Source organism: Pigmentiphaga sp. MLSB6-MA01 (assembly GCF_058793475.1).
The window spans coordinates 217,906-275,576 of sequence record NZ_JBXAFV010000008.1 but is presented as its reverse complement, the minus strand read 5'-3'; the positions used below and the strand labels follow the sequence as shown (position 1 = coordinate 275,576).

At 66.4% G+C, this 57,671-nt stretch carries 46 protein-coding genes (2 of these 46 only partly in view); 28 read left to right on the top strand and 18 right to left on the bottom strand.

What is annotated here, in order from left to right:
* The 3 genes in view from AC1Q6E_RS15560 to AC1Q6E_RS15550 are tightly spaced (at most 31 nt apart) and all read left to right on the top strand, a layout consistent with a single transcriptional unit that may run on beyond the window.
* A protein-coding gene (locus tag AC1Q6E_RS15560; RefSeq protein ID WP_152800161.1) for a hypothetical protein crosses the window boundary here: on the top strand, positions 1 to 56 show its 3' portion. 1,411 nt of this gene lie to the left of the window's left edge; 56 of the gene's 1,467 nt are visible here — the last part of the coding sequence; its start codon lies off the left edge, out of view; its stop codon occupies positions 54 to 56.
* Between the two features lie 31 nt (positions 57 to 87).
* Complete coding sequence (locus AC1Q6E_RS15555) at positions 88 to 1,785, top strand: FAD-dependent oxidoreductase (RefSeq protein ID WP_152800160.1); 1,698 nt, start codon at positions 88 to 90, stop codon at positions 1,783 to 1,785.
* Positions 1,786 to 1,787: 2 nt separating this feature from the next.
* Entirely contained in the window at positions 1,788 to 2,732 is a 945-nt protein-coding gene (locus AC1Q6E_RS15550; RefSeq protein ID WP_492573066.1) for an NAD-dependent epimerase/dehydratase family protein, read from the top strand.
* 12 nt (positions 2,733 to 2,744) lie between these two features.
* Here the strand turns inward: AC1Q6E_RS15550 and asnB are convergent, their stop codons facing one another.
* Positions 2,745 to 4,637 carry an asparagine synthase (glutamine-hydrolyzing) gene (gene asnB, locus AC1Q6E_RS15545; RefSeq protein ID WP_296557900.1) on the bottom strand — a complete coding sequence of 631 codons (1,893 nt, stop codon included), beginning with the start codon at positions 4,635 to 4,637 and terminating at the stop codon, positions 2,745 to 2,747.
* Here asnB and AC1Q6E_RS15540 point away from each other — a divergent pair.
* Complete coding sequence (locus tag AC1Q6E_RS15540; protein ID WP_152800158.1) at positions 4,627 to 5,832, top strand: acyltransferase family protein; 1,206 nt, start codon at positions 4,627 to 4,629, stop codon at positions 5,830 to 5,832. The genes asnB and AC1Q6E_RS15540 overlap by 11 nt on opposite strands.
* A 20-nt stretch (positions 5,833 to 5,852) precedes the next feature.
* Here the strand turns inward: AC1Q6E_RS15540 and AC1Q6E_RS15535 are convergent, their stop codons facing one another.
* Genes AC1Q6E_RS15535 through tal form a run of 8 tightly spaced genes read right to left on the bottom strand, consistent with a single transcriptional unit; the run spans position 5,853 to position 16,227 of the window.
* A complete protein-coding gene (locus AC1Q6E_RS15535) occupies positions 5,853 to 7,025 on the bottom strand; it encodes a glycosyltransferase family 2 protein (RefSeq protein WP_152800157.1) in 1,173 nt (390 codons plus the stop codon).
* Positions 7,026 to 7,053: 28 nt separating this feature from the next.
* The gene (locus AC1Q6E_RS15530) at positions 7,054 to 9,390 is read right to left on the bottom strand and encodes a glycoside hydrolase family 5 protein (protein WP_492573065.1); all 2,337 of its coding nucleotides are present in this window, start codon (positions 9,388 to 9,390) and stop codon (positions 7,054 to 7,056) included.
* Positions 9,390 to 10,718: an O-antigen ligase family protein gene (locus AC1Q6E_RS15525; RefSeq protein WP_492573064.1), complete on the bottom strand. Its 1,329-nt coding sequence runs from the start codon at positions 10,716 to 10,718 to the stop codon at positions 9,390 to 9,392. The genes AC1Q6E_RS15530 and AC1Q6E_RS15525 overlap by 1 nt, the downstream gene beginning before the upstream one ends.
* 14 nt (positions 10,719 to 10,732) lie before the next feature.
* Positions 10,733 to 11,647, bottom strand: coding sequence for a glycosyltransferase family 2 protein (locus tag AC1Q6E_RS15520; protein ID WP_492573072.1), 915 nt, complete (start codon positions 11,645 to 11,647; stop codon positions 10,733 to 10,735).
* Positions 11,648 to 11,652: 5 nt separating this feature from the next.
* Positions 11,653 to 12,861 carry a lipopolysaccharide biosynthesis protein gene (locus AC1Q6E_RS15515; RefSeq protein ID WP_492573063.1) on the bottom strand — a complete coding sequence of 403 codons (1,209 nt, stop codon included), beginning with the start codon at positions 12,859 to 12,861 and terminating at the stop codon, positions 11,653 to 11,655.
* Positions 12,862 to 12,911: 50 nt separating this feature from the next.
* A complete protein-coding gene (locus AC1Q6E_RS15510) occupies positions 12,912 to 13,832 on the bottom strand; it encodes a polysaccharide biosynthesis tyrosine autokinase (protein ID WP_152800153.1) in 921 nt (306 codons plus the stop codon).
* On the bottom strand, positions 13,829 to 15,232 hold the full coding sequence (locus tag AC1Q6E_RS15505) for a GumC family protein (protein ID WP_152800152.1): 1,404 nt from the start codon (positions 15,230 to 15,232) through the stop codon (positions 13,829 to 13,831). Before AC1Q6E_RS15505 ends, AC1Q6E_RS15510 begins: the two co-directional genes overlap by 4 nt.
* 41 nt (positions 15,233 to 15,273) lie before the next feature.
* The gene (gene tal, locus AC1Q6E_RS15500) at positions 15,274 to 16,227 is read right to left on the bottom strand and encodes a transaldolase (RefSeq protein WP_492573062.1); all 954 of its coding nucleotides are present in this window, start codon (positions 16,225 to 16,227) and stop codon (positions 15,274 to 15,276) included.
* 348 nt (positions 16,228 to 16,575) lie between these two features.
* On the opposite strand from tal, the gene carA reads away from it, so the two are divergent.
* Complete coding sequence (carA, locus tag AC1Q6E_RS15495) at positions 16,576 to 17,727, top strand: glutamine-hydrolyzing carbamoyl-phosphate synthase small subunit (RefSeq protein ID WP_152800150.1); 1,152 nt, start codon at positions 16,576 to 16,578, stop codon at positions 17,725 to 17,727.
* 8 nt (positions 17,728 to 17,735) lie between these two features.
* Entirely contained in the window at positions 17,736 to 20,972 is a 3,237-nt protein-coding gene (gene carB / locus AC1Q6E_RS15490; RefSeq protein WP_152800149.1) for a carbamoyl-phosphate synthase large subunit, read from the top strand.
* Positions 20,973 to 21,069: 97 nt separating this feature from the next.
* On the opposite strand, the gene AC1Q6E_RS15485 is transcribed toward carB, so the two are convergent.
* The 5 genes from AC1Q6E_RS15485 to AC1Q6E_RS15465 all read right to left on the bottom strand — a co-directional run bounded on the left by AC1Q6E_RS15485 (position 21,070) and on the right by AC1Q6E_RS15465 (position 28,408).
* Positions 21,070 to 21,702 carry a response regulator transcription factor gene (locus tag AC1Q6E_RS15485; RefSeq protein ID WP_492573061.1) on the bottom strand — a complete coding sequence of 211 codons (633 nt, stop codon included), beginning with the start codon at positions 21,700 to 21,702 and terminating at the stop codon, positions 21,070 to 21,072.
* On the bottom strand, positions 21,699 to 22,757 hold the full coding sequence (locus AC1Q6E_RS15480; protein ID WP_152800147.1) for an ATP-binding protein: 1,059 nt from the start codon (positions 22,755 to 22,757) through the stop codon (positions 21,699 to 21,701). The genes AC1Q6E_RS15485 and AC1Q6E_RS15480 overlap by 4 nt, the downstream gene beginning before the upstream one ends.
* A 65-nt stretch (positions 22,758 to 22,822) precedes the next feature.
* A complete protein-coding gene (locus AC1Q6E_RS15475) occupies positions 22,823 to 24,127 on the bottom strand; it encodes a TolC family protein (RefSeq protein ID WP_492573060.1) in 1,305 nt (434 codons plus the stop codon).
* Positions 24,124 to 27,249 carry an efflux RND transporter permease subunit gene (locus AC1Q6E_RS15470; RefSeq protein WP_492573059.1) on the bottom strand — a complete coding sequence of 1,042 codons (3,126 nt, stop codon included), beginning with the start codon at positions 27,247 to 27,249 and terminating at the stop codon, positions 24,124 to 24,126. Before AC1Q6E_RS15470 ends, AC1Q6E_RS15475 begins: the two co-directional genes overlap by 4 nt.
* On the bottom strand, positions 27,242 to 28,408 hold the full coding sequence (locus AC1Q6E_RS15465) for an efflux RND transporter periplasmic adaptor subunit (protein ID WP_152800144.1): 1,167 nt from the start codon (positions 28,406 to 28,408) through the stop codon (positions 27,242 to 27,244). The genes AC1Q6E_RS15470 and AC1Q6E_RS15465 overlap by 8 nt, the downstream gene beginning before the upstream one ends.
* Positions 28,409 to 28,953: 545 nt before the next feature.
* On the opposite strand from AC1Q6E_RS15465, the gene greA reads away from it, so the two are divergent.
* Together greA and AC1Q6E_RS15455 are read left to right on the top strand one after the other, a co-directional pair.
* Positions 28,954 to 29,430 (top strand): transcription elongation factor GreA, encoded by a 477-nt coding sequence (gene greA / locus AC1Q6E_RS15460; RefSeq protein ID WP_152800143.1) that lies wholly within the window; start codon positions 28,954 to 28,956, stop codon positions 29,428 to 29,430.
* Between the two features lie 210 nt (positions 29,431 to 29,640).
* On the top strand, positions 29,641 to 30,066 hold the full coding sequence (locus AC1Q6E_RS15455; protein ID WP_152800142.1) for a DUF4149 domain-containing protein: 426 nt from the start codon (positions 29,641 to 29,643) through the stop codon (positions 30,064 to 30,066).
* Here AC1Q6E_RS15455 and AC1Q6E_RS15450 read toward each other — a convergent pair.
* A complete protein-coding gene (locus AC1Q6E_RS15450) occupies positions 30,015 to 30,764 on the bottom strand; it encodes a YhbY family RNA-binding protein (RefSeq protein ID WP_152800141.1) in 750 nt (249 codons plus the stop codon). The two genes, AC1Q6E_RS15455 and AC1Q6E_RS15450, sit on opposite strands and share 52 nt — an antisense overlap.
* Before the next feature lie 117 nt (positions 30,765 to 30,881).
* Here AC1Q6E_RS15450 and AC1Q6E_RS15445 point away from each other — a divergent pair, with 117 nt between their 5' ends.
* The 6 genes from AC1Q6E_RS15445 (at position 30,882) to AC1Q6E_RS15420 (ending at position 37,479) form a co-directional block, all read left to right on the top strand.
* Positions 30,882 to 31,526: an RlmE family RNA methyltransferase gene (locus tag AC1Q6E_RS15445; RefSeq protein WP_152800140.1), complete on the top strand. Its 645-nt coding sequence runs from the start codon at positions 30,882 to 30,884 to the stop codon at positions 31,524 to 31,526.
* A gap of 87 nt (positions 31,527 to 31,613) precedes the next feature.
* Positions 31,614 to 33,500 (top strand): ATP-dependent zinc metalloprotease FtsH, encoded by a 1,887-nt coding sequence (gene ftsH / locus AC1Q6E_RS15440; RefSeq protein ID WP_152800139.1) that lies wholly within the window; start codon positions 31,614 to 31,616, stop codon positions 33,498 to 33,500.
* A gap of 145 nt (positions 33,501 to 33,645) precedes the next feature.
* Positions 33,646 to 34,512, top strand: coding sequence for a dihydropteroate synthase (gene folP / locus AC1Q6E_RS15435; protein ID WP_152800208.1), 867 nt, complete (start codon positions 33,646 to 33,648; stop codon positions 34,510 to 34,512).
* Positions 34,513 to 34,564: 52 nt separating this feature from the next.
* The gene (glmM, locus tag AC1Q6E_RS15430; RefSeq protein WP_152800138.1) at positions 34,565 to 35,905 is read left to right on the top strand and encodes a phosphoglucosamine mutase; all 1,341 of its coding nucleotides are present in this window, start codon (positions 34,565 to 34,567) and stop codon (positions 35,903 to 35,905) included.
* An 88-nt stretch (positions 35,906 to 35,993) separates the two neighbouring features.
* Positions 35,994 to 36,446 (top strand): histidine phosphatase family protein, encoded by a 453-nt coding sequence (locus AC1Q6E_RS15425; RefSeq protein ID WP_152800207.1) that lies wholly within the window; start codon positions 35,994 to 35,996, stop codon positions 36,444 to 36,446.
* A gap of 229 nt (positions 36,447 to 36,675) precedes the next feature.
* Positions 36,676 to 37,479 (top strand): GNAT family N-acyltransferase, encoded by an 804-nt coding sequence (locus AC1Q6E_RS15420; protein ID WP_152800137.1) that lies wholly within the window; start codon positions 36,676 to 36,678, stop codon positions 37,477 to 37,479.
* A 137-nt stretch (positions 37,480 to 37,616) separates the two neighbouring features.
* Here the strand turns inward: AC1Q6E_RS15420 and ppx are convergent, their stop codons facing one another.
* The gene (gene ppx, locus AC1Q6E_RS15415) at positions 37,617 to 39,107 is read right to left on the bottom strand and encodes an exopolyphosphatase (RefSeq protein ID WP_152800136.1); all 1,491 of its coding nucleotides are present in this window, start codon (positions 39,105 to 39,107) and stop codon (positions 37,617 to 37,619) included.
* Positions 39,108 to 39,245: 138 nt separating this feature from the next.
* On the opposite strand from ppx, the gene ppk1 reads away from it, so the two are divergent.
* The 6 genes from ppk1 (at position 39,246) to pstB (ending at position 45,920) form a co-directional block, all read left to right on the top strand.
* A complete protein-coding gene (gene ppk1, locus AC1Q6E_RS15410; RefSeq protein WP_152800135.1) occupies positions 39,246 to 41,336 on the top strand; it encodes a polyphosphate kinase 1 in 2,091 nt (696 codons plus the stop codon).
* A gap of 14 nt (positions 41,337 to 41,350) precedes the next feature.
* Positions 41,351 to 41,887: a pyridoxal-phosphate dependent enzyme gene (locus AC1Q6E_RS15405; protein ID WP_492573058.1), complete on the top strand. Its 537-nt coding sequence runs from the start codon at positions 41,351 to 41,353 to the stop codon at positions 41,885 to 41,887.
* 191 nt (positions 41,888 to 42,078) lie between these two features.
* Positions 42,079 to 43,119, top strand: a complete 1,041-nt coding sequence (gene pstS / locus AC1Q6E_RS15400; protein ID WP_152800134.1) for a phosphate ABC transporter substrate-binding protein PstS — start codon at positions 42,079 to 42,081, stop codon at positions 43,117 to 43,119.
* A 110-nt stretch (positions 43,120 to 43,229) separates the two neighbouring features.
* Entirely contained in the window at positions 43,230 to 44,255 is a 1,026-nt protein-coding gene (pstC, locus tag AC1Q6E_RS15395; RefSeq protein WP_152800133.1) for a phosphate ABC transporter permease subunit PstC, read from the top strand.
* A 9-nt stretch (positions 44,256 to 44,264) separates the two neighbouring features.
* Positions 44,265 to 45,122 (top strand): phosphate ABC transporter permease PstA, encoded by an 858-nt coding sequence (gene pstA, locus AC1Q6E_RS15390; protein WP_492573057.1) that lies wholly within the window; start codon positions 44,265 to 44,267, stop codon positions 45,120 to 45,122.
* Positions 45,123 to 45,143: 21 nt separating this feature from the next.
* Complete coding sequence (gene pstB, locus AC1Q6E_RS15385; RefSeq protein WP_152800132.1) at positions 45,144 to 45,920, top strand: phosphate ABC transporter ATP-binding protein PstB; 777 nt, start codon at positions 45,144 to 45,146, stop codon at positions 45,918 to 45,920.
* Between the two features lie 89 nt (positions 45,921 to 46,009).
* On the opposite strand, the gene AC1Q6E_RS15380 is transcribed toward pstB, so the two are convergent.
* Both AC1Q6E_RS15380 and AC1Q6E_RS15375 read right to left on the bottom strand, forming a co-directional pair.
* Positions 46,010 to 47,953 carry a clostripain-related cysteine peptidase gene (locus tag AC1Q6E_RS15380; RefSeq protein WP_492573056.1) on the bottom strand — a complete coding sequence of 648 codons (1,944 nt, stop codon included), beginning with the start codon at positions 47,951 to 47,953 and terminating at the stop codon, positions 46,010 to 46,012.
* Between the two features lie 67 nt (positions 47,954 to 48,020).
* Entirely contained in the window at positions 48,021 to 48,929 is a 909-nt protein-coding gene (locus tag AC1Q6E_RS15375; protein ID WP_492573055.1) for a LysR family transcriptional regulator, read from the bottom strand.
* A 136-nt stretch (positions 48,930 to 49,065) separates the two neighbouring features.
* Between AC1Q6E_RS15375 and metE the strand changes: the two genes are divergently transcribed.
* From metE to AC1Q6E_RS15335, 8 genes are all read left to right on the top strand, one after another.
* Entirely contained in the window at positions 49,066 to 51,360 is a 2,295-nt protein-coding gene (gene metE / locus AC1Q6E_RS15370) for a 5-methyltetrahydropteroyltriglutamate--homocysteine S-methyltransferase (RefSeq protein WP_492573054.1), read from the top strand.
* Between the two features lie 4 nt (positions 51,361 to 51,364).
* Positions 51,365 to 52,486 (top strand): 5-methyltetrahydropteroyltriglutamate--homocysteine S-methyltransferase, encoded by a 1,122-nt coding sequence (locus AC1Q6E_RS15365; protein WP_492573053.1) that lies wholly within the window; start codon positions 51,365 to 51,367, stop codon positions 52,484 to 52,486.
* A 115-nt stretch (positions 52,487 to 52,601) separates the two neighbouring features.
* Entirely contained in the window at positions 52,602 to 53,810 is a 1,209-nt protein-coding gene (locus AC1Q6E_RS15360; protein ID WP_152800127.1) for an amino acid ABC transporter substrate-binding protein, read from the top strand.
* Positions 53,811 to 53,839: 29 nt separating this feature from the next.
* Positions 53,840 to 54,703: a branched-chain amino acid ABC transporter permease gene (locus tag AC1Q6E_RS15355; protein ID WP_152800126.1), complete on the top strand. Its 864-nt coding sequence runs from the start codon at positions 53,840 to 53,842 to the stop codon at positions 54,701 to 54,703.
* Entirely contained in the window at positions 54,700 to 55,647 is a 948-nt protein-coding gene (locus AC1Q6E_RS15350; RefSeq protein ID WP_492573052.1) for a branched-chain amino acid ABC transporter permease, read from the top strand. Before AC1Q6E_RS15355 ends, AC1Q6E_RS15350 begins: the two co-directional genes overlap by 4 nt.
* Positions 55,644 to 56,378: an ABC transporter ATP-binding protein gene (locus AC1Q6E_RS15345; protein WP_152800124.1), complete on the top strand. Its 735-nt coding sequence runs from the start codon at positions 55,644 to 55,646 to the stop codon at positions 56,376 to 56,378. Before AC1Q6E_RS15350 ends, AC1Q6E_RS15345 begins: the two co-directional genes overlap by 4 nt.
* Entirely contained in the window at positions 56,375 to 57,097 is a 723-nt protein-coding gene (locus AC1Q6E_RS15340) for an ABC transporter ATP-binding protein (protein WP_152800123.1), read from the top strand. The genes AC1Q6E_RS15345 and AC1Q6E_RS15340 overlap by 4 nt, the downstream gene beginning before the upstream one ends.
* A gap of 461 nt (positions 57,098 to 57,558) precedes the next feature.
* On the top strand, positions 57,559 to 57,671 hold the 5' portion of the coding sequence (locus AC1Q6E_RS15335) for a hypothetical protein (protein WP_492573051.1). Its footprint extends 124 nt past the window's final position; only the first 113 of its 237 coding nucleotides appear in the window; it begins with the start codon at positions 57,559 to 57,561; the stop codon falls past the right edge of the window.

Below are 57,671 nucleotides of genomic sequence, written 5' to 3'. Positions count from 1 at the left end.
ACGTGCGTGAAGAGTGCGATCCTCCCCGTTTCCTGGATACGCTGCTCTGTCGCTAGCCTGCCGATTTCAATCTTACGGACGTCATTCATGATTCTCGACGCCAACGATGTAGAGAATGGCGCATGCGTCACGGCTGATGTATGCGTGGTCGGAGCCGGCGCGGCCGGGATCGCGATTGCGTTGTCCTTGCTGGATAGCGGGGTGGACGTACTGGTGCTCGAGTCCGGGGGGCTGGAGGATAGCCGGGAAACTCAGTCGCTGTACGCGGGCACGGTCGAAGACCCGGCGATGCACAGCCCGCCAGACCGGTATCGCCAGCGGAGGCTGGGGGGCTCGACCACTATCTGGGGGGGACGCTGCATGCCGTTCGATCCCATCGATTTCGAGGCCCGGGACTATGAGGCCTTCAGCGGCTGGCCCATCGGGCTTGCCGAGCTGGCTCCGTTCTATCCGCAGGCGAACGTGTTGTGCGAAGCGGGCCGGTTCGCCTATACCGCCAGGGAGGCGTTCCCGGACGGCGGACGCCCGATGATCGCCGGCTTCGAGGGACAGGCGTTCTCCACGGATACGCTGGAACGTTTCAGTTGTCCGACGGACTTCGGCAGCCGCTATCGAGCGCGGCTGTCGTCTTCCCGGACCGTGCGCGTGATGTGCCATGCGAATGTCACCGCCATGAAGCTGGACGCGGCTGGCCGGCGTATCGAGGAACTGGAGGTCAAGACGCTGCCTGGCAAGTGCTTTCGTGTGCACGCCCGGCGCATTGTCCTGGCGGTGGGAGGGCTGGAGTCGGTGCGGCTGCTGCTGAACAGCCCCGGAGCCAGTGGCCGGGGGCTCGGCAACGGGCATGACGTGGTCGGGCGCTACTACATGTGCCACCTGGCCGGCACGATCGGCACCCTGGTTTTTCGGGACGGCGTGGCCGTCAATCATGGCTACGAGCTGTCGCCTGACGGAGTCTATTGCCGGCGTCGGTTCGCCTTGCGCGAGCCGGCACAGCAGGCCCTGCGGGCTGGCAATTTCGTGGCGCGGCTGCACCACCCCCGGATGACGGACCCCGCGCACCGCACGGGTATTCTGTCGTTGCTGTACCTGGCGCGTTTCATGATTCCCTACGAGTACGGCAAGCGCCTGCATGGAGGCGAACCGATCCGGCTACGAAGTGCGGTCGCCCATCTGCGCAATGTGCTCGCCGACGCCGGGGGCATCGTGGCCTTTCTTTGGCATTGGTTCAGGGATCGCACGCTGGCTGCACGGAAATTTCCCTCTGTCATCATCCACCCTCGGCGGCCGCGCTATAGCCTGGATTTTCACGCGGAGCAGGAGCCCAACCCGCAAAGCCGCGTGACGCTGGGAGCGGAGCGGGATCCCTTGGGGCTGCGGCGCCTGCACGTGGATTGGCGATATTCATCGCAGGATGTCCATACGGTGCAAGCGTCCCTGGCTGCCCTGGCCGATGATATCCGCGCGTCGGGGGCCGGCTCTTTCCAGTTCGAGCAGGATGAGGTCGAACGGGAAATGTTGCGCTACGGCGCCTATGGCGGCCACCATATAGGAACTGTCCGGATGGGAACGGATCCGCGTACCAGCGTGGTCGATACCGATTGCCGCGTGCACGAGGTGGACAATCTCTACGTGGCCGGCTCAGCGGTCTTTCCTACATCCAGCCAGGCCAATCCAACGCTGACGATCGTCGCCCTGGCCCTGCGCCTTGCCAGTCACTTGCGGGCCGTCACGGTCGATCGCGCCGGAAACACCGCGGAAAGTCCGGTACAGAAGGGGGCATGAAGATGAAGTCTCGCATTTTGATTCTTGGCGCGACGGGCTATGTAGGCCGGTCGTTGGTGGCGAGGCTGGCGCGTTCCGATTGGGCGCAGCCGGTGGCGGGCGTGCGCCGGGCGGCCGACTTCGGCGATGTTCCGACCGTCCTGTGCGAGGCGACTGACGCGACGGCGCTCGGGGCTGCGCTGCGCGATGTCGACGGCGTGGTGAGCTGCGTGGCGGGCCCGGCGAGCGTGATGGTGGCGCATGCCGAGGCGCTGGCCCGCGCGCTGGCGGCGACTCAGGCGCCTCCCCGGCTGGTATTCCTCAGTTCCATGGCCGTATACGGCGACGCGGTCGGCCTGGTCGACGAGGCCTGGCCGTTGTCCGGTGAGGGAGATTATGGGCAGGCGAAGGTCGCCGCCGAGAACACGCTGGCTGGCGTGGAGGATGCCGTTGTGCTGCGTCCCGGCTGCATCTTCGGACCGAAGAGTCCACAATGGACGGAGCGGATTGCCCGCCTTCTCGTGGCACGCCGCCTGGGGGACCTGGGGGCGATGGGGGACGGTTGCAGCAATCTGGTCTTCGTCGACGATGTGACCGCCGCCATCGAGGCCGCGCTGCGGAGGCCGCGGGATGCGGCTTCGCGGGCCTTCAACCTGGCGATGCCGGATGCGCCGAGATGGAATGACTACTTCATGGCATTCGGCGAGCGGCTCGGAGCGGTACCGGTGCCCCGCATCCCGGGTTGGCGCATGCGCATGGAGACCCGCCTGCTGGCGCCGCCGCTGAAGGTGCTGGAGATCGTGGCGGCCCGCCTGGGGAGGCGAGGGGGCGTGCCGCCGCCGATCCCGCCCTCGCTGCTGCGCCTGTGGGGCCAGGACATCAGGCTCGACGTCTCGAAGGCCACGCATGGGCTGGGCGTCCGCTGGACGCCGCTGGACGAGGGGTTGAGGCGGGCCGCGGCGGCTTGATGCCGTGGCGGCCTAGGCGCGTATGTCTTCGATCAGGAACCAGCGGATGAAGTTGATCCAGCGCCACACCTGCCAACTGAAGGGGGTCTTGCCGCTCATGATCCGTTCGAGATCGGCCTGCAGGGCTGGCGTATTGAAGAATGGAATCCTGTCCGCCTCGCCTATCCACGTCCTGACCTGGGGCAGGATGTCGCGCAGCCAGTTCTGCTCGGGGGTTTCGAAGCCGATCTTGTCCCGTCGGGTCAGGATGGCTTCGGGCACGATTCCACGCAACGCGACCCGCAGGACGTGTTTGGTCTCGCCCTGGGGCGAAACGAGGTAGTCCTCGGGCAAGGACAGCAGCAGTTCCGCGAAGCCGCCCGTCAGGAAGGGAACGCGGTTCTCGATGGAGAACCGCATGGCGTTGCGGTCCCCCTGCCGCAGCAGCGCGGGCAGGCCGCGACGGGAGATTTCCGTGCCCAATTGCTGGATCACCCTGCGGCCGGGGGGAGCGGAGCCGGGGACGATGCGGGGGTAGTCGGATCGAATGCCCGCCTCGTCGAGCAGGGCGTTGCGCAGCCAGGGGGGGGCAACGGTCTTGCCGATGCGGGCACGGAGCGCATGATAGGTGCGGTCGCCCATCCAAAGCGAAGCGGTATGCCGGAGCAGGTGCATGCCATCGCGGCCCGGCCAGGTTTTCCAGCGTCGGAAGAAGCTCAGCGCATCTCCGAACCTGCCCGTTTCCAGCAGGCTCATCAGCCGATAGGCGGGATACCCCTGGTATCCGGCCAGGAGTTCGTCGGCTCCCTGTCCTTCGAGCATGACGGTCAAGCCGTGTTCCCGGGCCGCGCGAAAGACGCGGTACTGGGCATAGATGCTGGTGCTGCCGAAGGGTTCGCCCTGGGCTCGGATCAGATCATCGAGATCCCTTGACAGATCCTGGGGGTGAGGGGTAACCGTGTGCACGTTGGCACCAACGTGCGTATTGACGAGCTCCATCCAGCGGGCTTCGGATTTTGGCGAATCGCCGGCGATGAAGCCCACGGTATGTATGGGCAGGTCGGGCTCGATGAAACGCATCCCGCACACGATCGCCGACGAATCGATCCCGCCGGACAGCGCCGCGCCGACCGGGACGTCGCTGCGGAGGTGCAGGCGGATATTGTCGAGGAATGCCTCCCGGACTCGGTCGACCGCATCGTCGAAGGACAGCGCGGCGGCGGGCGCAACCGGGGGGGACCACCAGGTGGAGACGGAGGGGGCGTGGCCGGAGCCGGGCCGCCATTGCAACAGATGTCCCGCGGGCAGACGGTTGACGCCTGCGACGAAGGTCGTGTCGGCGTTGTCGTACACGCCGTGGACCAGATAGTCGCTGGCGCTTTGCCAGTCGAGGCGTGCGGGTTCGTCGGCCAGCACGCGCAGGGCGCGTTGTTCCGAGGCGAAGAGCAGGCGTTCGGGATCATGGCGCCAGAAAAGCGGCTTGATGGCGAACGGGTCGACGGCCAGGGTCAGCAGGGCGGCCTGGCGATCGAACACCGCGAAGGCGAACATGCCGGTGAGCCGCGGCAGCGCCGCCGTCCCCCAGGCTTCCCAGGCCGTCAGCAGCACCTCGGTGTCGGTGTCGGTGGAGAAGGCGTGGCCCTGCTGAGCCAACTCCTGGCGCAACTCTCGGTAGTTGTAGATTTCGCCATTGAAAGACAGGACGTACCGGCCATTGCCGGAGATGCGCGGCTGATGGCCCGCCGGCGACAGGTCCAGGATGGACAGCCGGGTATGGCCCAGCGCCAGGCTGCCACCCGCGACGGCATCCAGATTCAGGCCGCAGTCGTCGGGGCCCCGATGGTGCAGGGAGCGGACCGCTTGCCCCAGGATATCGTCCAGCCTCGAGGGCGAACGTTGCCACCAACCTCCCAATATGCCGCACATAGTTATTTTTCCGGTCTATATCGACTTGCCGGATGGTACGCGATTTTCGTCGATCTCCGGCGTCCGGCCTGCCCGGCATCCCGGGGCGGTAAACTTGCTCCGGCATTGCTGGACGCCTTTTCCCGTCGGTGTTTCTTACCAGGATCCCATGTCCCCTTCGTCGCACTACATTCCCGCCCTGGATGGCTTGAGGGCAGGCTCGATTTTGTTGGTCTGGCTGTCCCATGCCTGGTTGGGGCATTTGGTTCCGGGTGGGCTGGGCGTGACGGTCTTTTTTTTCATCAGCGGCTACATCATTACCCGCCTCATGCTGCGCGAGTACGGCGCAACGGGAACGCTCGACATTCGCGCGTTCTACGTGCGTCGCTTCCTGAGGCTGATGCCGGCGTTGTGCGTCTTCGTGCTGATCGGCAGCATCGTCCTGGCGTGCGTCGAAGGCCGTGTCCCGCTGCTCGATCTTGCCGCCGCCCTGTTCTATTTCAGCAACTACTGGACCATCGGCGGCCATTTCATGGACGGGACCCTCATCTCGCCATTCTCGATCACGTGGTCGTTGGCGGTGGAGGAGCACTACTATCTTGTCTTTCCCTGGTTGTTCGTGATGCTGGCCCCCCGCGGGGCATGGCTGGCGCGCACCGTCCTCGCGCTGATCGGCGCGGTGCTGCTGTGGCGCTTCGCGCTTGTCGCCCTCAACGGACCCGACATCCTGGTATCGCGGCGCCTGTACATGGGAACCGACACCCGGGTGGACTCCATTCTCTATGGCGCCATCTTTGCCTTGCTGGCCCACGCCCGTCCCGGGTTGATCGGCCGGCTGGCTGGTCCCGTGCCTTTCTTCGTGGGCTTCAGCCTGCTGCTGTTCACCCTGATCTATCGGGATGCCTTCTTTCGCGAGGTCATTCGATATTCGGTCCAGGGGGTGGCGCTGGCCTGTATGTTCGCCTACCTGGTGTTCGGCCGTGGAGTATTAACCCGGTTTCTGTCGTCCGCGCCGATGACGTACATCGGCCGTATCAGCTATTCGCTGTATCTGTATCACTGGCTGGTTTTTGTGATGGTCGATGCCTGGATGGGCGGCAGTCCGCTGTGGGCAAGGATGGCCGTCATGGCCGCGGGATCCTGGACCGCCGCACATCTGTCATGGCGCTACGTAGAAAGCGCCGGAACCCGTTTGCGTGGCATGCTCCTCGGTTGAGACTCGGCGGCGGGCGGGCGTCATGGCTTGTCTCGATCGGTCCGGATCCAGTCGCGGTTGCCGCGCTGCCGGATCAGGGTGATGATTTTCCAGATGACGAAAAGAGGGGCATAGGCCAGGGACAGGAGCGCGCGCCCACCCAACGGACACAGTTGCCACCCGCGCAGGACATGCGCGGCGAGGATGGCGACAAACAGGATGGCCACGAGCAGCCAATTCGCGGACAGGCCCAGGGCGATACCCGCGCCGGCCAGCGCGGCCAGGATCACTGCTCCCGCGCCGAGGTAGCCGATGGGTGGCGTGAGGAGATCCAGCGCCAGTTCGAGCGCGCAGGGATCCCGGCGCGCGATGGCGCGCCGCAATAGCGGGCCGGCGTACCGTTTTGCCACTGCGTAGCGTCCACTTTCCCAGCGCTGGCGCTGCGAGCGGGCACTGCGCTCGGCACTGACCAGTTCCGCATCGGCGCTGGCTTCGTCCACATAGTGCACACGGATGCCGGCCAGCCCCAGCCTGACCCCGTATTCCAGGTCTTCCGCCATTGAGTACACGTTGAACGGGTGCTCGTCCAGCAATGCGCGTGTCAGGCAGATGCCGTTTCCGCGCAGCCCGCACGACAGTCCCAGCCGTTCCCGGCTGCGGGAACGCACGGCGTGGAATGCGCCATAGGCAATGGTCACGATACGGGTACGCCATGAGTCGTCAGGGTTCAGCACGCCATAGTTGGCTTGCAAGGCCTGGGCGCCGGTTTCGATGCGGGCCGCAAAGGCCGCGAGCAGATTGGGGGAGACGACGGTGTCGGCGTCGACGACGACCGCGGCGTCCGCCCCGCTGAGCGACATCTGGGAGAAACCGAAGGCAAGGGCGTAGCCCTTCCCACGCCGCGTGGCGTCCTGGCGTTCGATGACGTCCGCGCCGGCCTGGCGCGCGACCGCGGCGGTATCGTCGCTGCAATTGTCGGCAATCACGACGATGCGGTAGCCGGGCCAGTCGAGCTGGCGCAGGCTGGCGACGGTGCGCGCGATGACCTGGGCCTCGTTGTGTGCGGGAACGAATACGTCGAAGCGCAGATTCCTGTTCGTGGGCCGGGGTATCCGCAGCCGCGCCGAGCAGAGCGTGAGCAGCGCCAGATAGGCGCAGGGTAGGGCGAGCAGGATCGCCAGCGAGAACAGCGAGAGGGAAAGGAGAGCGGTCATGGAAGCACTACCGGAAAAATTGGCGCGGCTATGGGGTGGCGACGACTTCGTACCAGGGCGCCGTTTCAGCGGCTGTGTATTGCAGGTCGACGATCGCCCGTCCGCCTTCGACGCGGACACGCGCGGGTGGCAGTGCAGGGGTGCGCCGGCCTTCGCCGTCCAGCGGGAATATCTCGATCCGGCTGGCCTTCGACGGCCAACTGACCTGCATACGATGGGCGGCAAGCCACGCAGGCGGCTGGGCGTTGCGTGATCCCGACACGGAGCCGGGGGACTGCGGGTCGGGTTCCAGCGTCCATGAGTCCGAGCCGCTGGGGTGGCGAACCTGCGCCTTGGGGCGAGCCGGTATGGAGCCCGGCTGGGTTCCGACCGTGGCGGTGCCCAAGGTCAGCAACAACCCGCGTGCGGAGGCGACCGCCTCGTTGTCCAGGGTGCTGAGCGTGACGGCAGCGGCAAAGGCGGATGCCGGTGGCGCGTGGGCGACCCGCAGGCCGCCCGCTTCGGCGCTTCGTTCGTCCGTCGGGCCGTAGTAGCCCAGCAGGCGGGGGGCGCGGAGCGTGAGCACCTTGCGTTTGGGATCGTAGTCCGCGGCAGCGGGGGCGGCGTTGTCCGGCGCTGTCGCCAGGAGAGACGTGAGACCCGGCGACACCGCGATCCGGCGCTGCCAGATGTCCGCGGTGGATAGCCCGTACAAGCCGGCCAGGTAGCCATCGGTGCGGTCGGTGCCATCCGGCGCCAGGCCACGCGCGGTAAGGAGGGCCTGCAGCGCCACGGGCATGGGCAGCGTCAAGGATGCGGCGGGCGACGGGAGCCAGTTCTCCCGGAACAGTCGCGCGCTTTGACCGACATTGACGAATTTGCCCCAATCGCCGCTCAGCCCGAAATTGGAGGGGGCCTGGCTGCCGCTGGGGTTTTCCCCATAATCGAAGAAAAACAGCCCATCCCAATCCTGAAGCGAGGCGTAGGCGGCAACCAGGGGGACGATTTCTCCCGCCGGTCCGCTGGGAAAGGGATGATTGAACTCGCTGACGACGAAGGGTTTGCCTGCCTGCCGCCTGAATGACGACAGACGCAGCATGTCCATGTGCTTGCCGGTCAGCGATACGTTCCAGATGCGCCAGTTGCGGATGTTGCCGCTGCCCTGGACGAAGTCTGGATGGTCTACGTAGAAATGATCGTCCAGATAGTCCATGCCTTCATGCGACGTCAGGTTCAACAGCCCGCCATAGCCGACCTGGGTGCCTGTCACGGGCACGTCGAAGCCGGCGCTGCGGCGTACCGCCTGGCGCATCCGGTCCAGATACCGGCGGTCCTGGTCTGCGAGGAACTGGACGAAATCAAGTATGCGCCGGGCGGGAGGCTTGACGGCCGGCGCCGGCGCCGGATCGCTGATCAGCGCACGAGCGCGGCGCTCGACCTTCTGGAACAAGGCATCGAAGGCGGTGGAGGTTCGCTGTGCGTCGGCGGGTGAAGGCAGCTCGAGCGGGCCGGCGCGGTTGGTGCAGTCCTGCCACGCCGCGCACGCGGCCTGGGCCGAGCCGTACTGCCGGGAGACCCAGTCGCGCCAGGCCTCCAGCAGGATATCGCGGTACGCCGCGGGTACTGCGTCCCGCCATTCGTTGCGTTGCCAGGCCGCCAGCAGCGAGGATTCATTGTTGATCTCGACCATTCCCAGCGCGGGATTGTCGCGCAGGCCCAGCCGGTCGATGGCCTCTTCGGCGAATTTCTCTTGCAGCGCGACCATGCGGGGATGGTAGACCACGATGGGACTGGCGATGGGCCGTTTCATCCGATCCGCTTCGTAGGCCGGCACGGCATCCGCGTCGGGGCGGAAGCGATACCCTACGTGCAGGTTCAGGTTCACGTAGATGCCTTCCCGGGAGAAGGCTCGAATGAGGTTGCGCAAGCGCTCGACCGCTGCTTCGTTGAACGTGGGGTAGGGGCCGGGCGTCAGCAGGCTCGCCGGTGCATCGGTCGACGTGCCGGGCGATGTATCCAGGTGGTGGAGCCGCACGGCATTGAAACCCAGTTTTCGAAGCCTCCGCGCCAGTCTCGGCGCTTCTTCCGCTCTCGGGAAATTGGCGCCGAAACTCAGATTGATGCCGAACAGGCGGACGCGTTCGTCATCGTCCGTGTTCCAGCGTCCGTCCGGGCCGGCGCGATAGAAGTGGCCGTTGCGTGCGGACAGGCGGGCTTGCGCATCCAACGGCGCATTGAGCGCGGATTGGTCGGGAGCGCCGCCCAGCGCGTTCTCGTCGATGGCAAAGGGGTAGAGCGCCGGTGGGGGCGCATCGGTGCCGTGCGTCGCTCCCGCCAGCAGCAACCCCAGGGAAAGCAGCGAGCGAGCGAAGAAGAGGCGGGGCATCAGCCTGCTCCCCGCGGCGCGCCCGGCATCGCGTCCCGCACCCGATTGTGCGCGGACAGCAAGAGCGACGAATAGATGAGGAGACAGTTCTGGAACAGTACGCCGCTGAAGAACTGCGACTCGGACAGGTTCGAGACCAGGATCAGCAGGAAAAAGGCTCCGTGCAAGGCGGCGAGGTCGCGGTCGTGGCGCCCCAGCTGGATCAGGCTCGCAAGATGCCAGAGCAGCATCGCCGCGAACAGGCATACGCCGATCCACCCCAGTTCGTTGAGCAGATCGATATAGCCGTTGTGGGCCTGCAGGGGAATCCAGTTCAGAGCATCGATCACGTACTGCGAGGGACTGCCGATGTTCAGCCAGAAGGCACCGTACCCAATGCCTTGGATGGGGTGGCGCGCGATTTCCTGCTGTACGAGCACCCAGAGCTCGGTCCGGCCGGTCAGGTCCGGGCTTTTGTTGAGGAGGGAAAGCAGGGGGGCGGCCAGGTCGTCCCAGCCGGGCAGGCGGCCCAGCGCCAGGAACGCGAGCAGCAGGACCAACGCAACTGCGATGCCCAAAACCAGCCCGATCTGGGGCAAGGCATACCGCCCGCCGAGATAGGGCTTGCGCAGGAACAGGAAAAAGCCGCTGCCAAGCAGGCCGGACAGCAATGCCGTCGAACTGCGCGACATGACGAGCATGAACAGCGCGAATACCAGAAGGGCAAGCTGGCCTCGCCGGTCTCCGTCGTTCCGCGCGATGCGATAGACGCCGAGCACGGTGGCAAAGCAGGCGACGACGCCCAGCGTATTCTTGTGCCAGAGGATGCCGTGCCAGCCGCCTTCGCGCAGCCGGTCGATTCCAACCGACGGAAACAGCAGGACGACAATGAACGAGACGATCAAGAGGGCGATGAGCGCCCGGTGGAGAACGCGCGCAAAAAAATCGTGGGACACGAACGGCAGTGTCAGCGAGAGGCCGATCAGCACCAAGCCCATTTGCTGGATCGAGCGCTTGACGGTGACTTCCGGATAGGGAGACCACAAGACCGTCAGCGCCGCCCAGGCGATCACGGCCAGCAGGAAAGGATTGGCCGTTCGCAGCACACGGAAGGTCCAGCGGCCATGATGCCAGGCCTGTATGGCCGCCAGAAGGAACAGCGGGCCGAACACGGCCTGCAGCCAGATCGAGCCCTCGGAGAAGCTGGCATCGGCCAGCGTGTTGTTCGCTAGGAAGTCGATGGTCCGTATGAATGGAAAGGCCAGGCTGACGACGATGAAGGCCGCGAGCAGCCCCTTTTCCCAGGGGGGAACGATGGCGGTGGCGTAGGGGCGGGGCGAGGCATGCATCGGGGGCGGATTCCTCACACCGCGTATTCGAGATACCTGTGGCCCGCCAGCGCTCCCAGCTTGCCCAGTTGCGCGCATGCCGTGCGCAGCCAGCGGATGCCGCGCGCCTTGGAGAAGGGCAGGCAGGCCAAGGCGAGCGCGCCCGCGATGAGCAGTTGCGCCGTGGCGCGCAGGCCGAGCCAGAGGGTTCGGCCTGCGCGGTCCCATCCCCGGCGCCGCGCGAGGTCGGAGCGGATGAAGCTTTGTCCGCCACGATAGCCCCGGCGCAGGATCCATCGCAGGTTGGCGCGGCTGGGGGGGACTTCCTCGCTGACGCGGGCTTCTTCGCTCCAGATGATCGTCGCGCCCGCAAGCTCCGCGTCCCGGAACAGCATGGTGTCCGAGCCGCCGGTGACGCCAAAGGCAGGATCGAACGGCCCCTTGAGCCGCGCCAGCATCGCCGCGCGCAGCAGGCAATTGCCGGAATAGGCCTGCGTATATCGCAGGCGGGTACCGGTGGGCATCGAGGGCGCGGCGAAGAATCCTCCCCGGGCCATCCAGTCGGGCGCGTCCGGCGGGAGCCGGCCCTCGACCGGGCCGATCACGACATCGGCCTGGGAGCTGCGTTGAGTCTGGATCAACTGCGCCAGCCAGGCATCCGACGGCTGTTCGTCATCATCGATGAAAACGATGAATTCCCCTCGCGCTGCCTGCACGGCCGCATTGCGGGCCAGCGCGATATTGGGTTCAGGAACATGCAGGGGGCGCAGTTCGAACGGAAACGTCGCGCGCCAGGTATCCAGGACCGAGGCGGCCGATTGTTGGGGGTCGTTGTCGACGACGATGAGTTCGCAGGTCAGTCCAAGGCGGTCCTGTCTCGCCAGGTCGGCGAGAAGGGTGTCGAGCAAGGCGGGGCGCCTGAATGTGCAAAGGCAGAGGCTGATGTCCATGGATGTCATGTTCCGGTGTGCTGCCGATGGCGTCCGAGATAAACGGCTCCGAGATAGGCGGCGCCAAGTATTTCCACCAAGGTTACCGAGAAAATCGCGCCCGCCATGCCCAGGCTGGGCAGGCTCACGGAAAGCGTGACCAGCATGATGGCCAGGCCCGCCAGCGAAGTGTGCAGCAACGGCAGATAGTTGTCTGTACTGATCAGCAGCGTCGTGCAGATCGAGCGGAGCGTGAATGACGCGAAATAACACGCCCATCCCAGCACGAGATGTTCGAGGCCCGCGTAGTGGGGGCCGAGCACATGGGCGGTCAGCCAGGGCAGCCCCAGCGACAGGAGGCTGACATAGCAGCCGATGCCGACCAGCATGGACAACATCGATCCCAGTGCCAGCTTGCGCGTGGCCGAGTGGTCGTGGTTGGCGTGTTGCCGGCTGAACAAGGGCAAGGCAATGCGTTGCCAGGCGACGACCCCCAGCATGATGGGCATCAGCAGGAGGCGCGATGCGTTCAACTCGGCCGTGGCGGCGACGCCGAGCCATAGGGCGGCCGCGTAGAGGTAGCTGTAGTTGACCACCCAGGAGGCGAGGGCGCCAGCCAGTCCCAGGCGGCCGCGCTTCCAGATGTCCAGGAAAAGGGTGCGGCGTGCATCGCCCAGGGGGGGGGCGGGAAGGCGGCGTTGCCCCACCTGGGCCGCGATGCACGCCAGCGTGAGCGCGGTCATGACGACGGGCAGGGTGAGGTGGCCGGTCAGGACGGTGGCCGTGATCAGGATGATCAGGGCGAGGCCATAGCGCAGATCCGCTTTCAGCACCAGGTCCGGCCGATGGTCCAGGAATAGCAGTCCTCGCCGGAATTCCCGCAAGGCGTTGGCATAGACATACGCGCCGAATGCCAGGCCGGTCGCCAGTGCATCGGCTTGCTGGTGGGAGATGCCTATCGCCAGGGCGCCCAGCCCGGCCAGTGCCGACAACGCCAGGGCCAGCCGGCCTTGCAGCGAGGACGACGCGCCGATCATGGGGAGGCGGTTGGCGAGGTTCCCGTTATTGAGCCTGGTCGTCAGTGGATTGATGATGAGCGAGTCGCTCACCGACACGACGAACAGCGCACCGACGTAGAGTTGGGCGTAGATGCCATAGGTCTCCTTGGTCGCCAGACGGATCAGGACCAGGCCAAGGGCGAGGTTCAATGCGCTGAGCCAGGCCTGGTCGATCATGGAGGTCGCCAGGCTGAGGAGAAGACGCTTGCGGGGCACTGCGGTCGGCCTCAGGAAACCGTGCGGCGTGAGAACAGGCGCCGGGGCCGGTTGGCCGGGGCATTGGGGGAGGCGTTGTAGATCGAGCCCAGCGCTTGGGCGCCCGTGTGCGCGAGTTCGCCGCGCATGGCCTGCAGGGCGTCGAGCGAGGTCAGGTCGCGCCGGACGACCGATACGTAGCCATCCGTTTGCCGCGCGATGATCTGGGCGTCGGAATACCGGTTGGCGGCCGGCGAGTCGATGACGAACAGTTCGAATCGGTCCGAGAACGCTTTCAGCAGGTGCTTGAGCGCGGGTTCGAGCAAGAGTTCGGTCGGGTTGGGAGGCAGCGGGCCGGCATCGAGCACCGTCAGCGCGGGGAAATCGGGTAGCGGGGCATCCAGGATGGCCGGAGAGCGGCCCGCCAGGATGGTCGACAGGCCTGTCTGGGCCCGTTGCCCGGACGCCAGCAGTCCGGTCTGGCCCGATTCCCGCAGGTTCCCGTTGACCAGCAGGGTCCGCTTGCCGGCTTGGGAAAAGGCGACGGCCAGGCTGGCGGCCAGATAGCTCTTGCCCTCGCCCTGCTCGGGGCTCACGACGGTGAACGCATAGGAGAGCGCGCTGGAGGGAATCTGCGCGGCGATCCCGGCGCGGATCTGCCGGATGGCCTCCGCTTCCTTGCCATACGGCGAGCGGGCGATAGCGAGGTGCGCGAAGAGTGTGGACCCGTCGGCCTGCGATCGGGCGTAGTTGAACTGGTTTGCCAGGATGTCCTGCACTTCGCGTTCGGACAAGAGCCCCAACTGGATGGCGGCTTCGCCGAAGCGGATGTTTGCGGTGGACTGCAGGCCGATGATGCGGCCGACCTGCTCTTCGTTCAGGCGGCCTGTTCGGATCAGGACCTCGCCCATGGTTTCCTGGGAGAGCGGAAGCGTCGAAACGTAGGGGGTCATACGCGTTCCTTGCCCTGATGGGTGCCGATTTGACCCAGAAGCGGATCCGGAATGGAGCGGCGCAGATCGTCCAGGCAGCGAACCTTGCGGTGGCGCAGTTCCTGCAGGAACGCGAAGCTCAAGGCGATAAACAGGCCCGCGAGCAGGCTGGCGACGAGGTTGGAAGCGAGCCGCGGACGCGACGGCGAGGTCGGGAGCGCGGCCTCCCGGAGCACGGCCAGATTGGGCGCGGTGATGTTGCTGGCCATGAGCAGGCCGTCGTACTTTTGCAGCGCCGAGCGGTAGACCTGCTCGACGCTGGCTTGCTGGCGTTGATAGGAGGCAATGCGGTCACGATATTGCAGTTGTTCGAGAACCTTGCTTCGCTGTTGTTCGATCTGGCGTTGCAGGTCGCGCTCCTGTGCCGCAAGCTGGTCCGCCTCCGCGCCTGTGCTCTGGTATGCCAGGCGTGCGGCGGTTTGGATCCGCTGCTGAAGCTCGCGGCGCTCGGCCTCCAGTCCCAGCAGGGTGGGATGCCGGCTTCCGAGCGTCGGCCGGATTTCGTTGAGGCGGCGGTCGATTTCGTTCAGGCGGCTGCGCATGTCGTTGAGCGGGGTGATCTGCGACGTGATCGGAAGCTGCTCGACAGGGGTGCCCGCCCGGACCGAGCCTTGCAAGGAAGCAAACCGGGTCTGGGCTTCGAGGCGGCGGGTCTGGACCACGCTCAGGGCGTTGGTCAACTGATCGAGCAACTGGGCATCGCGGTCAGTGTTCTCGGTGTCGCCGATCAGTCCCGTCTGCTGCCGGTATTGCGTCAGTTTTTCCTGGATCGTATCGGCTTCGGCACGCAGGGTGTCGAGCTGGGCGCTGTATTGCTCGCGCAGCGACCGCGCCGACGATGAGGCGACGCGCAGGGTGACATCGACATAGGCGCGCACGACGGCATTCGTCATCCGTTGTGCCTCGTCGGCGCTCGGGGCGTCGTAGGAAACGGAAAGAACACGGCTGTTCCGGGCTTTTTCGACCTGGGTGTTGCGTACGAGCCGCTCGACGAGCTGGTCCTTGGCGCGGGCCACTCCGTGTTTCTGTGCCTGTTCGCGGTATTGGACCGTTTCGTCCAGGCCCTGGGCGCGGATGACTTCCTCGGCCACGACATGACTGCGAATCATGTCGATCTGCGTTTGCATATAACTGTCGTCGAGCATCGCGGACAGGCCGCGGCCGCTGATCGGGTCATTTTCCTTGTAGTCGATATACAAGTCGGAAGAGGCGGTCCACACCGTTGGCAGCAGCAGGGTGACGCCCATGCCCAGCAGCAGGAAGGCCAGGGTGATGGCGAGGATCTGCCTTTGCCGCGCACGCAGCATGGCGGCGATTTGCTGGAGGGTAAGGAGCGTCGAGGTGTCAGGGGTCGGATTCACGGTGCCTGAGTATTCTTGCCTGGAGATGGAAGGGCGGGATACTAGCGGGTATTTTGCCCGACGATCAATTGATCTAGTTTTCTGGCATCGGCAACGAACACCCGGATTCCTTCGGCCAGTTTCTCGGTCGCCATCGCGTCTTCGTTGAGCTGGAAGCGGAAAGCGGCTTCGCTCGTGTCGATCGGGGCCGGCGGCGTTGCCGCGTCGGGCATGAGCCTGCGCGGGGCATCACCCCCCGTTGACTGCAGGGAGGCAAGTAGTTCCGGACTGATCGTCAGGAGGTCGCAGCCTGCCAGGGCGAGGATTTGGCCGATATTGCGGAAACTGGCGCCCATGATCTCAGTTGAAATGTCCCGGGACTTAAAATAATGGTAAACGCGTGCGACCGACTGCACCCCCGGGTCGGCGCCACCGGCATGGGCCGCTTCGTCCCAGGCCGCGCCCTGGTTTTTCTTGTGCCAGTCGTAGATGCGGCCGACGAAGGGCGAAATCAGTTGTGCCTGCGCCTCGGCGCAGGCGACGGCCTGCTCCAGCGAGAACAGCAGGGTCATGTTGCAGCGCACTCCCTCGCTTTGCAGCACGCGCGCGGCCTGGATGCCTTCCCAGGTCGACGCGATCTTGATCAGCACCCGTTCCCGGGGGATGCCCGCGGCGGCGTACAGCGCCATGATGGCACGGGCGCGCTCGATCGTGGCGCGGGTGTCGAAGGACAGGCGGGCGTCCACCTCGGTGGAGACCCGGCCCGGCACGATGTCCAGGATGGCTTGGCCGAAGGCCACCAGCAGGCGGTCCATCCGTTCGGCCGTGGAGGCGCCCGCATGGTCCCGCGCCACCCGGTCCAGCAGGGGGCGGTATTCGCTTTTCTGCACCGCTTTCAGGATCAGGGACGGGTTGGTCGTGGCGTCGGTGGGACGGAACGTCCGCATGGCCTCGAAGTCGCCCGTGTCGGCGACGACGGCGGAATGCTGGCGCAGGGCTTCGAGCTGGTTGGACACGGTTCCTCCGAATAACAGGTTCTATAAGCTATAATTGTAAGGTTTGACGTTCAAATTTCACGTCCTCCCCTTAGCGCGTACCCCGATCCCCGCTGCTGATTCGTACAACCGCGTGCTGCAAAGTCATCTTTTGCGGCCGTAGCCGTCGAAGGCCTGGTGCCGCCACACGATTCGCCGTCCCGTGCCCGTTTTTCGGTGCCCGCAGGGCGGCGGCGAGTGGTGAGCAGGCACCGCGCCAGGCCCGCGCAGGAAGCTGCGCAAGAATGGCTGACCGGGTTGTGCCGCCCGACACCTTGCGGCGCCTGTTGGCGTACCCTCGGGAGGAGGACTCCATTCGGAGATTCTCTCTTGTTGCCGTCTCTCTTTCCCGAGACTACCCCCGCAATACTGGCGCTTGCCGACGGCACGATCTTTCGTGGCACGTCCATCGGGGCGCCTGGCCATGCAGTGGGCGAGGTCGTGTTCAATACCGCCATCACAGGGTACCAGGAGATCGTTACCGATCCCAGCTACAGCCGCCAGATCGTAACGCTCACCTATCCCCACATCGGCAATACCGGCATCAACGACGAGGACCGCGAGGCCGCCAAGGTCCACGTAGCGGGCCTGGTCGTGCGCGACTACTCGCTGGTCGTGTCGAATTTCCGCTCGCAGCGTTCGCTGTCGGACTACCTCGTCCAGCAGAACGTCGTGGGCATCGCCGGCATCGACACCCGCAAGCTTACCCGGATCCTGCGCGACAAGGGCGCCCAGAACGGCTGCGTGTACGCCGGCAGCGACGAGCAGGAAGCCCTGCGCCTGGCGCGCGAGTTCCCCGGCATGTCGGGCCTGGACCTGGCCAAGGTCGTGTCCGTGGACAAGGCCGGCGAGTGGACCGAAGGCATCTGGCGCCTGGGCGCCGGCCATGCCCCCCAGGGCGATGGCCGCTTCCACGTCGTCGCCTACGATTTCGGCGTGAAGTGGAATATCCTGCGCCTGCTGGTGGACCGCGGCTGCCGCGTCACCCTGGTGCCGGCGCAGACGCCGGCGGCCGAGGTGCTGGCCCTGAATCCCGACGGCGTGTTCCTGTCCAACGGCCCTGGCGACCCCGAGCCCTGCGACTACGCCATCGAGGCGACCCGCGCCTTCTTCGAGCGCCGGGTGCCGGTGTTCGGCATCTGCCTGGGCCACCAGATCATGGGCCTGGCGTTGAACGCCAAGACGTTGAAGATGAAGCTGGGCCACCACGGCGCCAATCATCCGGTCAAGGACGTCGCCAGCGGCCGGGTCTTCATCACCAGCCAGAACCACGGTTTCGCCGTCGATCCCGAGACCCTGCCGGCCAATACGCGCGTCACGCACGTGTCGCTGTTCGACGGCTCGCTGCAGGGCTTCGAACTGACCGACCGGCCGGCGTTCTGCTTCCAGGGCCACCCCGAGGCCAGCCCGGGACCCCACGATATCGTTGTGCTGTTCGATCAGTTCGTGCAGCTGATGCAAAACAGCAAGCAACAAGGTTAAGCCGCGTCATGCCCAAGCGTACAGACATTCAAAGCATTCTCATCATCGGCGCCGGCCCGATCGTCATCGGCCAGGCGTGCGAATTCGACTACTCCGGCGCGCAGGCCTGCAAGGCGCTGAAGGCCGAGGGCTACAAGGTGATCCTGGTCAACAGCAATCCGGCCACGATCATGACGGACCCGGAAACGGCCGATGTCACGTACATCGAGCCCATCACCTGGCAGGTCGTCGAGAAAATCATCGAAAAAGAGCGCCCTGACGCGCTGTTGCCCACCATGGGCGGGCAGACCGCGCTGAACTGCGCGCTGGACCTCGACAAGCACGGCGTGCTGGCCAAGTACGGCGTGGAGTTGATCGGCGCCAACGCTCACGCGATCGAGAAGGCCGAGGACCGCCAGAAATTCAAGGACGCGATGACGGGCATCGGCCTGGAATCGGCGAAGTCGGGTGTCGCGCACTCGATGGACGAGGCCTGGGAGATGCAGCGCCGCATCGCCGAGCTGACCGGCACCAGCGGTTTCCCGGTCGTGATCCGGCCCAGCTTCACGCTGGGCGGCACGGGTGGCGGCATCGCCTACAACGCCGAGGAGTTCGAGACCATCTGCCGCCGCGGCCTGGAGGCCTCGCCCACCAGCGAGCTGCTGATCGAGGAGTCGTTGGTCGGCTGGAAGGAATTCGAGATGGAGGTCGTGCGCGACAAGGCCGACAACTGCATCATCGTCTGCTCCATCGAAAACCTGGATCCCATGGGTATCCACACCGGCGACTCCATCACGGTCGCGCCGGCGCAGACGCTGACCGACAAGGAATACCAGCTGATGCGCAACGCCTCGATCGCGGTGCTGCGCGAGATCGGCGTGGACACCGGCGGTTCGAACGTGCAGTTCGCGGTCAATCCGGCCAACGGCCGCATGATCGTGATCGAGATGAACCCGCGCGTGTCGCGGTCGTCGGCGCTGGCCTCGAAGGCCACGGGTTTCCCCATCGCCAAGGTGGCGGCCCGGCTGGCGGTCGGCTATACGCTGGACGAGCTGCGCAACGACATCACGGGCGGCGCGACGCCTGCCTCGTTCGAGCCCACCATCGACTACGTGGTCACCAAGGTGCCGCGCTTCGCGTTCGAGAAATTCCCGCAGACCGACGCCCACCTGACCACGCAAATGAAGTCCGTGGGCGAGGTGATGGCCATCGGCCGGACCTTCCAGGAGTCGTTCCAGAAGGCGCTGCGCGGCCTGGAAGTGGGCGTGGACGGCCTGAACCAGAAGACCACCGACCGCGAGCGCATCGAAGTCGAGCTGGGCGAGCCCGGTCCCGAGCGCATCTGGTTCGTGGGCGATGCCTTTGCCCAGGGCTTCTCGCTCGAGGAAGTGCAGCAGCTCACCCACATCGATCCGTGGTTCCTGGCGCAGATCAAGGAAATCGTCGACATCGAGCTGGCGCTCGAGAAGAAGACGCTGGCCGATCTCGACCGCAGCACCTTCTGGAAGTTGAAGCGCAAAGGCTTCTCCGACCGCCGCCTGGCCTATCTGCTGGACACCACCGAGACCGAGGTGCGCAAGCTGCGCCACCAGTACGACGTGCGTCCGGTCTACAAGCGCGTCGATACCTGCGCCGCCGAGTTCGCCACGCATACGGCGTACATGTACTCGACCTACGAGGAAGAGTGCGAGGCCAATCCCACCGACAAGAAGAAGATCATCGTGCTGGGCGGCGGACCGAACCGCATCGGCCAGGGCATCGAGTTCGACTATTGCTGCGTTCACGCCGCCATGGCGCTGCGCGAGGACGGGTTCGAGACCATCATGGTCAATTGCAACCCGGAAACCGTCTCGACCGACTACGACACCTCCGACCGGCTGTACTTCGAGCCGCTCACGCTGGAAGACGTGCTCGAGATCGTCGACAAGGAAAAGCCGGTCGGCATGATCGTCCAGTATGGCGGCCAGACGCCGCTGAAGCTGGCCAAGGCGCTGGAAGCCAACGGCGTGCCCATCATCGGCACCAGCCCGGAATCCATCGACATCGCCGAAGACCGCGAGCGTTTCCAGAAGCTGCTGCACAAGCTCGGCCTGCGCCAGCCGCCCAACCGCACCGCGCGCACGGAGGCCGAAGCCCTGGCGCATGCCCAGGACATCGGCTATCCGCTGGTGGTGCGCCCCAGCTACGTGCTGGGCGGGCGGGCGATGGAAATCGTGCATGAGCAGAAGGACCTCGAGCGCTACATGCGTGAAGCGGTCAAGGTCAGCAATGACTCGCCCGTGCTGCTGGACCGTTTCCTGAACGACGCCATCGAAGTGGACGTGGACTGCCTGTCCGACGGCAAGCGCGTCTTCATCGGCGGCGTGATGGAACATATCGAGCAGGCCGGCGTGCATTCGGGCGACTCGGCTTGCTGCCTGCCGCCGTACTCGTTGTCGGCCGAGCTGATCGAAGAAATCAAGCGCCAGACCGGCCTGATGGCCCGCGCGTTGAACGTGGTCGGCCTGATGAACGTGCAGTTCGCGATCCAGCAAGGCACCGTCTATGTGCTGGAAGTGAATCCCCGCGCCTCGCGGACCGCGCCGTACGTCTCGAAAGCGACCTCGCTGCCGCTGGCCAAGATCGGCGCGCGCGCCATGGCCGGCCGGTCGCTCGACGACCAGGGCCTGGGCGAGGAGGTCGTGCCCAAGTACTTCTCCGTCAAGGAAGCGGTGTTCCCGTTCGTCAAGTTTCCGGGCGTGGACACCATTCTCGGACCCGAGATGAAGTCCACCGGCGAGGTGATGGGCGTGGGCGACAGTTTCGGCGAGGCTTTCGTGAAGTCGCAACTGGCGGCCAGCGTGCGCCTGCCCGAAAGCGGCACCGCCTTCATCAGCGTCAAGAACGAAGACAAGGGCAAGGTCATCGCGGTCGCGCGCGGGCTGCACAGCCTGGGCTTCTCGCTGGTCGCCACGCGCGGCACCGCGGCCGCCATCGAGGCCGCGGGCGTCCCGGTGAAGATCGTCAACAAGGTCACCGAAGGCCGGCCCAACATCGTCGACATGGTCAAGAACGGCGAGATCGCGCTGGTGATCAACACCGTGGAAGAGCGTCGCAACGCGATCGCCGATTCGCGGGCCATCCGGACCTCGGCGCTGGCTTCGCGCGTCACCTACTACACGACGGTGGCGGGCGCCTGGGCGGCGGTCGAGGGCATGCAGTACATGCGCCAGGGCGCGGGCCTGCAGGTGTACTCGCTGCAGGAATTGCACCGCTCGTTGGCGTAGCGTTCCGGCGCGGCGATCCGCCCCTTCCCATGCCGCCCGCGGTGGCGCCGGAACGGGGCGCCGCCGCGGGGCTGTCCGGACGTGGCGGCGCGCGGGGTTACAGGCCCAGTTTCTGCGCCATCCGCACCAGGTCGGCCAGCGTGCGGGTTTCCATCTTGCGCATGGCCTGGGCCCGCCGGACCTTGACCGTCACTTCGCTGAGGTGCAGCTGCGCGGCGATCTGCTTGTTGAGTAGGCCCCGCACGACCAGCCGGACGACGCCTTGCTCGCCCGGCGTCAGCGACGCCCAGCGGCGTTCGAGCGCGCGCTGCCCGGCATGTTCGTGCCGCCGGGCGCGATCCTTCTCTATTCCGTGGTGGATGGCGTCGAGCAGGTCCTGTTCGCGGAATGGCTTGGTCAGGAATTCGATCGCGCCGTTCTTCATCGCCTGGACGCCCATGGCGATGTCGCCGTGACCGGTAATGAAGATGGTGGGCAGGTCGATGCCCCGTTCCGCCATCTGCCGATGGAAATCCATGCCGCTCTGTCCCGGCATGCGGATGTCCAGGACCAGGCAGCCCGGCGCGTCCTCCAGGCCGTGGCTCAGGAATTCGCCGGTCGAGCCGTAGTCGCGGACGCGCAGCCCGACCGATGCGAGCAGGTCGGCCAGCGCGGCGCGTACCGAATGATCATCGTCGACGACGTAGACCACGGGTTCCTGGGAAGAGGGCGCGGATGCCGCGGTGTTCATCGTGCCTCCTCCTCGGCCACCGGCAGCGTGAACCGGAAGGTGGCGCCGCCGGCCGGGTTCGTCTCGGCCCGGATCCTGCCGCCATTGGCTTCGATGATGGTCTTGCTGATGGCGAGGCCCAGGCCCATGCCGCGTTGTTTGGTGGTGTGGAACGGTTCGAACAGGCGGTCCGGGTCTTCGCCTCCGGGAAAGCCGCCGCCGTTGTCGGCCAGGGCGAAGACGAGCATGCCGCCTTCCAGGCTCGAATCCAGATGCATCTGGCGGTTGGGGAGCGGCTGGCCTTGCAGGGCTTCGATGGCGTTCAGCATGAGGTTCATCAATACCTGCTGGATCTGCACGCGATCGGCCAGCGCGGGCGGCAGTCCATCTCCCAGCCCGAAGAGCGGCGTGATCGCATGGCGCGACAGCTTGTCGCGCGACAGGGCGACGATTTCGAGGATGGCGGCGTTCAGGTCGAAGGCGTGCCGATCGGGCCGCTCGCCGCGGGTCAGGCTGCGGATCCGGTCGACGATGCTGCCGGCCCGCCGGGCGTCGTCCAGGATGCGCTGGGCGGCCTGCCGGGCCTTATCGAGGTTGGGAGGGTCCTGGTCCAGCCAGCGCAGGCAGGCGTGGCCGCTGGTGGCGATGGCCGCCAGCGGTTGGTTGACCTCATGGGCGAGCGAGGCCGACAACTCGCCCAGGCTCGTGACGCGGGAGATCAGGGTCAGGCGCGCCTGGGCCTCCTGAAGCGCGGACCGGGCGCGTTCGGTGCGGGCCACCAGGTAGGCGGTGACGACGAGCATGACGATATTGATGCAGGTATTGATGACTCCTACCCGGTATTCGCCGAAAGGGGTCAGGTGGAAACTGAGCACCGTCAGGGCGATGCAGCCGGCGGTCAGGGGCGCGATGGCGCGGATGTCGAGCAGCCGCGCCGCGGCCAGGATGACGACGAGGTAGAGGGCCGAGGCGGCGACGGCGTAATCCGTCATGGTATCGGCGATGAAAATGGCCGCCATGCTGGCCAGCAGCCCCGTCAGGCAGGCCAGGCGGCGGAAATCGAGCGGAAGACGCATGGGCGGGTTTCCTGGAACAGATGCGCGGCGTTGCCCTGGGGGTGATGATACCGGTTGCGGCGCTGCTACAGGACCGGCCGCAGGCCGGCGCTCAATTGCAGTTCGACCGTCGCGGCGGCCAGGTCGGCCCGGGCCTGGAGATAGTCCAGGTAGGCATCGTCCGCCGATTTCTGCGCGGCCAGCAATTCCAGCAGCGAAGCGGCGCCGTTCCGGTAGGACAGGCGGATGCCTTCGAGCACGCGCTGGGAATCGGCCAGCACGGAGTCGCGGTAGCGCGCCAGGTTATCCCGGGCAGCCATGAACCGCAGGTGGGCGGCCTGGATCTCCGCCGCCGCGCGCAGCCGCGTATCCTGCAGATCGAGCATGGCTTTGGTGACCAACGCTTCGGCCTGGTTCAATTCGCCGCGCTGGAGGCGCGAGAAGGGAAGGGGGATGGAAAGCGACAGCGAGACGGTATTGGAGCGCGGCGAGGCGTCCACGGGCTGGCCGTCGGCACCGAAACCGTCTCGTCCGCGCGGCAGGTAACCGTAGCTCACGCCGACGACCGGATCGACGTAGCGGTTGGCCCGCTGCAATTCCGCCGAGGCCCGGGCCGATTCGAGCGAGGCGAGCGCGATGCGGACATCGTCGCGTTCGAGCATGGCGGTCTCCACGAGCGTGGCCAGGCCGGCGGGTTGATAGGCGGAGAATCCGCATTGCAGGCCCTGGCCCCTGAACTGCGCGTCGAAGGGGCGGCCCAGGGGCAGCGCGAGGTTTATCCGCATGGCATCGGCCTGGGCGCGCGCGCGCACCACGTTGGCTTCGAATTGGTTCCGCTCGGTGCGCGATTGCAGCAGTTCCAGGCCACCCACGTCGCCCGCCCGCAGGCGGGTCTCGTTTGCCTTGACCACGTCCGACAGCGCCTGGAGCGAGGCCTCCTGGCGGACCAGGGCGTCGCGCGCGCGGCATGCTTCGGCAAAGCCGGCAGCCGCGTCGGCATAGGCCTGGTGGCGTACGCCTTCGGCCGAGGCCTCGGCCAGCCGGACGTCGCTTTCCGCCGCCTGGACGCGCTTGCCGCGCTTGCCGGCGGTTTCTATCGTCCACTCCACCCCTATGGTCTTGCCCGGCCTGGGCTTGGGGCGAACCTCGCTGCTGAACTCCTTTGGCCCCATGCCCATCGTCAGGACCGGATCGGGCCGCACGCCGGCGATCGACACGCCCGCCCGGGCGGCGGCGATGGACTCCCGTTGGGCGGCCAGCGCCAGGCTGTATGTTTCGACCGCATCCAGGTATTGGAGGAAGGTCAGCGGCGGGGCGGCGGGGGTGGCCGGCGCCTGGGCCGCCGCCGCGTTCCCCAGCAGCAGGGCCGTGATGGCGAGCGTCTTTTTCATGGTTGGGAGTCCTGCATGGCGGTGGGGGTATCGTGCGTGGCCGAGGTGCGCCGGGCGATGGCCTCGAACCCGCGTTCCGTCAGGTAATAGAGGGCGGGCAGCAGTACCAGCGTCAGCAAGGTGGCGCTTGCCAGGCCGCCCACGACCACGGTCGCCAGCGGCCGTTGCACGTCGCTGCCCAGGCCCGTGGACAGCATGGCGGGCATCAGCCCGAAGGCCGCCACCGTCGCCGTGACCAGGACGGGGCGCATCCTGCTGTGGGCGCCTTCGAGGACGGCTTGCCGCAGCGGCAAGCTTTCTTCGCGGCGCAGGCGGTTGATCTGTGCCAGCATCAGCACGCCGTTGAGCACGGCCACGCCGGACAAGGCGATGAAACCGACCGCGCTGGAAACGTTCAGCGTCATGCCGCGCAGGTGGAGCGCCGCGAGGCCGCCCAGGGCGGCCAGCGGGACGGCCAGAAGTATCAGCGCGGGATGGCGGAAATTGCCGAACTCGGCGAACAGCAGCACCAGCATCAGCGCCAGCGTGGCGGGCAGGATGAGCGCGAGGCGGGCCTGGGCCCGGCTCAGGTTCTCGAACTGGCCGCCCCATTCGATCTGGTAGCGGTGGCGGTCGTACGAGACAGCGTCTTCCACGGCGGGGCGCGCTTCGGCCAGGAAACCGGAAAGATCCCGGCCGCGGGTGTTGAGCTTGACGGTCAGGTGGCGGCGCGAACCCTCCCGCGTGATCGTGCTTTCGCCGGACACGGTGCGGATCGAGGCCAGTTGCGCGAGAGGTATCCTGGCGCCGTTGGCGGCGGTCAGCATGAGCCCGGCGATGGCGCCCTGGTCGTTGCGCACCGCCTCGGGAAAACGCACGGCGATGTCATAGCGTTTTTCGCCGACATACACCTGGCCGATGGGGGCGCCGCCTATGCCGGTGGCCAGCAGGTCGTTCACGTCGGCCACGTTGATGCCATAGCGCGCGGCAGCGGCCCGGTCCACTTCGATCTTCAGGTTGGGAAGCGGGGGTTCCTGGTCGATCGCCACGTCGACGGCCCCGGGGATCTGCTCCAGGACGGCCACGGCCGCGCGCCCGATACGGCGCAGCTCTTCGAGATCGTCGCCGTAGATCTTGACCACCAGGTCGCTGTGGGCGCCGGCCAGCTTGTCCTGCACGCCATCTATCATGGGTTGCATGAAGCCGACCTTGATCCCGGGAATCTGCTTGTAGCGGGCGTCCAGCCTGGCGATGAGCGCCTGCTTGGTCATGCCCGACGTCCAGGCGGAATACGGATGGAGCCCGACGCTGGCCTCGATGTGGGAGAAAGTCCACGGGTCCGTGCCGTCGTCATTGCGGCCGGTCTGGGTCACCACGTGGGAGACCTCGGGGAATTCGAGCGTGGCGCGGCGCAGTTCGGTGGCCATCCGGCCGGCCTTCTCCAGGGTCAGGCCCGGAGGCATCGTGACTTGCAGCCAGATGGAGCCTTCGTCCAGGTAAGGCAGGAAATCCCGGCCTATCGTGGCGCCCAGGGCGACCACGCCCGCCAGGGCGATGCCCGCGACCGCGAGCGGCCAGCGCGGCCCGTCCAGGCGGCGGGACAGGAACGCGCGGTAGCGCCGTGCCAGCCATTCCAGCGGCCGGTTGCGCACCGTGCGGCGTGGTTTGCGCAGGGCGAGAAAGGCAAGTCCGGGGATCAGGGCCATCGCCACGAGCAGCGCGCCGATGAGCGCGGCGCCCACCGCGAGCGCCATCGGCGAGAACAGCTTGTACTCGATGCGTTCCAGCGAGAAGAGCGGCAGATAGGCGACCACCAGGACGGCCATGCCGAAGAAAATGGGGCGCGCCACCTGCAGGGTGGCGGCGATGGCGTCGCCGGCGGTCAGCGGCCGTCCTTCCCGTTCTTCGCGCCGGCGCAAGATGTTCTCGACCAACACCACGGCGCCGTCGACCAGGATGCCGAAATCGATCGCGCCCAGCGACAGCAGGTTGGCCGGAATAGCCAGGTGGTGCATGAAAATGAAGGCGGCGAGCATGGAAAGCGGAATCGTCGCCGCGACGATCAGCGCGGCTCGCAGGCTGCCCAGCGCGAGCATGAGAACCAGGCCGACCAGCACCACGCCTTCGAGCAGGGTCTTGCCCACGGTCCGGGTGGTCGCGTCGATCAGGTTCGATCGGTCGAGGTAGGGAACGACCCTGACGTCGCGCGGCAGCAGGCGTTCGTTGAGTTCGCGCACGGCCGCGTGGACGCCCTGGATGACTTGCGCGGCCTGTTCTCCCTTGAGCAGGAGCGTGATGCCGGAGATGGAGTCGGGGTTGTCGTCCTTGCCCAGCAGTCCGCGGCGCTCGACGTTGCCGTGGCTCAGGCGGCCGAGATCCCTGACCAGCACGGGCGTTCCGTTTTTTTCGGCCACGACGACGCGGCCCATGTCGTCGAGCGATTGGATCTGGCCGACCCCGCGGATGACGTAGGCCTGTTCCCCGCGATTCATCAGGCTGCCGCCGGCGCTGCCGTTGTTGGCCGTGATCGCGTCCTTGACCGCCTGCAGCGTGAGTCCATACTGGACCAGCCGGGCGGGGTCCAGCTCCAGCATGAACTGGGTGGTCAGGCCGCCGAAGTTGGCTACGTCGACGATGCCGGGGACTTGCTTCAGGCGCGGGATGACCGTCCAGAATTGCAGGTCGGAGAGTTCGCGCAAGTCGCGCGTGGGCGATTCCAGGGTATAGCGGTAGATCTCGCCGATGGGGGACGTGTACGGATCCAGTTCGGGGCGCGCGCCGTGGGGCAGGCCTATGCCGTCTATGCGCTCCTGCAGGCGCTGGCGCGACCAGTAGCCTTCCACGCCGTCGCGGAAGACGACGACGATCAGGGACAGGCCGAACGTGCTCTTGGAGCGGAGCACCTGCAGGCCGGGGGTGGACAGAAGCTCGCGCTCCAGCGGAATCGTGATCTGCTGTTCGATTTCCTCCGCGGCCAGTCCGGGTACCTGGGTGACCACCTGCGAGGTGACGTCGGCGATGTCGGGATAGGCCTCGATGGGAAGCTGGCGCCAGCATTGCCAGCCGTACAGCGCCACCAGCGCGAAGATGATCCAGACCACCGCGCGGCGCTGGAAACACAGAGTGATGAATCGTTCAATCATTGAGCACCACCCCGTTTTCGACGACGACGTGTTCACCCGCGTCCAGGCCGGACAGGATTTCCGCGTTCCCCCCTTCCGTCGCTCCCACCGTGACGGTCCGCGGCTCGTATTCGAACGGGGCCCGTTCGACGAAGACCCGCGTGTAGAGTCCGCCTTGCAGCAGGGCGGACGCGGGAACGGTCACGACGCGCCGGGCCGGGCCGGCCAGGACTACCTGGGCGAACATGCCGGGCTTGAGGCGGCCGTCGGCGTTGTCGATGGCAATGCGCACTTTCACGGTACGCGTATCGGGATCCAGCATCTCGCCGACGTACTTCACGGTCCCCTCGATATCGGATTCCGGGTAGGCCTGGAGCGAAATGCGCACCTTCTGGCCCGGGAACGCGGCGGCGATGTCCCGTTCGGAGACGGCGGCGGACAGGTGGACGATGCTCAGGTCGGCGACCGTCATGACGGGATCGTTGAGGTCATTCCAGTAAACGCCTGGCGCGCCGCGCAGTTCGACCACGCGCCCGGAGATCGGCGAGCGCATGGCGTATTCGTGGTCGTTTCCCTGGCCGGTCACGCCGAGTTGCGCCAGGCGGGCGGCGGCGACGCGGGAATCGGACTCGGCCTGGGCGTAGGCCGATTGAGCCAGTTCGTATTCCCGGCGAGGCGTGATCTCGGCCTCGAACAGTCGCGCCTGCCTGTCGAGTTCGCGTCGGGCCTGGAGCAGGACGACGCGGGTTTTCGCCAGCTCTCCCCGGGCCGTGCTCAATTCCGCCGAATCGAGGGTGAACAGGACATCGCCCTGCCTGACCGCATCGCCCAATCCCCGGGGTAGCGCAAGGATGCGTCCGGACAGGGGCGCCGAGATCCGCGCCAGTTTGTCGGGAACGGCTTCGATGATGCCGGGGGCGTAGATGCGGGGAGCCGCCATCATGGCCCGCGCCTCCCGTGTCCGCAGCTGCGCGCGCAGGGGGGACCCCTCGGGGACCTGGATCCGTGCTCCGGCCCGGACCAGCATGGGGGGCGTGGCGTCGGCTGTTTCGGGGCCCGGGTGGCAGGCGCCGAGGCCGATGCTTGCGCAGGCAAGGACAAGGGAGGCGCGCAGGTGGCGAGCCGTCGGCCGGCGGTCGTGCGCGTCGCCGCGGAGGCGGCGGTTGGGGGTGAACAGCAAGAGAAGCTCCTTGGGGCGGGCCGCGGAGCGTGTTCAGGCGTTCGGGCGAGAAGCGTCCTCCGGGGCGAGGGGGCGGATGGGGTGAAATGAAACGGAGGCGGGTCTTGTCGGGGCGGGGTCCATGCTTCGTGTTCAGGGGAGCCGGGCCGGCCGGGGCTGGCGCCAGGGGAGCGGAAAACCGGATCGGATTGTGCCAGCCGGTCCAGGGCGGGGGCCAGATGCCGATGGGAGCGGATTGCCGACAGGGCGGATAGCCGGGATATACGAAGGTATATCCCGGGTCGGCGGCGATATTCCCGGGGATGCGGTATCTGCCGGTGCTGTAATTTTCTAGGTGTTAACCCTTGGTTGTGCGGGTGGGCCGCGGGGCCGAGGCTTGCGCGTTTGCGCAAGTTTGCGGACAATTCATACGGATCGCCCCGGTTCCTGATCGAGCCGGGGTTTTATTTTTCACTTCTCCATCCTTGGCCGTGCTCCCGGCGCGGCAGGCGCCAGCTCGCGCTGTCGCGGGGATGGGAAATCCAACAGACGTAAAGGAAGTACACATGGCTGCCATTCCGCTGACCGTGCGCGGGGCCGAGCGCCTGAAACAGGAACTGCACCGCCTGAAGACGGTGGAGCGCCCCGCCGTCATTACCGCGATCGCCGATGCCCGTGCCCAGGGAGACCTGTCCGAGAACGCCGAATACGACGCCGCCAAGGAAAAACAGGGCTTCATCGAAGGGCGTATCCAGGAACTCGAGGCCAAGTTGTCGAATGCGCAGATCATCGACCCGCTGGAGCTCGATGCGGATGGCCGCATCGTGTTCGGGGCGACGGTCGACCTGGAGGACCTGGAGTCCAGCGAGCGGGTCACCTACCAGGTGGTCGGCGACGACGAGGCCGACATCCGGTCCAATCTCATCTCGGTGTCCAGTCCCATCGCCCGGGCATTGATCGGCAAGTCGGTCGGCGACGTGGCCGAGGTGCAGGCGCCGTCGGGCATCCGGGAATACGAAGTATTGGACGTCCGGTATATCTAGGCCCCCTGATCTGTTACCCCCTGAGCGCTGACGCGCGCCCCCCAGGGGGCGATGCGGGTGAACCGGAAGGGAAGCCCACCCCCACGCCCTTCGGGCGCCCCCTCAAGGGGGCGATGCGGGTGGACCGGCGGAGCCGGATCCACCGCATCCCGGGATTGGGGCAGGGCTGTGGGTTTTGTTTGAATGTGTTGTTGCCCTGGAGGCTGATTGATGGCTACGGTGGTGCGGCTGTTGGCGGCGCTGTGGTGTGGGGCGCTTTGGACGATCGGGCTTCTGGTGGTGCCGCTGTTGTTTTCGCAGCTCGAGCCCATGCGCGCGGCGGCGACGGCGGGGTCGTTGTTCCGTTTGCTGGCCTATGGCGGGCTGGTGGTGGTGCTGTTGATGCTGCTGCTGGACCGGCTGGGGCGCGGGTTGCCGCTGGGTGCGGCGGGGCGCCGCACCGTGCTGGTCATGGCCGTGGGAGTGGGGTTGGGGTATTTCGGCACCCGGCCCGTGATGGATTACGGACGGGCCTTGATCGCCGCCGGCCAGGCCGTACCCGCCTGGGCGGATTTCGGGACCTGGCACGGGGTGTCGAGCGTGCTTTACTTCTTGGTGGCGGTTCTGGGTTTGCGGCTGGTGGCCGTCGTGCGTTGACCGCTTTCCGCCGGGCGGCTGCGGGCGCCGGCACGCAGCGACAGCGCGCTGCCCGCGCGCTTGGCGGCAGGCTTGCCCGATGCGGTCTTGCGGGCCGCGCCCAGCGTGGAGCCCAGGCCGGCGGGGCGGCGGGCCGGCGTGGTGCGCGCGGCGCCCCGGCGCGAGCCGGTTTCCTCGTGGATGGAGGGCCGCTGGCGCTTGTCGGTGCCCAGATAGCGTTCGCGGGCGGTCATCGGCCCGTCGTCGCGCTCGCCGCGTGCCGGACGCTCCCCTCGGGGCCGGGCAGGCGCCGCGGGCTTGCCGGCGACTGCCGATTTCTTGGGCAGATGGGCTTCATTGGCCTTGCGCGCGCCGGTACCCAGCGTGGACACGTCCGACTTGGGCTTGCGGGCGCCCAGCAGGTCGGCCGCGTCGGGATCGCGCTCGGTCGGGCGGTACAGGATGAAGACCTTGCCCAGATGATGGACGGGCGCGCACGAAAGCTCGCCGCAGATCTGGTAGAGCAGTTCGTCCCGCGTGGCGCGGTCTTCGCCGCCGGCGCGGACCTTGATCAGGCCGTGCGCCGAGAGGTTGCGGTCGATTTCCTGCAGGACGGCGTCGCTCAGGCCTTTGTCGCCGATGAGGACGACCGGTTTGAGCGGATGGGCAGCGGCCCGGAGGGCGCTGCGCAGTGTCGAATTGATGTCTAGGACTGGCATGTCGAGATTGTACGGGAGCCGGGCCGACGGCGCGATGGCGAGTCCGCAGTATGCTCCGGATAGCGCGGCGATGCCGCATTGATTTGAACCGATACCGACCCGGGTGACCGGGCAGATATGGCCAAAAACAAGTTTTCGAAGAACTGGTTGCACCAGCACATCAACGATCCCTATGTGAAGCTCGCGCAACAGAAGGGATACCGTGCCCGTGCCGCCTTCAAGCTGACGGAGATCCTGGAAACCGAGAAGCTCATGAAGCCGGGCGATGTGGTCATCGATCTCGGCTCGGCGCCCGGCAGTTGGTCCCAGGTCGCCCGCGAGCGCCTGGCCGGCCCGCAGGGTACGATACGGGGACGGATCATTGCCCTGGACCTGCTTCCCATGGAGCCGGTGGCCGGGGTGGAGTTCATCCAGGGCGATTTCCGCGAGGAAGAGGTGCTGCGCCAGCTCGAGGCCCTGCTGGGAAGCCAGCCGGTGGACCTTGTGATTTCGGACATGGCCCCCAATCTATCGGGAGTCGGTGCCGCGGATTCGGCGCGTATCCAGCACGTGTGCGATCTGGCGAGGGAGTTCTCGCAGGCGCACCTCAAGCCCGACGGGGCGCTGATCGTGAAGGCTTTCCACGGCAGCGGCTTTTCCCAGATCGTGCAGAGTTTCAAGCAGACTTTCCGCCGGGTGGTGGAACGCAAGCCCAAGGCGTCGCGGGACAAATCCTCCGAGACCTTTCTCGTCGGGGTGGGGTTGAAGAGTCCCGGCGGCTGACAATAGTAGAATCGGACTTAGTGTGTCCGATCGGGCCGGGGTTTTCCCGGCAGGTCGACCGATCGGCAATCAAGTAGGAGATCGACCTTGAACAATATGTTCTCCAAAGTCGCGGTCTGGATGGTGATCGCGTTTGTCCTGTTTACGGTCTTCAAGCAGTTCGAAGGCCGCACCCGCCCGCAGGACACCGTGTCCTACTCCCAGTTCATGGAGGAGGCCAAGGCCGGGCGCATCCAGAAAGTCGACATCCAGGGCGACGTGCTGAGCGTCACGCCCAGCGACGGTCGTCCCTACAGCATCACCTCGCCCGGCGATCTCTGGCTGGTCAGCGACCTGATGAAGTACGGCGTCCAGGTGTCGGGCAAGGCCAAGGAAGAGCCCTCGCTCTTCATGAGCATCTTCGTCTCGTGGTTCCCGATGCTGCTGCTGATCGGCGTCTGGGTTTTCTTCATGCGGCAGATGCAGGGAGGTGGGCGCGGCGGCGCGTTCAACTTCGGCAAATCGCGCGCGCGCATGCTGGACGAGAATTCCAACACGGTCACGTTCGCCGATGTCGCGGGCTGCGACGAGGCCAAGGAAGACGTCCAGGAACTGGTCGACTTCCTGCGCGATCCGTCGAAATTCCAGAAGCTCGGCGGCCGTATTCCGCGCGGCGTGCTGATGGTGGGTTCGCCGGGTACCGGCAAGACCTTGCTGGCACGCGCGATCGCCGGCGAGGCCAAGGTACCGTTCTTCAGCATCTCGGGTTCCGATTTCGTCGAAATGTTCGTCGGCGTGGGCGCGGCCCGTGTGCGCGACATGTTCGAGAACGCCAAGAAGCATGCCCCCTGCATCATCTTCATCGATGAAATCGACGCCGTCGGCCGCCAGCGCGGCGCCGGCCTGGGGGGCGGCAACGACGAGCGCGAACAGACCCTGAACCAGATGCTGGTGGAAATGGACGGTTTCGAAACCGGCCAGGGCATCATCGTGATCGCCGCCACCAACCGGCCCGACGTGCTCGACCCCGCGTTGCTGCGTCCGGGCCGCTTCGACCGCCAGGTCGTGGTGCCGCTGCCCGACATCCGCGGCCGCGAACAGATCCTGAAGGTCCACATGCGCAAGGTGCCGGTGTCGTCCGACGTCGACGCCACCATCCTGGCCCGCGGCACGCCCGGCTTCTCGGGCGCGGACCTGGCCAACCTCGTGAACGAGGCGGCGCTGTTCGCCGCCCGCCGCAGCGGCCGCACGGTCGACATGCTGGACTTCGAAAAGGCCAAGGACAAGATCATCATGGGGGCCGAGCGCCGCTCGATGGTCATGCCCGAGGAAGAGCGCCGCAACACCGCCTACCACGAGTCCGGCCACGCCATCGTCGCCAAGATGCTGCCCAAGACCGATCCGGTGCACAAGGTCACCATCATCCCGCGCGGCCGCGCGCTGGGCGTGACCATGCAGTTGCCCGAGGGCGATCGCTACAGCATGGACAAGGACCGCATGCTGAACACCATCGCGGTGCTGTTCGGCGGCCGTATCGCCGAAGAGGTCTTCATGCACCAGATGACCACCGGCGCCTCGAACGACTTCGAGCGGGCGACCCAGATCGCGCGCGACATGGTCACCCGCTACGGCATGACCGACTCGCTGGGCCCCATGGTCTATGCCGAGAACGAGGGCGAGGTGTTCCTGGGCCGCAGCATCACCAAGACGACCCAGGTGTCCGAGGCGACCATGCAGAAGGTCGACGGCGAGATCCGCCGCATCATCGACGAGCAGTACGCGGTGGCGCGCAAGATCCTGGAAGACAACCGCGACAAGGTCGAAGCCATGACCAAGGCGCTGCTCGAGTGGGAAACCATCGACGCCGACCAGATCAACGACATCGTCGACGGACGTCCCCCGCGGCCGCCCAAGGTCTCGGATTCGGCCGGCGCGCCGCCCAGCACGCCGCCCAGCACCGGCGGCGTCGCGCAGAACGCGACGGCGGTGGCGTAGGGGCCCCCCTACGCCCTTCGGGCGCGCCCCCCAGGGGGCGGCACTGGCGGACCGGCGGAGCCGGATCCGCTGTGCCCAGGGGGAACAACCGGCGGGGGAGGGCGGCGTTTTGGCCGCCCTTTGCCGTTTCATGGCGAGACTATTCATGCAGGATTCTGGGTCGACTCATTCCGACACTCCGCCTCGGTTTCAGTGCGGTCGTTTTTCGCTGGAGTTTTCCCGGCCGATGGTCATGGGGATCATCAACGTCACGCCGGATTCGTTTTCCGATGGGGGGAAGAATCTGGCGCTGGATGCGGGGATCGCGCATGCGCGGCAGTTGGTCGCGGAAGGGGCCGACATGCTGGATATCGGAGGTGAGTCGACGCGGCCGGGGGCTGCGCCGGTGTCGTTGGAGGACGAACTGGCGCGGTTGTTGCCGTTGATCGAGGCGCTGCGGGAGTGCGGTGTGCCGTTGTCGGTGGATACCTTCAAGCCGGCGGTGATGCGGGCGGTGCTGGATGCCGGCGCGGACATGATCAACGACATCTACGGTTTCCGGCAGCCGGGCGCGATCGAGGCGGTGGCGCAGGGGGCGAGCGGCTTGTGCCTGATGCACATGCAGGGCGAGCCGCGCACCATGCAGCAGGCGCCGGCCTATGGCGACGTGGTCGGCGATGTGACCGCTTTTCTGCGCGAACACGCGGAGCGCCTGGTGGCGGCGGGCGTGGCGCGCGAGCGGATCTGTCTGGACCCGGGCTTCGGCTTCGGCAAGACCACCGCCCACAACTACCGGCTCATGCGTAGTTTGCCCACTATCGGCGCGTTGGGATATCCGCTACTAATCGGCGTATCCCGCAAGACCATGATCGGGGCGGTGACCGGCAAGCCTGTTGGGGAACGGGTGGCCGGGAGTATCGCGGCGGCCTTGGCCGCGGTGGAGCGCGGCGCGGCCATTGTCCGCGTCCACGACGTCGCGGCCACGGTCGATGCCTTGAAGGTCTGGCACGCAGTGCGGGCCTGGAACGAATGATCGCCGCGCGCCTGTCGCGCGGACAAGAACAACAAACAGGGGGCCATCCAGGATGGTTGGACGACGCAAGTATTTCGGAACCGATGGTATTCGGGGCAAGGTAGGATCAAAAGTCATCAACGCGGAGTTCGCGCTGCGCCTGGGGTATGCCGCGGGGCGCGTCCTGACGGCCGAGCATCGCGAGGGAGGGCGGCCGGTCGTCCTGATCGGGAAAGACACGCGCATCTCCGGCTACATGCTGGAATCGGCGCTCGAGGCGGGGCTGTCCGCGGCAGGTATCGACGTCCTGCTAGCCGGCCCCATGCCCACGCCGGCCATCGCCTACCTGACCCGGGCGCTGCGCCTGTCGGCCGGCATCGTGATCAGTGCCTCGCACAATCCTTATTTCGACAACGGCATCAAGTTCTTCTCGGCCACCGGCATGAAGCTGGCCGACGAGGTCGAACTGCGCATCGAAGCCGCGCTGGGCGAACCCGTCGGATGCGTGCCGTCCGAAAAGCTGGGCCGCGCCAAGCGCCTGACGGATGCGGCGGGCCGCTACATCGAATTCTGCAAGAGCGGCTTCCCCAACGATCTCGACCTGTCGGACATGCGGCTGGTGATCGACGCCGCCCATGGCGCGGCCTACCACGTGGCGCCCGCCGTGTTCGAGGAACTGGGGGCTACGGTGACCTGCATAGGCTGCGCGCCGAACGGGATGAACATCAACGACGGCGTCGGCGCCACGCACCTGGACGCGCTGGCCGAGGCGGTGCAGGCGCAGAGGGCGGACCTGGGCATTGCGCTGGACGGCGATGCCGACCGCGTGTTGATGGTCGACGGCGAGGGCCGGCGCTACAACGGCGACGAACTGCTGTACGCCATCGTGGCGGACCGCCTGCTGGCCGGACCGGTGGCGGGCGTGGTCGGCACGCAGATGACCAACCTGGCGTTCGAGCACCGGATGCGCGACCTGGGGGTGCCTTTCGCGCGCGCCGCGGTTGGCGACCGCTACGTGTTGGCCATGCTGCGCAAGAAAGGCTGGCTCTATGGCGGCGAAAGCTCCGGCCACGTGTTGTGCCTGGACCGTCACACCACCGGGGACGGTACCATGGCCGCGCTCCAGGTCCTGGCGGCGGTGCGTCGCCAGGGCAAGTCGCTGGCCGAGCTGCTGGCGCCGCTCAGGCTGTATCCGCAGAAGCTGGTCAATATTCCGCTCGCGCCGGGCGTGGATTGGCACGAGCATGCGGGGCTGGCCGGGGCGCGGGAAGAGGTCGAGCGGCGCCTGGACGGGATCGGGCGGGTACTGATCCGGGCGTCGGGAACCGAACCCAAGCTGCGTCTGATGGTCGAGGCGGCTGACGAGTCCCTGGTCGACGATTGCCTGGATGTCCTTTCCGCCAGTCTGCGCTAGCCGCCCGGGGGCGGCGCTCCTGTCAATCGCCAGTCATGCCCCGCGGGCACAATCGGGATCCTTGATTATGACCATGCAAGCATCGTCCATGAACCTGATTCTCTGGCGCCACGCCGAGGCCGAAGACGGCCCGAACGACCTGCAGCGCGCGTTGACGCGGCGCGGACACAAGCAGGCCGAGGCCGTCGCCGCGTGGCTTCGGGCCCATGCCCCGGCCGACCTGCTGGTCATGGCCAGTCCCGCCGTGCGCACGCGCCAGACCGCCGATGCCCTCGGCTGCGACTACACCGTCGTGCCGGACCTGGCGCCCGAAGCCGCGCCGGCCCACGTGCTGGCCGCCACGGGCTGGCCCCTGTCGCCGCGGTCGGTGCTGGTCGTCGGGCACCAGCCCACGCTGGGACGCGTGGCCAGCACCCTGCTGGCCGGCGATGACCTGCCCTGGAGCCTGAAAAAAGGCGGCCTGTGGTGGCTCGCCCGCCGCCAGCGGGACGAAGACTTCCAGGTCGTGATCCGGGCCGTCATCAATCCCGAGTTCGTTTGAGGGGAAGCCCCCCACGCAGACCGCAGGATGCGGCGGATCTGGCTTCGCCAGTCCGCTCGCATCGCCCCCTGGGGGGGCGCGAAGCGCGCAGGGGGAGGCTCTTTTCGTAAGCAGGCGTTTCCAGATGCGGGCGCGGGCCTTGTTGTCGATTCATGGTACCGTCATTATTCTGTCAAAGACGTGAAACGCTAAGCACCGACACTCGACTTACCTGTCAAGGAGTGTGCATATGCTCGAATTCACCCGCATCGAAGCGCGTCGCAGCCTTGCGGACGAACTTCATGGCGGTGTCCAGTCCCCCGGCCTGGTGGTGGGGTTGGCGCGTTCCTGGGAAGAGGTCCGGCAAGCCCAGCGCCTGCGTTACGAGGTGTTCACCGAAGACATGGGGGCCGTGTTCCCGACCGCCATCGACGGTATCGACGAGGATCGGTTCGACGCCTGGTGCGAACACCTCATCGTGCGCGAACTGGATACTGGCCGGGTCGTTGGCACCTACCGCATCCTGGGGCCCGATCAGGCCCGCCAGGCCGGCGGCTACTATTCCGAATCCGAGTTCGATCTGTCCGGCCTGGGCGCCATTCGCAGCGAGCTGGTCGAATTCGGCCGCTCGTGCACCCACCGCGACTACCGCAGCGGCGCCGTCATCATGCTGCTGTGGTCCGGGCTGGCCGAGTTCCTGCGCCGTACCGGAAAACGCTACGTGTTCGGCTGCGCCAGCGTCAGCCTGCGCGACGACGGCGCGACCGCGGCGGGGGTGTACCGCTCGGTGGTGGCCGACATCGAACAGGCCCGCGACCTGCGCGTGCAGCCGCTGCACCGGCTGCCTGTCGAGCGCCTGGACTGCAATCTGCCGACCCGTGTGCCGCCGCTGATCAAGGGCTACCTGAAGGTGGGCGCCCGTGTATGCGGTGAGCCAGCCTGGGATGCCGATTTCAACACGGCCGATTTCCCCATGCTGCTGTCCATCGACGCGCTGGACGACCGCTATCGCCGGCACTTCGGGCTGGAGTCCCAGGTTTCGAGGCGTTCGTGAGGTCCGCGGTGTCGCGTGGCCGCCTGGCGGCCGCGTTCCCGCGCCCGTCGAGAACACGGCGCGGGCGTTTGCGGTTGACGCGACGGCTGCGCCGCACAGGAGTAAGGGTGCTGCGCCGGTTGACCCGGCGCCTGCGTTCAGAGCTCAAGCAGCTCGAACGTGAATCCTACCTTGCGCCATTCTGATTCCTCGGCGCGCAGCGTGAAGTCGGTCAGCGGGTGGGCGCCCATCCAGGCCGCGTCGGTCTTGACGATGATGGACGATCCCTTGACCGACACCTTGACCGGCGGCGCGGCGATGTCCTCGCGCCGCCGATAGAGGATGGCGGCCAGGCGCAGGCACAGGATGGCGATCCACTGTTCGTGATGGTTGACCAGGTGCTGGAGCTTGGCCAGCTTGCCCTGATGGCCCAGCGCAAGCATCGCGAGCAGCGCCTGGTCCTGGCGCGAGAAGCCCGGCATGTCGGCGTGTTCCAGGATATAGGCCGAGTGCCGGTGATAGGTGTTGTGGGCGATGGACAGGCCGATCTCGTGCAGGTCGGCGGCCCAGCCCAGTACCCGGGTCAATTCCTGGTGTTCGTCGGCGGGGATGGGCACCAGCTGCTTGAACAGTTCCAGCGCCGTCTGCCGGACGCGCGCCGCCTGGGAGCGGTCCACCTTGTAACGGCTCATGAACTGGCGCACCGTATCGTCGCGCTTGTCCAGCGAGGCGTCGCGGCCGGCCAGGTCGTACAGCACGCCCACGCGCAAGGCGCCATCGGCCGTACGCATCATGTCCAGGCCCAGCTCGTCGAAGATCGCGCTCATGATGGCCAGGCCCCCGGGCAGCACCGAGGTGCGGTCCGGCTTGATACCCGCCAGTTGCGCGCGTTCGACCGTACCGGCCTTGATCAGCCTGTCCTTGAGCTTGTCCATGCCGCGCCGCGTGATGCCGGACTCCGAGAAGCCGGATTCGGTCAGGATGGCGCCCAGCGCCTTGCTCGTGCCCGAGGAGCCGTAGGCTTCCTGCCATCCGGCCTTGCGATACTGCCTGGCGATGACTTCGATCTCGCGGCGGGCGGCCATCTCGGCCTGCTTCATGGCATGGGCGTCGACGATGCCGTCGGGAAAATAGGTGCGGCTGAAGCTGACGCAGCCCATGTACAGCGACTCCATCAACTCGGGTTCGAAGCGTCGGCCGACGATGAATTCGGTCGAACCGCCGCCGATGTCGACCACGAGCCGCTTGGCCGGAGAGGCGGGCAGCGAGTGCGAAACACCGGAGAAAATGAGGCGCGCTTCCTCGCGGCCGGCGATGACTTCGATGGGAAAACCCAGGGCCTCTTCCGCCAGTGGCAGGAACTCGTTGACGTTGCGCGCCACGCGGAACGTGTTGGTCGCCACCGCCCGTACGCGTTCGGGCTGAAAGCTGCGCAGGCGTTCGCCGAAGCGGCGCAGCACCTGCAGGGCGAAATCGGTGGTCGAGGTGTCCAGCGTCTTGTCGGCTTGCAGGCCCGCCGCCAGCCGCACGGTTTCCTTGAGCCGGTCGACCGGGTAGATCTGGACGGTCCCGCCGTCGTCGACCACGCGGCCGATCACGAGGCGGAAACTATTGGAGCCAAGATCGACGGCGGCAAGCAATTGAGTCATGGAATGGAAAGATGGGGGGCGAACTGCAAGAATAAGGCGCTTCGATGACAGAATGGTTGCACTGTCATAAGGTAGTCATCATTTTGACGCAAAAATAACCCTCTCAGCTTCGTTCCCCCCCATTTTTGCGGATATCCCATGGTTGCCAGATTGCCTGCCAAAGACCTGTTCCTGAATCGAGAGCTCGCCCTGCTCAAGTTCAATGAACGGGTACTGGCCCTGGCCGAGGACGACAAGACCCCCTTGCTCGAACGGCTGCGCTTCCTGTGCATCGTTGCCTCGAACCTCGACGAATTCTTCGAGATCCGGGTGGCCAGCCTGCACGAGCAGGTGCGGCAGAATCCCGGGGCGCGCGGCCTGGACGGCCGGACCCCGGCCGAGGTCGTGCTGCGCGTGTCCGAGGCCGCCCGCGCCCTGGTCGAGCGCCAGTATGCCCTGCTGAACCGCGAGGTGTTGCCGCAGTTGCAGGCCGAGGGCATCGTGCTGCACATGGCGCAGAGCTGGACGCCGGCGCAGCGGGCCTGGGCGCACGAGGTCTTCCGGCTCGACGTCATGCCGCTCCTGACGCCGATCGGACTCGACCCGGCGCACCCCTTCCCGCGTGTCTTCAACAAGAGCCTGAACTTCGCCGTTCAATTGTCGGGCCGCGACGCCTTCGGCCGCAACGCCGCCATCGCCATCGTCCAGGCACCCCGCGCGCTGCCGCGCCTGACCCAGATGCCGCCCGAGCTGTCGGGCCATCCGCACGGCTACGTCATGCTGACCTCGTTCATGCAGGCCTTCGTGGGCGACCTGTTCCCGGGCATGACGGTGGATGGCTGTTACCAGTGGCGCCTGACGCGCAACAGCGATCTGTTCGTCGATGACGAGGAAATCACCAACCTGCGCCAGGCCCTGCAGGGGGAACTGACCCAGCGGCATTTCGGCGACGGCGTCCGGCTGGAGCTGGCCGACTCCAGTCCGCCGGAGCTCGAGAGCTTCCTGCTCAAGGAGTTCTTGCTCACGCCGGCCGACGCCTACCGGGTGGATGGCCCGGTCAACCTGGCGCGGCTGATGCAACTGGTGAACGGCATCAACCGGCCGGACTTGAAGTTCCCGCCGTTCCGCGCGGCCATCCCGGCGCCTTTCGACCAGCGCAACCTGACGCCGGACGAGCTTTTCAAGGCCATCGCCGAGCAGGACCGGCTGCTGCATCATCCCTACCAGTCGTTCCAGCCCGTCATCGATTTCCTGACCGCGGCGGCGGCCGATCCCAGCGTGGTCGCCATCAAGCAGACCATCTATCGGACCGGGGAAGACTCCGAATTGATGCGCCTCCTGCTGGCGGCCGCGCGCTCGGGCAAGGAAGTGACCGTGGTGGTGGAACTGATGGCCCGCTTCGACGAGCAGACCAACATCAACTGGGCCGCGCGCCTGGAAGAGGTGGGCGCGCACGTGGTCTACGGCGTCGTCGGCCACAAGACCCACGCCAAGATGGCCCTGGTGCTGCGCCACGAGCGCGGCAGGATCCGCCGCTATGGCCACCTGGGCACGGGCAATTACCATCCCAGCACGGCGCGCCTGTACACCGACTTCGGCCTGTTCACCGCCGACGCGCGCATGTGCGAGGACATGGAGCAGATCTTCTCGCAATTGACCGGGCTGGGCGCGCGCCGCCACCTCAAGTGCCTGCTGCAGGCGCCGTTCTCGCTGCACGAAACCATGGTGGCGCTGGTTCGCCGCGAGGCGCGGCATGCGCGCGCGGGCAAGCCGGCGCGGATCATGGCCAAGATGAACTCGCTGCTCGAGCCGTCGGTGATCGAGGAACTGTACAAGGCCAGCCGCGCGGGTGTGCGCATCGACCTGGTGGTCCGGGGCGTGTGCACGCTTCGGGCCGGTGTTCCGGGACTGTCGGACAACATCACCGTGCGCTCCATCGTCGGGCGCTTTCTCGAACATTCGCGGGTGTTCTACTTCCTGAACGACGGCCAGGACATGGTCTACCTGGCTTCGGCCGACTGGATGGACCGGAATTTCTTCCGCCGCGTCGAGGTCGCCTTTCCCATTTTCGATCCGGCCTTGAAGAAGCGGGTGATCGACGAATCCTTCACTTTCGCCCTGCGCGACAACCAACTGGCCTGGCAGCAGCAGCCCTCGGGGGACTACGTCCGGGTGAAGTCGCGCCGCCGGCCGTTCAACCTCCATGCGCATCTGATGAAGGCGCTGGGCGGATCGGAGCCGGCCGAGTAATCGCCCGGCCGTACGTGATCCCCGGCGGTGGCAGCAATCCCATCGGTGCCCTGGGCTACGTGGGCTGCGGGCTGGAAATCATGCAACAGGCCTACGAGCTGGGCCTGAACGTCGATGCCGTGTTCCATGGCACCGGCAGCGCCGGCACCCAGGCCGGCCTGGTGGCGGCGTTCGAGGGCACGCAAAGCGGCATTCCGGTGGAAGGCATCAGCGTCCGCGCCCCGGAGGCGCCGCAGGTGGCCAACGTGCTGAAATTGGCGAACGAGGCGGCGGCGCTGCTGGGCCTGTCGACCCGCATCGAGGCGCCGGCCGTGCGGGTCGATGATCGCCACGTCGGCGCCGGCTATGGCCAGCCCACGCCCGGCATGATCGAGGCTGTCACATTGCTGGCACGCAAGGAAGGCATCCTGCTGGACCCGGTCTACTCGGGCAAGGGCATGGCCGGCCTGATTGCCCAGGTGCGCGAGGGCCGATACCGGCCCGGGCAGAGCATCGTGTTCGTCCATACGGGCGGATCGGCGGCATTGTTCGGATATCGCTCGGTATTCTGAAGGGACTCCGGGTGGCAACAGGGCGCTGGGACGGTGTCGGCGGCCCTGATTGAGATGGACATACGTCAAGGGTACGGTTGCATTTCAGTTCCGGGATAGGTCTGTGACTGTTGTCATGGTCATGTCATATTTGCTACGTAATCTGTCGCCGTAGTGAGTTTTCCCTCCCACAGAAGCAGAGGAACTGCAAAATGTTCAAACTCGTATTCAAGCAGGTCACGGTAGGCGTTGCGCTGGGCGTTGCCGCGTTGTCCGCGCATGCCGCCGACATCACCGGTGCCGGCGCCTCGTTCCCCTATCCCATCTACGCCAAGTGGGCCTCCGATTACAAGGCTGCCACCGGCAACACCGTGAACTACCAGTCCATCGGTTCGGGCGGCGGCCAGAAGCAGATCATCGCCAAGACGGTGGATTTCGGCGCCTCGGATGATCCGATGAGCGGTGAAGACCTGGCCAAGAACGGCCTGGTCCAGTTTCCGGCCGTGATCGGCGGCATCGTCCCCGTGGTCAACCTGCAAGGCATCCAGCCCGGCCAACTGAAGTTCACCGGCGCGCTGCTGGCCGACATCTACCTGGGCAAGGTCAAGAAGTGGAACGACGAGGCCATCGCCAAGCTGAACCCCGGCGTGACGCTGCCTGCCGCCGATATCATCGTCGTCCACCGTTCGGACGGTTCGGGCACGACCTTCGGCTGGACCAACTACCTGTCCAAGGTTTCCGCCGACTGGAAGTCGACCGTGGGTGAAGGCAAGGCCGTCAAGTGGCCCGCCGGCCAGGGTGGCAAGGGCAACGAAGGCGTGGCCAACTACGTCAAGCAGTTCGCCGGCGCCATCGGCTACGTCGAGTACGCCTACGCCAAGCAGAACAAGCTGTCGCACGGCCAGGTGCAGAACAAGGACGGCAAGTTCGTCCAGCCTGAAGAGGCCGCTTTCGCCGCCGCCGCCGCGAACGCCGACTGGAAGAGCGCGCCGGGCATGGGCGTGATCCTGAACAACGAGCCGGGCGAGAAGAGCTGGCCCATCACCAGCGCCACCTTCATCCTGATGCACAAGGCTCAGGACAAGCCGACGCAAGGCGCCGAAGTCCTGAAGTTCTTCGACTGGGCCTTCAAGAACGGCAAGAAGTCCGCTTCGGAACTGGACTACGTGGCGCTGCCCGAAGCGGTGACGACGCAGATCCGCTCGCTGTGGAAGTCCGACATCAAGGACGCCAGCGGCAAGGCTGTGTACTGATCCGCCGAGGTGCCATAGTGCTGTGAAACGGGGCCGGGCGGAGTCGTCCGCCCCGTTTTTCGCGTCTCCAGGCCCCTTGGGGCGACCTGTCTCCTTTTCCGGAAACTCCCATGAGCGCGGTCCTTGATAACATTCCGGGCGAGATTCGAGGAAATTCTTCCTCCGAGCCGACTATTACCGGGAATACGCCCCCGATGAAGAAAAACCGTAACGCGGCCATGGACGCGTTGTTCAAGAACCTGACCCGGTTCTTTGCCTTTGCCGTGCTGAGCCTGCTGGCCGCCATCCTGGTGTCGCTGGTCGTGGGCAGCCAGATCACGCTCGAGAAATACGGCATTTCGTTCCTGTGGTCCTCGGAGTGGGACCCCGTCAACAACGAATATGGCGCGCTGGTGCCCATCGTCGGCACGCTCGTCACCTCGGCCATCGCGCTCTTGATCGCGGTGCCGGTGTCGTTCGGCATCGCGCTTTTCCTGACCGAACTGTCGCCTACCTGGCTGCGCCGGCCGTTGGGTACCGCCATCGAAATGCTGGCGGCCATCCCCTCCATCATCTACGGTATGTGGGGCCTGTTCATTTTCGCCCCGCTGTTCAAGCAGTACGTGCAGCCCCTGCTGATCGCCACGCTGGGCAACATCCCGGGCGCCGGCATCCTGTTCCAGGGCCCGGCCTTCGGCATCGGCGTGTTCACCGCCGGCATCATCCTGGCCGTGATGATCATTCCCTTCATCACCGCCGTGATGCGCGACGTATTCGAGCTCGTTCCGGCCATGCTGAAGGAGTCGGCCTACGGGCTGGGCGCCACGACCTGGGAGGTCGTCTACCGCGTGGTGCTGCCGTTCACCAAGGTCGGCGCGGTCGGGGGCATCATGCTGGGACTGGGGCGCGCGCTGGGCGAGACCATGGCTGTCACCTTCGTCATCGGCAATGCCTACCGGCTGTCCGGCTCGCTGTTCGCGCCAGGCAACTCGATCGCCTCGTCGCTGGCCAACGAATTCGCCGAGGCCTCCGATGATGTCCACCTGTCGGCGCTGATCGAGCTGGGCCTGATCCTTTTCCTCATCACCACCATCGTGCTCGCCTGCTCGAAGCTCTTGCTGCTGCGTCTGGCGAAGAGCGAAGGCGCCCGGTCCTAAGGAGCCGCGATGTCCGTCATTACCATGCAGAACACCGTCTACCGCCGCCGCCGGGTGACCAACAAGGTCATGCTGACCCTGTCGGCGATCGCCCTGGTGTTCGGCCTCTTCTGGCTGTTCTGGATCATCCTGACCCTGCTGTCCAAGGGCGCCGCGGCGATATCGCCCGCGCTGTTCACGGAGATCACTCCACCTCCCGGCCAGAACGGGGGCCTGCTCAACGCGCTGGTGGGCAGCGTCATGATGGCCGGCATGGGCACGCTGATCGGCACGCCCATCGGCATCCTGGCCGGCACCTACCTGGCCGAGTACGGCCAGCGCGGGTGGCTGGCGCCGGCCACCCGCTTCATCAACGACGTGCTGCTGTCGGCGCCGTCCATCGTGATCGGCCTGTTCATCTATACCGTGTTCGTCGCGCGCATCCAGCATTTCTCGGGCTGGGCGGGCACGCTGGCCCTGGCGGTGATCGTGATCCCGGTCGTGGTCCGCACCACCGACGACATGCTCAAGCTGGTGCCCAACAGCCTGCGCGAAGCCTGCATCGCGCTGGGATGTCCGCACTGGAAGATGATCACCATGGTGTGCTATCGCGCCGCGCGTTCGGGCATCGTCACCGGCATCCTGCTGGCGGTGGCCCGCATCGCCGGCGAGACCGCGCCGCTGCTGTTCACCGCGCTGAACAACCAGTTCCTGTCGTTCAACATGAACGCACCCATGGCCAACCTGCCCGTCACGATCTTCCAGTTCGCGATGAGTCCCTTCGCCGACTGGCAGCGCCTGGCCTGGGCCGGCGCAACGCTGATCACGCTGCTGGTGCTGGCCATCAACATCATTGCTCGCATCATGTTCCGCAAACAGGCCGCCTGACGCCGATACCCCGGACACGCCATGGAAAATATCGCCAACATTTCGAATCCCAAGCTCGAAGTCAAGAATCTGAACTTCTACTATGGGAAATTCCACGCCCTGCGCAACGTCAACATGCAGATCCCCGAGAAGCAGGTCACGGCCTTCATCGGGCCGTCGGGCTGTGGCAAGTCGACGCTGCTGCGCACCTTCAACCGCATGTTCGAGCTCTATCCCGAGCAGCGCGCGGAAGGCCAGATCAACATGGACGGCGAGAACCTGCTGACCTCGAAGATGGACATCTCGCTGATCCGCGCCAAGGTCGGCATGGTGTTCCAGAAACCCACCCCGTTCCCGATGAGCATCTACGACAACATCGCCTTCGGCGTGCGTCTGTTCGAGAACCTGAGCAAGGGCGAGATGGACGAGCGCGTGGAATGGGCGCTGACCAAGGCCGCGCTGTGGGAAGAAGCCAAGAACAAGCTGCACCAGAGCGGCCACAGCCTGTCGGGCGGGCAGCAGCAGCGCCTGTGCATCGCGCGCGGCATCGCGATCAAGCCCGAGGTCCTGCTGCTGGACGAACCCTGCTCGGCCCTGGACCCGATCTCCACGGCCAAGATCGAGGAACTGATCGCCGAACTGAAGAATGACTACACGGTGGTCATCGTCACCCACAACATGCAGCAGGCGGCGCGCTGCTCCGACTACACCGCCTACATGTACCTGGGCGAGCTGGTCGAGTTCGGCGTGACGGACCAGATCTTCATCAAGCCGACCAAGAAGGCGACGGAAGACTACATTACCGGCCGCTTCGGCTGAGTCTTGCGGCCACGATAGGCTACATTCGGCAAAGGGAATCGGCGCCCGGTACGCGTTTGAACGTCATCTTGCGTTCAAGTGCGCACCGGCTAGTAGACCAGCGTATCCAGGCCGATCCAGCCCCGCACGTCGACGATGCCCAGGCGGGCGTGGGCGCCCGAGGGCAAGCGGTCGCGAGTGCCACGGGAGATCTGCTGGTTGTGGGTGACCGGCACGAACGGCACCGCCGCGCTGGCCTGCGGTGCGGCCCAGTGGCCGAGATTGTTTTCGTCCTGGGCCAGCCAGAGTGGCTGCACCGAGGCCTCGTCGGGCAGGCCCTGCGGACGCGCCACGCCCGCGGAATAGTTGTTCCCCAGGGCGTTCAGGAATCCGGTGATGCGCAGCACGCCGGGTTCGGTCGCGTCCGACACGATCAGCAGACCTCGTTGCAGGCGGCGCGGGTCGTCGTCGGGAAGGTCGTCGTCGGGGGTGTTGTCGCGCAGGGTGACGGGGACCAGGAAGTTCTCGGGGGAGTCGATGGCGAAGCGTATGCCATCCGGCAGCGCGGAGAAGTAGACCGGCGTGCCGGTATCGTCCAACTGGAACCAGCCCTGCATGAAGGACGTATCGACGAGCCGGTCCACGGTGCTTTCCGTCAGGGGCTTGATGGCGGTGATCCATCCGTCGGCGTTCTGGACCGCGGCGAAATCCTGGGCCACGAGCGCGCGATTCACGGCGTTCAGCGGCGCCTGGACCGAGGTCGGCGCCTGCGGGGTGCCGTCGTGCCAATCGATGACGCCCAGGGTGGGCAGCGGTAGCCGGGTGTTGTCGAGGCCGATGTCGGAGTGCTGCCGGATGAAGCCGCGCTGGGTCGAGGAGACGAAGGACAGCGAGGTGTAGGTCCGCGTGTCGGCCGCGGTCTCGGCCACGCGCTGCGGCAGGTAGAACGTCAGGCCCGAGAGATTGGAGAAGGCCGCGGTGTGTTGCTGGTGGACCACCGCCTGTTCCAGGGCCTGCGTCAGCCGCTCCCGCTGTCCGTCGGACAGCTTGAGGCTACCCCAGTCGAACATGCGCAGGTCGACCAGCTCCGTCGGTCCGGGCGACAGCAGGACGGAACCGAAAATGAAGGCTCGCGTGCGCGCCTCGGCGATGTCGATCCAGGTTTGCACCGGGTCGGCGGCCAGTTGGCCGTTCAGCGTGGCGGCGATGTCGGCCAGCGCCGCGCCCACGCCGTCTATCCGGCCGAGGTCGATCAGCGACAGCGTGGCTTCGGCGGCCGGGTCGTCCTTCAACTGCTTGGCGATGAAGGCATCGACGATGGTGCGCCCAAAGGCCGCGGTGCTGTCGGTGGGGGAGCGGGTCAGGTGCGACAGCAGCGCGGCCCAGTCCTGGCCGGCGCCGGGTTCGAGTTCCTGCGATCCGATCATGTAGTCGGCGTAGGGGGCCAGCGCCTGGGCGACTTCGACCGAGCCCATCAGGCAGGCGTCGAAGCCGACCAGCGCGAGCTTGCGCCCGGCGGCCTGCGTGGCGGGGGCGATGGCGCCGCGTATGTCGTCCAGAGACAGGGAGTTGTGGCTGAACGGATCGGATCCTATGCCGCGGTTGGGGCCGCCGCCGTGGTCCCAAAGGACCAGCATGGTCCGCTCGGCCGGATAGGTTGTCATGCCCCAGGACACGAAGTCCCGCAGGGTCTGGGCGCTGCCCATGTCCACGGGGCCCAGGTCGTCCAGCACGTCGATCTGCTGGCCGCGCACGCGCTTGCGCTGGACGGTGCGCCAGCCGTCCTTGTCGGCGGCGCCGGTGGCCAGCACGACGTTCACGCGGTCGCTGGGCGCGATGCTCTGCATCTCGGCGATGTTGCTCGTGGCCGATCCGTCCTCGCTTTCGAGATTGGTGCCCATCATGTAGACGAGCAGGGTGACGTCCGCCCGGGCGGCTGGCTGGCCGCCGGACCCGCCGCAACTGACGACCAGCAGGGCCAGCGCCGCGACGGCGAAGGCCGATCGCAGGCGGGCCGCGAAGATGCGGAAAACCGGAAAATCGGGGGCGGACATGCGACTATCCTTTTGTCGTTCGTTTCGGAAGCATTTTGTAACACCATCCGAAGCAATCGGCGAGGCCTCAGCGCCTGGGGCGTGGCGCCTGCGTCATCGATTCCCGCGCATAGGCCACGAACGAGGCCAGGTAGTCGATGCCCGCGTCGGCCTCGCGCGTGCCCAGGAAAATCTGCTTGGCGATGCCGTCCTTGCCGAGCTTCACGCTGGCCACGGGCATGCGGTCGGCGTATTCCTCGGCCAGCCAGCGCGGCAGGGCCGCGACCCCGCGGTTGCTGGCGACCATCTGCAGCATGATGTCGGTGGTCTCGATGGTCTTGTGCCGGCGCGGCGCGACGCCGGCCGGGCGCAGGAACTGGTTGTAGATGTCCAGGCGGTCGGTCTCGACCGGATAGGTGATCAGCGTCTCGTCCTCCAGTTGCTCGGGCTTCACGTAGCGCAGGGCGGCGAAGGGATGGCCTTCGGCCACGACCAGCACCTGTTCGTAGTCGAACACCGGATCGAAACGCAGGCCAGGCCGCTTGAGCGGGTCGGGCGTGACGAGGATGTCGATGTCGTAGCCGAACAGGGCGCCTATGCCGCCGAACTGGAAGCGCTGCTTGACGTCCACGTCCACATCGGGCCAGCGCGCCAGGTAGGGCGAGACAATCTTGAGCAGCCACTGGTAGCACGGATGGCATTCCATGCCGATGCGCAGCGTGCCGCGTTCGCCCGCCGCGTATTGCTTCATGCGTGCCTCGGCGTGTTCGAACTGCGGCAGCAGCCGTTCGGCCAGCGACAGCAGGTACTGGCCGGCCTGGGTCAGCCGCAGGCTGCGGCCTTCGCGGTCCCAGATAGCGGTGCCGAGCTGCTGTTCGATTTTCTTGACGGTATGGCTGAGAGCGGACTGCGTCAGATGCAGCGCGCCGGCCGCGGCGGTCAGCGATCCCAGGCGGTCGACTTCCCGGATGATGACGAGGTGTATGCGTTCGAGCATGGGGCGGCACCTGGTTGTGAATGAATAAATATAATGGATCGATGAAATAATGCCATTTTATTTCATTGATGGATGTCCCTATCATGACTGCCTTCCCGCGTCGTTTCGCGCACTCATTCATCGGATGGCAGGTCTCATGGTCACCACGCACAATCTTGGTTTTCCGCGCATCGGCGCTAAGCGCGAGCTCAAGTTCGGCCTCGAACGCTATTGGAAGGGCGATTCGTCGCGCGAGGAGCTGAAGGCGCTCGGCATGCAGCTGCGCCGGTTGAACTGGGCCAGCCAGCAGGACCTGGACCTGGCGCCGGTGGGCGATTTCGCGTTCTATGACCAGGTGCTCGACATGAGCTTCACGCTGGGCAACCTGCCCGCGCGCGTGCAGGGTTTCCATGGCGATGCGCTGGACAATTACTTCCGCGTCGCGCGCGGCCGCTCGGCCGAATCCGCGGACGCCCACGCCGCCTGCTGCGGCGGGGTTGCCGCCGGTGAAATGACCAAGTGGTTCGACACGAACTACCACTACATCGTCCCCGAGTTCACGGCCGGCACGACGTTCACGCTGGACGCCTCGCGCTACGTCGAACAACTGGCCGAAGCCCGCGCGCAGGGCGTCAAGGCCAAGCCGGTCGTCATCGGCCCCGTCACCTACCTGTGGCTGGGCAAGGCCAAGGACGATTCCGACAAGCTCGCGCTGTTGCCGCGCCTGTTGCCCGCCTATGTCGAACTGCTGGCCACGCTGGCCGCCCAGGGGGCCGAATGGGTGCAGATCGACGAGCCGGTGTTGGTCACCGAACTCGCCCCCGCCTGGCGCGAGGCCTTGCGGACCGCCTACGCCGCGTTCGCGGGCGGCCCGGTGAAGCTGTTGTTGGCCACATACTTCGGCCAGCTCCAGGAGAACCTGCCGCTGGTGTGCGAGCTGCCGGTGCAGGGGGTGCACCTGGACACCATCAACGCGCGCCAGGAAGTCGAGCCCCTGATCGCCGGCCTGCCGGCGGATCGCGTGGTGTCGCTGGGCGTGATCAATGGCCGCAACATCTGGAAGACCGACCTGAACGGCGTGCTGGACTGGCTGGTGCCGGTGGCCGCGCAATTGGGCGAGCGCCTGTGGATCGCGCCGTCCTGCTCGCTGCTGCACGTGCCGGTGGACCTGGACAGTGAACAGAAGCTGGATGGCGAGGTCAGGCCGTGGCTGGCCTTCGCGCTGCAGAAACTCGACGAGCTGAAGGTGCTGGCCGTCGCGCTGCGCGAGGGGCGCATCGCCGCGCAGGCGGCGCTGTCCGCCAATCACGCGGCGATCGAGGCCCGGCGGGCATCGCCGCGCGTGCACAACCCCGTCGTCAAGGACGCCGTCGCGCGCCTGACCGCCGACGTGGGGCGTCGCCAGCATGCGTACGCCGAGCGGGCCGCCAAACAGGCCGCGCTGCTGAAGCTGCCGGCCTTCCCGACCACCACCATCGGTTCGTTCCCGCAGACCGCCGAGATCCGCCAGGCGCGCAGCCAGTACAAGTCCGGCGCGCTGGACGAGGCCGGCTACCTGGCCGCCATGCGGGCCGAGATCGGCCGCAGCGTGCGCGAACAGGAAGCGCTGGGCCTGGACGTGCTGGTGCATGGCGAAGCCGAGCGCAACGACATGGTCGAGTATTTCGGCGAACAGCTCGAAGGCTATGTGTTCAGCCAGTTCGGCTGGGTCCAGTCCTACGGCTCCCGCTGCGTGAAGCCGCCCATCCTGTTCGGCGACATCAGCCGTCCGGACCCGATGACCGTCGCCTGGATCCAGTACGCGCAGTCGCTGACCGACAAGCCGATGAAGGGCATGCTGACCGGACCGGTCACCATCCTGAACTGGTCCTTCGTGCGCGACGACCAGCCGCGTTCGGTCTCGTGCCACCAGCTCGCGCTGGCCATCCGCGCCGAGGTGCAGGACCTGGAGCGTGCCGGCATCAACGTCATCCAGATCGACGAGGCCGCGCTGCGCGAGGGCCTGCCGCTGCGCCGCGCGCAATGGCGGGAATACCTGGACTGGGCCGTGGAGTCGTTCCGCATCACGGCCAACGGCGTGCGCGACGAGACCCAGATCCACACGCACATGTGCTATTCGGAGTTCAACGACATCATCCAGGCCATCGCCGACATGGATGCGGACGTGATCACCATCGAGACCTCGCGTTCCGACATGGAGCTGCTGGACGCGTTCGACGATTTCAAATATCCGAACGAAATCGGGCCGGGCGTGTACGACATCCATTCGCCCAACATCCCGACGGAAGCGCACATCGTGCAACTGATGCGCAAGGCGGCCGAACGCGTGCCGGCCGAGCGCCTGTGGGTCAACCCGGACTGCGGCCTGAAGACCCGCCAGTGGGCCGAAGTCATCCCCGCGCTGACCAACATGGTGGCCGCCGCCCGGACGCTGCGCGGCGAAGCGAGGTAAGAGCATGAGCCAGCCCCTGAACCCCCCGTTCCGTGCCGATCACGTCGGCAGTTTCCTGCGCCCCGCCTACCTGATCGAGGCCCGAGACCGCCATGCCAGGAGCGAGATCACCGCCGGGGCGCTCCGGCAAGTCGAGGACCGCGCCATTGCCGAGATCGTCAGGTTCCAGGAAGACGTCGGCCTGAAAAGCATCACCGACGGAGAGTTCCGCCGGACCTATTTCCACGTCGACTTCCTGCGCCGGCTCGGCGGCGTGTCGAGCGGCGAACCGGTCGCGGTGCAGCGGCCCGACGGCAAGACCGAACTCGCGCCGCCCGTCATCACGGTGGTCGACAAGGTGCGGCACGTGGCCGACATCCAGCGCGCCGACTTCGAATACCTGCAAAGCCAGCTGGCGCCCGGCAGCGTCGGCAAGGTGGCGATCCCGTCGCCGACCATGCTGCACTTTCGCGGCGGCCGCGCCGGCATCAGCGCCCGGCACTATCCCGAACTCGATCCCGATTTCTACGACGATGTCGCCCGTGCCTACGGCGATGAACTGAAGTCGCTGGCGGCGGCCGGCTGCCGCTACGTGCAGCTCGACGACACCAACCTGGCCTACCTGTGCGATGCCCGCATGCGCGCCGCCGCCACCGGCCGCGGGGACGACCCCGACGAGCTCCCGCACCGCTACGCCCGGTTCATCAACAAGGTGGCGGCGCACAAGCCCGAGGGCATGGTCCTGGCCATCCACCTGTGCCGGGGCAACTTCAAGAGCACCTTCGCCGCCAGCGGCGGCTACGAGCCGGTGGCCGAGGCCCTGTTGGCCGAGATGAATGTCGACGCCTACTTCCTGGAATACGACGACGACCGCAGCGGCGACTTCCGTCCCTTGCGCTTCCTGCCCAAGGGCAAGATCGCCGTGCTGGGGCTGGTCAGCACCAAGTTCGGGGAGCTGGAGTCCAAGGACGACCTGAAGCGCCGCATCGACGAGGCCGCGCGCCACGCGCCGTTGGAGCAGCTCGCGCTGTCGCCCCAGTGCGGCTTTGCCAGCACCGTGCACGGCAACGACATCGCCGTGGCCGCCCAGCGCGACAAGCTCAGGCTCGTGCTGGAAACGGCGCGCGAGGTCTGGGGCGACGGCTGAGCCCGAATCGGGCGGTCATGTGGCTTCCCGGTCCGTAACATATATCTTGGGTTCAGGTTAACGTAAGCAGATGAGTCCGAGAATGGGTCTCATAAGCTCGAAAGGAGACATCATCATGTCTCGACATCTGCTGCGGGCCTTACCCGCTTTGGCGTTCGTCCTGTGCGCCGGCGCATCGGCAGCCACCCAGGCGCCGACCATCGTCCTGGGTGCGTCCATCCAGCTCACCGGCCCCGTCGCCAATACCGGACGCTACTACCGCGATGCCTACCAGATCGCGGTCGATCAGATCAACGAAGCCGGCGGCGTGAAGATCGGCGGGGTGCCCCACAAGCTGGCGCTCAAGATCTACGACAACCAATCCGACGTGAACCTGAGCGTGCGCCAATATACGCAGCTCGTCACCCAGGACAAGGTCAACCTGCTGCTGGGCCCCTTCGCCAGCAACTTCGCGCTGGCCGACTCGGCGGTCTCGGAAAAGTACAAGGTGCCCATGGTGCAGGGCGGCGGCGCCTCGGACCAGATCTTCTCGCGCAAATTCCAATACATATTCGGCACCTTGGCGCCGGCCAGCAATTACTTCGGCAGCACGGTCGAGATGCTCAAGGCGCTCAAGCCCGTGCCGGCCAGCGTGGCGCTGCTGTACGCGGATGATGCGTTCGATGTCTCGGTCGCCGAGGGCACCCGGCCGTTGCTGAAGTCCGCGGGACTGCCGATCGCGATGGACGAGCGCTATAGCACCAACGCCACGGACTTCGCCTCGCTCCTGTCGCAGATCAAGAGCAAGAAAGTGGACGCGGTATTGGTGGCGGGGCACGAAACGGAGATCCTGAATTTCGTGCGCCAGGCCAAGAGCCTCGCCGTCGCGCCCAAGCTGTATTCGTTCACGGTCGGCGTCCCGTCGGAGGACTTCCGCAAGGCGCTCGGCGCCGATGCGGACTACGCTTTCGGCATGACCGCGTGGCTCCCGTCCGCGGCCTTGAAGGACCGCTGGTTCGGCGACGCCGAGCAGTTCGCCAAGGCCTACAAGGCGAAGTATGGCTATGACCCGGACTACCACGCCGCTTCGGGCGTGGCCGACGTCCAGGCCCTGGTCCAGGCCATGGAAAGCGCCAACAGCCTGAATCCGCAGAAGGTGCGCGACGCCTTGGCCAAGACCCGCTTCGACAGCCTGTACGGCCCCATCTCCTTCAACGCCCAGGGGCAGATCGACTTGCCGCAGGTCGTGATCCAGGTACAGGGTGACAAGCTGGCCGAGGTCTATGGCGCCAAGGGTTTCATCGCGCAGCCCAAATACCCGATGCCGGCCTGGGACGCGAGGTAGGCGGCTCGAAGACTGCCGGAGGACGGGTGATGAACCTGCTCGCGCAAATCCTGGTCAACGGCATACTGCTCGGTGGGCTGTATGCGGTGATGGCGCAGGGCCTGGCGCTGGTGTGGGGCGTGCTGAACATCGTCAATCTTGCTCATGGCGCGTTCATCATGCTGGGCGCCTACGCGTCCTGGTATCTGTACACGGATCTTGGCGTGGATCCGTTCCTGGGGCTGCCGATCACGGCCGCAGCCCTGTTCATACTGGGCTACGCCCTCCAGCGCGGGCTGCTGAACCTGGTGGTGCGGGCGCCCATGTTCAATACGCTGCTCATCACCTTCGGCCTGGAGGTCGTGCTGACCTACCTGGCGCAACTGGCCTTCTCGGCGGACTTCCGCACGATCAATCCTCCGTATGCGGGCGACAGCTACGCGGCCGGCCCCGTGACCTTGCCCATGGCGCGGCTGGCCGCCTTCGGCGTGGCGCTGGCGCTGACGCTGGGCATGTGGCTGTTCCTGCTGCACAGCCGGCTGGGCCGCGCCATCCGCGCCACCGCGCAGAACCTCGTGGCGGCGCGGCTTTATGGGGTGGAGCCCCGCCATCTGTACGCGGTCACGTTCGGGCTGGGCCTGGCGCTGGCCGGCGCGGCCGGGGGCCTGTATGGAACCGTCTCGCAGATCAATCCCTACATCGGGGCGACGCTGACCGCGAAGTGCTTCGCCATTTCCATCATCGGCGGATTGGACAACCCCCTGGGCGTCATGGTCGGCGGGTTGTTCCTGGGCATCGTCGAATCGCTCACCACGCTGTACATCGGACCGACGTTCGCCGATGTCGCCAGTTTCGGCATCCTGGTGCTGGTGCTGTTCCTGCGGCCCAGCGGCCTGCTTGGCAGAGCGGCATGAAGGCCTGGCGCGCGATCCTGGTGCTGGCGGCGCTGGCCGTGTTGGCCGGCGTGCCCTGGTATGGCTCGGACGTGCTGGTGCAGTTCGGCATCAATACCTTGTTGCTGGCCGTGCTGGCCCAGGGCTGGAACATCATCGGCGGGTACGCCGGCTACGCGTCTTTCGGCAACTCGGTTTTCTATGGCCTGGGCAGCTATGGCGTGGCCATCGCCATGGTGCAGTGGGAACTGCCCTTCGCGGCGGGATTGGCGCTGGGCGTCGCGCTGGCGGTCGCCTTCGCGCTGCTGCTGGGCATGCCGGTGCTGCGCCTGCGCGGCCACTACTTCGCCATCGCCACGCTCGCGCTGGCACAGGTCATGACGGCCATCGTTTCCAACATCGGACTGGCTGGCCAGAACATCGGGCTGGTCCTGCCCCCGCTCAACAACGACCCGCTGTTCTACGAATTGGCGCTGGGGCTGCTGGTGCTGGCGACGCTGACCGTCGCGTGGCTGACGCGCAGCAAGTTCGGGTTCGGCCTGATCGCGATCCGGGAGAACGAGGAGGGCGCGGCCGTCATGGGGGTGAACACCACCCTCTACAAAGTGGCGGCGTTCGCGCTGTCGGGCGTGTTCAGCGCGCTGGCCGGCGGCATCCATGCCTACTGGATCACATTCCTGGATCCGGAAAGCGCGTTCGACATCGGCCTGAACGTCAAGATGATCATCATGGCCGTGTTCGGCGGGGCGGGCACCGTGCTCGGCCCCGTCGTCGGCGCCTTTTCCCTGTCGGCCATATCCGAGCTGCTGTCCAGCGAGATCACCAGCGTCGCGGGCCTGTTCTTCGGCATGGTCATCGTCGCGGCGGTGGTGCTGATGCCCCGCGGGCTGACCGATGTGCTGCGCCGCTACAAGAAATCGGGATGGCGCTATTTCATCGAAAACATCCGGATGCACAGGCTATGACCGACATCCTGGAAATCCGCAACGTCACGCGGCGCTTCGCGGGGCTGGTGGCCGTGAACCAGGTCAGCTTCACGCTGGCCGAAGGCGAGATCCTCGGCCTGATAGGACCCAACGGCGCCGGCAAGACCACCCTGGTCAGCCTGATCAGCGGCACGCTCGCGCCCACGAGCGGCGACATCCTGTACCAGGGCAAACCGATCGGCCACCTGCCCGCCTACCGCCGGGCCCGCCAGGGCATCGGCCGGACGTTCCAGATCATGCGCCCCTTCCCGGGGTTGTCCGTCCTGGACAACGTCGCGGTAGGCGCGCTGTTCGGCCGCGATGGCGGCCAGCCCGACCTGGGCAAGGCCCGGGAGCAGGCCCGCGCCTGCCTGGATTTCGTCGGCCTGGGCCGCGCGGCCGGCCAGCGGGCCGACGAGCTGGGCGGCCCAGGCCGCAAGCGGCTCGAACTGGCGAAGGCGCTGGCCATGCAGCCCCGGGTGCTGCTGTGCGACGAGGTCATGGCGGGACTGAACCTGGTCGAGATCGACGAGGTCATCGAGGTGATCCGCAAGGTGCGCGCGACCGGCATCAGCGTGCTGGTCATCGAACACGTCATCAAGGCCATCAAGAGCCTGTCGGACCGGCTGCTCGTGCTGCACCACGGTGAAAAGATCGCCGACGGGGCGCCGGCCGAGGTGCTGGCCAACGCCGACGTGGTGCAGGCCTATCTGGGCAAGCAGCGCGCATGAGCGAGCCCGCGGCCCCCCTCCTGGTCGTCGAAGGCCTGAGCGCCGGCTATGACGAGCTGCCGGTGCTGCACGACATCAGCCTCGAAGTGCGGCGCGCCGAGATCGTCGCCCTGGTCGGCAGCAACGGCGCGGGCAAGACCACCCTGCTGAGGGCGCTCTCGCGTATCCTGCCCAGCACCGGCAACATCGTGATGAACGGCCACCCGTTGTCCCGGGCCACGCCCGACCAGGCCTTCGCGTGTGGCATGGTGCAGGTGCCCGAGGGGCGGCAGCTCTTCGACCGCATGACGGTTCAGGACAACCTGCTGATGGGGGCCTACCGGCGCACCGCCAAGGCCGACATCGCGCGCGACCTGGACAAGGTCTACGGCTTGTTTCCGCGTTTGTCGGACCGGCGCCGGCAGCTTGCCGGCAGCATGTCCGGCGGCGAGCAGCAGATGTGCGCCATGGCCCGCGCGCTGATGGCCGCGCCCGTGCTCATGATGATCGACGAAATGAGCCTGGGGCTCGCTCCCGTGGTGGTCGAGCAGTTGATGAGTGTATTGGCCGACATCCAGCGCGAGGGGGTGACGACGTTGCTGGTCGAGCAGGACATCCACCTGGCCTTGTCGACGGCGGATCGCGGCTATGTCATGGAGACGGGCCGGATCGTGCATGGCGGATCCGCGAAGTCGCTGTTGACCGACGAGAAAGTCCGGCAGGCGTATCTGGGGGTCTGAAAGATAGAGGCTTGGCAGGGACGACTGCGACGGCGACAGCCCATAGGCGCCTGTGACGGCTTCCGCGACGGTTTACCCATCGGCCGGAAAAGACGAAGGCCTTAGACGGGTTGAAGCGTCTAAGGCCTTGATTTCATTGGTCGGGGCGGCGGGATTCGAACTCGCGACCTTCTGCTCCAAAATTACATCAAGCTGGACGGCGGCGGATTTGATTGGACAGAAAATTTCTTTAATATCAACGATTTAGTTCGTTTCCGATTTCCGCTATTATTCGCTAGTGTCCGCCGGAATCCGCCGCGCGGTGTACCCATGGGGCCTCGTGGTTGCGCACGCCGCACGCCACATGCTCGACCCGGTGGGCCGGTATGGCCGGCCTGCCACCAGCACGCCCGAGTTCGATGAGTACCAGGCGGCTATGACCGCGCCCGGGAACTGCTTGTACAGCATCCGTAGGAGCCAGCATGCACCAGCGACCCAGCGCCACGGCGGCGCGCCCCGTGCGCCTGCTCACCCCGACCGTGCCGCGCCATGTTCATGAGAGCGCATGCACCGCGCGAGACACGGCCCAGCGGCT

Bases quoted from the DNA above. Each gene is read 5' to 3' on its own strand.
- glmM (WP_152800138.1), top strand. From the start codon at position 34,565: ATGGTTGGACGACGCAAGTATTTCGGAACCGATGGTATTCGGGGCAAG.
- pstA (WP_492573057.1), top strand. From the start codon at position 44,265: ATGTCCGTCATTACCATGCAGAACACCGTCTACCGCCGCCGCCGGGTG.
- folP (WP_152800208.1), top strand. From the start codon at position 33,646: ATGCAGGATTCTGGGTCGACTCATTCCGACACTCCGCCTCGGTTTCAG.
- pstB (WP_152800132.1), top strand. From the start codon at position 45,144: ATGGAAAATATCGCCAACATTTCGAATCCCAAGCTCGAAGTCAAGAAT.
- AC1Q6E_RS15515 (WP_492573063.1), bottom strand. From the start codon at position 12,861: ATGATCGACCAGGCCTGGCTCAGCGCATTGAACCTCGCCCTTGGCCTG.
- pstC (WP_152800133.1), top strand. From the start codon at position 43,230: ATGAGCGCGGTCCTTGATAACATTCCGGGCGAGATTCGAGGAAATTCT.
- AC1Q6E_RS15365 (WP_492573053.1), top strand. From the start codon at position 51,365: ATGAGCCAGCCCCTGAACCCCCCGTTCCGTGCCGATCACGTCGGCAGT.
- ppk1 (WP_152800135.1), top strand. From the start codon at position 39,246: ATGGTTGCCAGATTGCCTGCCAAAGACCTGTTCCTGAATCGAGAGCTC.
- AC1Q6E_RS15550 (WP_492573066.1), top strand. From the start codon at position 1,788: ATGAAGTCTCGCATTTTGATTCTTGGCGCGACGGGCTATGTAGGCCGG.
- AC1Q6E_RS15380 (WP_492573056.1), bottom strand. From the start codon at position 47,953: ATGTCCGCCCCCGATTTTCCGGTTTTCCGCATCTTCGCGGCCCGCCTG.
- AC1Q6E_RS15480 (WP_152800147.1), bottom strand. From the start codon at position 22,757: ATGCGTCTTCCGCTCGATTTCCGCCGCCTGGCCTGCCTGACGGGGCTG.
- AC1Q6E_RS15345 (WP_152800124.1), top strand. From the start codon at position 55,644: ATGACCGACATCCTGGAAATCCGCAACGTCACGCGGCGCTTCGCGGGG.
- AC1Q6E_RS15475 (WP_492573060.1), bottom strand. From the start codon at position 24,127: ATGAAAAAGACGCTCGCCATCACGGCCCTGCTGCTGGGGAACGCGGCG.
- AC1Q6E_RS15350 (WP_492573052.1), top strand. From the start codon at position 54,700: ATGAAGGCCTGGCGCGCGATCCTGGTGCTGGCGGCGCTGGCCGTGTTG.
- asnB (WP_296557900.1), bottom strand. From the start codon at position 4,637: ATGTGCGGCATATTGGGAGGTTGGTGGCAACGTTCGCCCTCGAGGCTG.
- metE (WP_492573054.1), top strand. From the start codon at position 49,066: ATGGTCACCACGCACAATCTTGGTTTTCCGCGCATCGGCGCTAAGCGC.
- AC1Q6E_RS15355 (WP_152800126.1), top strand. From the start codon at position 53,840: ATGAACCTGCTCGCGCAAATCCTGGTCAACGGCATACTGCTCGGTGGG.
- AC1Q6E_RS15530 (WP_492573065.1), bottom strand. From the start codon at position 9,390: ATGCCCCGCCTCTTCTTCGCTCGCTCGCTGCTTTCCCTGGGGTTGCTG.
- greA (WP_152800143.1), top strand. From the start codon at position 28,954: ATGGCTGCCATTCCGCTGACCGTGCGCGGGGCCGAGCGCCTGAAACAG.
- AC1Q6E_RS15420 (WP_152800137.1), top strand. From the start codon at position 36,676: ATGCTCGAATTCACCCGCATCGAAGCGCGTCGCAGCCTTGCGGACGAA.
- AC1Q6E_RS15360 (WP_152800127.1), top strand. From the start codon at position 52,602: ATGTCTCGACATCTGCTGCGGGCCTTACCCGCTTTGGCGTTCGTCCTG.
- AC1Q6E_RS15525 (WP_492573064.1), bottom strand. From the start codon at position 10,718: ATGCATGCCTCGCCCCGCCCCTACGCCACCGCCATCGTTCCCCCCTGG.
- AC1Q6E_RS15340 (WP_152800123.1), top strand. From the start codon at position 56,375: ATGAGCGAGCCCGCGGCCCCCCTCCTGGTCGTCGAAGGCCTGAGCGCC.
- carB (WP_152800149.1), top strand. From the start codon at position 17,736: ATGCCCAAGCGTACAGACATTCAAAGCATTCTCATCATCGGCGCCGGC.
- AC1Q6E_RS15520 (WP_492573072.1), bottom strand. From the start codon at position 11,647: ATGGACATCAGCCTCTGCCTTTGCACATTCAGGCGCCCCGCCTTGCTC.
- pstS (WP_152800134.1), top strand. From the start codon at position 42,079: ATGTTCAAACTCGTATTCAAGCAGGTCACGGTAGGCGTTGCGCTGGGC.
- AC1Q6E_RS15485 (WP_492573061.1), bottom strand. From the start codon at position 21,702: ATGAACACCGCGGCATCCGCGCCCTCTTCCCAGGAACCCGTGGTCTAC.
- AC1Q6E_RS15470 (WP_492573059.1), bottom strand. From the start codon at position 27,249: ATGATTGAACGATTCATCACTCTGTGTTTCCAGCGCCGCGCGGTGGTC.
- AC1Q6E_RS15375 (WP_492573055.1), bottom strand. From the start codon at position 48,929: ATGCTCGAACGCATACACCTCGTCATCATCCGGGAAGTCGACCGCCTG.
- AC1Q6E_RS15510 (WP_152800153.1), bottom strand. From the start codon at position 13,832: ATGACCCCCTACGTTTCGACGCTTCCGCTCTCCCAGGAAACCATGGGC.
- AC1Q6E_RS15540 (WP_152800158.1), top strand. From the start codon at position 4,627: ATGCCGCACATAGTTATTTTTCCGGTCTATATCGACTTGCCGGATGGT.
- AC1Q6E_RS15455 (WP_152800142.1), top strand. From the start codon at position 29,641: ATGGCTACGGTGGTGCGGCTGTTGGCGGCGCTGTGGTGTGGGGCGCTT.
- AC1Q6E_RS15445 (WP_152800140.1), top strand. From the start codon at position 30,882: ATGGCCAAAAACAAGTTTTCGAAGAACTGGTTGCACCAGCACATCAAC.
- AC1Q6E_RS15425 (WP_152800207.1), top strand. From the start codon at position 35,994: ATGAACCTGATTCTCTGGCGCCACGCCGAGGCCGAAGACGGCCCGAAC.
- AC1Q6E_RS15535 (WP_152800157.1), bottom strand. From the start codon at position 7,025: ATGACCGCTCTCCTTTCCCTCTCGCTGTTCTCGCTGGCGATCCTGCTC.
- AC1Q6E_RS15555 (WP_152800160.1), top strand. From the start codon at position 88: ATGATTCTCGACGCCAACGATGTAGAGAATGGCGCATGCGTCACGGCT.
- AC1Q6E_RS15450 (WP_152800141.1), bottom strand. From the start codon at position 30,764: ATGCCAGTCCTAGACATCAATTCGACACTGCGCAGCGCCCTCCGGGCC.
- ppx (WP_152800136.1), bottom strand. From the start codon at position 39,107: ATGACTCAATTGCTTGCCGCCGTCGATCTTGGCTCCAATAGTTTCCGC.